The following is a 45,406-nucleotide window of genomic DNA, read 5'->3' as shown; positions in this document are numbered from 1 at the left end:
AAGAACTTCTCCGGAAATTACCGAACATATTCGCCCGGACCGAAACTGATGATATCAGCGGAATTGAACCACTACAGCGCCTCAAACGCTATATCATTTTTTGTAAAATTTTTCAGAAGAACTAATGTGTATTTTCTACACTATTTTTCGTTTTGGGATTGCAAAGGTAAAACCATTTTTTCAAATCACCAAAACTATTTTTCTGAATTTTTTTCGAAGAACTTGATACTGAGTGAGTATCGTTTACTTTGGGGGGTTGCAAAGGTAAAAACTTCCTACCAATCTACCAAATCTTTATTTGCAAAATCTCCAAAAAAATTCTAAAGATCAACTTTTTAAGAACTACCCGAGCAATTAATTTCGGACGGCAAAGATAAGGATTTTTTTTGAAACATTAACCAACTTTTTCTTATTTTTTTTCAAGAAGTAGCGTATACTACAAGATGGAAAATAAGCGGAATTCCTTAATTAAAGGATTCATTATTAATTTATTATCCTTCGCCCAACTGGAGCTTTTTAAGAACTATTCTACCGCCTGGTCTCAAACGGGACGCGAAGATAACGACTTTACCTAAAATAACAAATTTATAAGACTTTTTTTTAAAAAAACAGTATAAATAAAAAAAGGGAGCGCCTGTAAAGCGCAAACAGTTGGCTCCTGCACTGCAGCATAAGCGAGCATGGCAAGACCGATAAGGTATATTAGTGCGATCTGCTGACCTGCCGGGGAAACTTTATGATCCAAATACCTCGTTATGCTGCTCTGCTACCCGGATAAAAGTGGTACGCTTTGTTAACTCCTTCAGCCTGGCTGCTCCTACATAGGTACAGGTAGAACGTATGCCGCCCAGCAGGTCTTTCACCGTCTCTGCTACCGGGCCGCGGTATGGGACCTTTACCGTTTTACCCTCCGAAGCCCTGTAGTTGGCAACGCCCCCGGCATGCTTATTCATAGCAGTTTGTGAGCTCATACCATAAAACAGTTTAAATTTTTCATTTCCTTCAACGATCAATTCACCCCCGCTTTCATCATGACCCGCAAGCATTCCACCAAGCATGACGAAATCAGCACCGGCACCATATGCTTTGGCTACATCACCGGGCACTTTACAGCCACCATCGGAAATGATTTGCCCTTCAAGACCGTGGGCAGCATCGGCACATTCTATAATAGCAGATAATTGGGGATAGCCCACACCGGTTTTTACTCTTGTAGTACAAACAGAACCCGGCCCAATACCTACTTTAATTATATCAGCTCCGGCAAGCAGCAGCTCTTCTACCATTTCACCCGTTACTACATTACCTGCAATGATCGTTTTATCAGGGTACCGGTTACGCGTTTCCTTAACAAAATGCACGAAATGCTCTGAGTAGCCGTTTGCTACATCAATACAAATAAAATTCAACTCCGGGAACCTGCTTAATAATAATTCAAGTTTATCAGCATCCGCTTTGCCCGTACCGGTACTTGCGGCTATATACTGATATATTTCGACAGGCTGGCTTTGCAGAAATACAGTCCATTCATGAATAGAGTAGTGTTTATGTATAGCTGTTAGTATTTTCTCAGAGGATAGCGCTACAGCCATTCCGAAAGTACCCACAGTATCCATATTCGCAGCTATAACGGGAATTCCCTGCCATGGCTTTTTTGAATGCAAAAAACTAAACTCCCGCTCTAAATCAACAGCAGCCCGGGTCTTAAGGGTTGAGCGCTTAGGACGTATCATTACATCTTTAAATCCCAGTTTAACTTCGTATTCGATTCTCATTTTCTGTTCTTTTAAATAATACTACGAAAAGATATTTAAATTATTTTAGTCTGCCGGCAAAATTCAGTACAAAGGGCCGGAGCAAATTTACTTTTCATATTTTACTAAGCGTCCGGGAAGCAATAGCATAAAAGTTGAGGTACAGGGTTCGTAGAATCGAGCAAAAACAAAAACGGCTGCTTCAATGATTGAAACAGCCGCTTTAAGCTTAAGAGACTTATTACAAGTAATTATTTTTTAGCTGCTGCGGCTTCTTCCTGCTTTAACTGCCTTGTCATAACCACTGATGCAACAGGAATACGGGGAGAGTTCAGTATTTCCATTTCTGAAACCTTAATATCTTCAACCCTGATATTACCGTTAATATCTAGCTCATCAACGGGAACTTCAATAGTTTCTGCCAGGTACTTCGGCAAAGCCTTTACCTTTACAGATTTGATCTTGGAAACAAAGCGTCCGCCCGCTTTAACCCCTTTTGCAGTACCTGTAAACTTAAGAGGAACGGTAGCGATCACTTTTTTATCATCTACCAGCTCTAACAAATCTACGTGAATAAGCGCATCGGTTACTTTATCAAACTGAAGATCTTTTAAAATACATTTGTAAGTAGTTCCATCAATTTTAACTTCAGCTAACTGAAAGTTTGGCGTGTAAACCAATGGTTTGAATAATACTGCTGACGCGCTGAAGTTGATTTCTTTAGCACCCCCGTAAATTACAGCAGGCACTTTTCCCTGAGAGCGAATCTGGCGGGTGGCTCTTTTGCCAAAATCGGTCCTCAGTTGTCCTTCGATTGTAATTGTTTTCATTTTTATGTTGTTTTAATATTTACTTAACTTGTTCTTAAATTAGAGTGCACGAATAAGCTGGTGATACTCTTATTTTCGAATGCATGCCGGATCGCTACTGAAAAAAGCGCTGCTACCGAAATGACTTTAATTCTGGGGCTTTCTCTTTTTAACGGAATAGTATTACAAACCACCAGCTCTTCCAGCACACTGTTTTCTATATTCTCATACGCCTTACCACTTAAAAGCGGGTGGGTGATCATTGCCCTTACGCTATTCGCACCTTTTTCTTTGATAAGTGATGCGCATTTAGCCAAAGTGCCTCCGGTATCACATATATCATCAATAATTACCACATCTCTCCCCTCTACATCTCCAATCAGCGTCATACTTCCTATTTCATTTGCACGTTTGCGATGTTTGTCGCAAATAACCATTTCAGCATTAAAATAGCTGGCTATTTCCCTGATACGATTGGTTGCGCCCACATCGGGGGCCGCAAAGGTAAGGTTTTTTAACTGTAATTTTTCTACATAAGGGATAAATACAGCGTGGCTATCGAGGTGATCTACCGGAATGTCAAAATAACCCTGTATCTGCGGCGCGTGTAAATCCATCGTAATAATGCGATCTGCACCGGCCGCTGTAAGCATATTCGCCACCAGCTTACTGCCTATGGCTACCCGTGGCCTGTCCTTCCTGTCCTGCCTTGCGTAGCCATAGTATGGTAATACAGCTATCACTTTGTAGGCCGATGCTCTCTTCGCCGCATCAATTAACAGTAATAATTCCATTAGATTGTCGGCAGGAGAATAGGTGCTCTGGATCAGAAAGATATAGTCGCCTCTGACACTTTCAAGAAAATTAGGCGAAATTTCTCCGTCAGCAAAGCGCTGAATACTAAGTTTTCCTGGTTCGCAACCAAAATGGGTTGCTATTTCGGCCGCTAATTCCTGCGATGCAGCACCTGAAAATATCTTAGCCGCGTGTGGAATGGATTGAGCTTTATGCATGGTTTTCGTGAATGAGCGGCGAAGATATTTTTTTATTTTTTCTGAACCATGATTTTTTTATTTTTATTGATCCTGAAAAACAAACAGGCACGGATGCTTGCAGCAAACCCGATAAAAAACATTTAACTTATGATCATGAAATCTAAAAACACCATCAAACAGTGGGCAAAAGATGACCGGCCCAGGGAAAAACTCTTATCAATTGGTGCCGGCAACCTTAGTAATTCGGAACTGATTGCTATTCTGATTCATAATGGAATCCAACAAAAATCGGCAATAGATCTTGCCAAGGAGGTTTTAAAACTTGGCAACGATAACCTGAATGAGCTGGGAGCACTCAGCATTAAACAACTTACCCGGGTTAAGGGTATTGGTGAAGCTAAAGCCGTTACCATCGCTGCTGCACTTGAACTCGGCCGGAGGCGGCAAACAGGCAGTTTACCTAACAGAGATATCATCCTGACATCTAAGGATATTGCCACCTTCTTAAAAGAACGGCTTAAAGATTATCAGCACGAGGTATTTGCTGTTATTTACCTGAACCAGGCCCATAAGGTTTTGAGCTTTGATATCGTAAGCGAGGGTGGCATTACCGGCACCGTTGCTGATCCACGTGTTATTTTAAAGCGCGCACTGGAAAAAAATGCTGTAAAAATCATATTAAGCCACAATCATCCATCCGGCAGCCTGCATCCCAGCAAAGCCGATGAATACCTGACCGATAAAATAAAACGGGCTGCCTCATTTTTAGACATTAAGGTACTTGATCATGTAATTGTAAGTGATGAGGGCTATTATAGTTTTGCAGATGAAGGAGGTTTATAAACTATTTTAGAAAACCGGCGAGACCCGGAATGTCATCGGTATTAATATAATCTGCACCAATGCGTTGAAAAAATACCCATGCGTTCGGATGATCAGGTGCCCCCCAAAAACGGATAGGCCTGGCTGCTTTATGCGCTGCACCTACTGCCGCTTCTATGGCTTTTATTGATTCGAGGTTTTGTGCCCCCGCTCCAGTCCAGTGAGAGTAATTTCTAAAATCAGCACTGAAAAGCGCTATCCTGGACTTATTCTTTTTAGTGTAATTATAATTAAGATTGCCGTCGAACCAAATAAAAGACGGATAGGTAAACAGTGAATCTTTATCGGGTTGGTTACCGGTAATGACAACCTGAACGCTGTTGCATTTTATTATCTGAGGGTATTCCTTCAACTGTTCAATGATCTTTTTAAGCGTGGGAAGAGCTTCTGTTTTGCAATCAATTAAAAGTAAAAGCTTTTTGTGCGGGTTGGCATATACCCTGCCTTTGTTTTCGCGAATATGCCTGAGCAAAGGAACCAGGTAAAAATTTTTTAAATTTCTTAGCGATTGGGTATCCTTAATATTATGGGAAACCAAAAGATCGTCATTCGTTAAAAATACATCGGCTTCAACAGAACCAAAACCGTATTCATAAGCTAATTCAAACGGGCGGCTTTGTTCATAGTCGTTATGCGAATGGGCATTCTGGACGGAATATTTCTGGGGCTGCGCCCAGCCGGGATTGGTAATGAAGAAAAAAATAATCAGGCATACTTTTTTCATCCCGGGCATATTAGCTGAACGACATTTTATAATCTACTTTTACTTTTCCGGATGAAATATCACTCAGTTTTCTTTTAAGCAATTTTTTCTTTAACGCAGGCAGATGATCAATGAAGAGCTTTCCTTCAATATGATCATACTCGTGCAGGATTACACGGGCGGAAATGCCGGTATAAGTATCCGTATGAAGATTGAAATCTTCATCTTCATATTCAATCGTTACCGATTCAGGCCTCGTTACATCTTCCCTGATCCTGGGAATGCTGAGACAGCCTTCATTATAGGCCCAGGGAGTTCCGTTCAGTTCTTTAATATAAGCGTTAATGAACACTTTTTTTATACCATTATCGCCGGGATACTGGTTCTTCTCTTCCTCGTCTTCCATATTTTTAATGATCTGTTCAGAATCCACTACAAACAGCCTTACCGGCCTGTTGACCTGTGGTGCCGCCAATCCTACACCATTACTGGCATACATTGTTTCCCACATATTGGCAATAAACTCTTTTAAACCCGGATAGCCAGGCTCAATATCTTCTGCTACTTTTCTTAAAACAGGGTTCCCGTAAGCTACAATTGGAAGAATCATGAGCGCAAAGGTAATTATTTAGCGGGAAAGTCGAGAAGTCCGGAAGTGCATAGACGGTGGATCGTAGCTAAAGATAGCAAGCTTAATGTTGATTACCAGTTACCAGGCGCTCCGTATCTTTGAGCTGTCAACTACACTCACCTGTTCAGATACTCCTGCAGCATAATCGTAGCCGCTATTTCATCTACCAGTGCTTTATTGCGACGCTGCATTTTTTTTAGCCCCATTTCGAGCATGGCATCTTTGGCCATTTTAGAGGTATAGCGTTCATCAACCGTTTCTATGGGAATAGCGGGAAAGTTTTTCTTCAGTTCCCTGATGGCTTTGTGTACCAATGGCGTGGCATGGGTATCGGTTTCATCCCAGTTTTTTGGCATACCAATGATTATTTTTTCTACCGGCTCTTTAGAAAAATAATCTTTTAAAAAAGGCAATAACTGCTTTGACCCGATCGTTGTTAGCCCGGTTGCTATTATTTGTAAAGGATCGGTTACTGCGATACCGGTACGTTTAAGACCATAGTCTATTGAAAGGATGCGGGACAAGAGATAAATTTATTAAAAATGATGATTTACTAGTAGGTCTGCAATTACAAATATTGCAAATACAACGGACGCTATGCCATTTGCAGTCATAAAAGCCAGGTTAACACGCCGCAGATCATTAGGTTTTACAATGCTGTGCTGGTATACCAACATCCCGGTAAAAACAGCAATCCCGGCCCAATACAGCCAGCCAAAACCCCCGTTTATACCGGCAACAATTACACAGGCAGCGCTTAAAAAATGTAACAGCTCCGATACCCGCAATGCTTTCTTCTTGCCCAAAGCAGAAGGTATAGAATACAGGTCATTGCTGCGGTCAAACTCTTCATCCTGCAAAGCATAAATAATATCAAAACCGCTTACCCAAAATATTACAGCAAAAGAAAACAGCACAGGTAATACATCAAATCGCCCTGTAACGGCCAGATAAGCTCCTATGGGAGCTAAAGATAAGCCCAGGCCCAAAACAAGATGACATAAGGAAGTAAAACGCTTGGTATAACTATACCCTAACACTACAGCCAGAGCCACAGGAGATAAATACAGGCAAACAGGATTTATAAAATAAGTACAAACGATAAACAGGATGGAATTGAAAATAGTGAACCATAGCACCCGGTCTGCTTTTAAAATACCTGCCGGGATCTCTCTTACGGCCGTACGCGGATTTTTTGCATCAAAATGCCTGTCAAGGTACCGGTTAAATGCCATGGCAGCGCTGCGAGCAAAGATCATGCATAAAATGACAAGCAACAACGTCAGCCATTTTTCCCTGAATAATATTTTAAAAGTATCCCAATAAGGCATATCTATTAAAAGAGCATCATCCTTATATACATTTTGAAAGATTCTGAAACCGAGAAAAAAGCCAATCATTGCAAAAGGCATTGCAAAAATGGTATGTGAAAACTTTATAAGATTTAGATATTTTTTTACTGCAGACACTTTAATTTAAAATATTTTTCAACCGGGCTTTAGCTCAGCATTGGTAATGATTTCTTTTTCAGGCTTATTCATAACACGGGTGATAACTCTTGCTCCGCCATCATGCAAAGTTAAACACTCTCCTGCAATTTTCTGCGCACTAACTCCCAAAGCACAACGCCTGCAGCGGTAGCTATATTTAATGAATGCTTCATTCCTAATTGTGGGATCTCAATAGTTCCATCGCAAAGGCCAATGGTAGACTGCTCCACTCCCGTTACCTCATTTCCAAAAATTATGGCTATTTTTTCGTGTGCCTCCCAGCGCAGGTTTTGAAGGAGCGTACTATTCTCTACCTGTTCTACGGCGTACACTTTAAATCCATCCTTACGCAATACATCAATAGCGGCGCCGGCATTGGCAAAGTGCTTCCAGTTTACCGACTCTTCGGCTCCCAAAGCTGTCTTTTTGATCTCTTTATGAGGAGGCCGGGCAGCATAGCCCGTTATATAAATAGCTTCTATCAAAAAGGCATCGCTGGTGCGAAATACACTACCAACATTATATGCACTCCTGATATTTTCGAGTACTACCACAATGGGCATCTTCTCAGAGGCTTTTACTTCGTCAACAGATTTACGCCCCAGCTCATCCATACTTAACTTTCGCATCGGGCAAAAATAATGAAATCAATATTGATATACAGGAGCTCCGGAAAGAAGAAGCAACGTAAAGGTGGTAAGGCGACATAAAAAAATCCGACTGCGGTTAACAGCCGGATCATGGATAAGATAATGGTTCGGTGTTTGTAAAAATTATCTGCCGGCGCCCAGGCCAATATTATATGCCAAGCCAATGCCAACGATACCTGTATTATACTTTTGAGTTTCGTTGCCAACAGCAATTGATCCTTTATCGCCTGTAAAGGCTTTTGAGTAATGTGCAAAAATGTTCCAGTTACGGTTATGATATCCTATTTCAGGTTTTATATAAAAACCGCCATCGGGACGTACTACTGCTGACTTTGAAGCTACGTTCTTATCTCCCGTAATAACGCCATAACCAAGATCGGTGCCAATATAAATACCTTCAGCTTTCGGATAATACCTCACCAATGCTGCAACAGGCACTACACCAAAACTATTGTTATCAAGCTTAGTTCCATTGATATCATTTTCTTTACCAAAATGATGCTGATAGCCTGTTGCAATACCCAAGCCAAAATGAGGAGTTACCAGGTTCTGATAAGCCACATCAAGACCGGCTGACGCAGCGGCATTATTAGCAGGTACTGAAGCTCCGGCCAGTGCCCCGATTTTGATCATATTTTTCATGCTTTGCGCATGTACTGCTGCTGTTGCAAATAACATGGCCGCTCCTATTAAAATTGCTTTCCCTCTTTTCATATCTGTACATTTTAATTTATTATTTTTCTATAATGACGCCCGGACTCTTTTTTGAGTTACGGGAATGTGCATCATCATTAAAGATTTCGCATATTCAGACAAATGCCGTGCCAAGATGGTTGCATGGAAGCATAAAAAATTTATTAAGTGATTTACCTTAGCCTTTTATTACTGCATTACCGATAGCACAATGAAGGCATTTTTTATATTCACAATATTGTAACTTTAATTCAACAAGGGCCTGGGAATCGTAGGCTGTTTTATTTTGAATACCTAATGTTTTGAAGCTTTTTGTGATCGTATTCTGTTCTGCCCGGGTTTCTTCCAGCCACTGCAATGCCTTATTCTTCATTTCCTGTAAATGATGCCTGCACCCATATACGAAAAGCACCGGCACGATCGTGTTAATAACTATATTATTGATCATACCTGTACCTACAGGCTTTTCTTTGAAACAGGATTCATCATTTAAAGTATAATGGCAGCTCCAGAAATCGTTGGGAGTTGCAGCAAGCCATTTTTTAACTTTACCCAGATCCGGTTCTTCTGTTATCTTAGAAAACAGGTGTGCTGAATTAAACACCAAAGCGGCCAGCTGTGCCAGGCGAACGGTAGGGAAATTGCCGGGCCTCATCCTAAAAAAATGTACGGGAAATACGATGGGTACCAGATTATACTTTGCCTGCAAAAACCTGTATTCTCTTTGTAATAACAAAACATATTTATCGTCAGAAGCAGTACCCGCAAGCATTCCAGCCTGCCCGAGCAGTAAAGCCTCTAATTGTATCTGCTGATTTTTATGCTTTGCAAGAATATTCAGAGAAATACTTCTGGCTAGTGCCTCAAAGGCTTCGGCGTTTATGGTAGTACCAAAAGTCCTGGCCAGCAGCCACCAGAAACTTTCTTCCCAATGCTGTTTATTCTGCTCTAAGTATTTTTGAATTAATAAGGTCTTACGCTGTAATCGTTCTGCGATCAGCCTGTCTTTCCAGATGTTGATCGTGAGCTCAGGCACATTACAGATCAGCTTTTCGCAGGCAATAAACTGCTTGGAAAGCATTAATTCATTATAGCGATACAAAAGGCTTCTGGCAATTCTATCGCGTAGCTCTAAAACAGGAACAGGACTTTCTTCCACATCGTTCTCATAAACCACATGCAAAATAACATTGGTATAATTATCATCGCCCGTATGGCCATGTTTCAGCCAGTAGGAGGTTTTCAGGTGCATTTCCACCGATCCTACCCAAAGAGTATTACTGATCCTGATTTTTGCATTGATAAAGTCAGGTCCCTGGTTGGTATTTAAAGTTCCCGGCGCTATTACTTCAACAGGCTCGCCCAAAACGGAGGCTAACGCCGATTTATTAAAATACTGGAACTGCCATATAAATTGCAGCAGGTGTTCGTTCATAAGCTGATGGAACGGGTTTAGCACATTCCATCTTTAAAGTTATTAAATATTCTTCAAAGTTTGCACCACCCGGCTTACAGGTAGTCCCATTACATTATAAAAATCTCCTTTAATGGATTTGATACCCACAACGCCGATCCACTCCTGTATAGCATAAGCACCGGCCTTATCATAAGGTTTATATTTTTCTACATAAAATTGTATCTGCCCAGGAGCCAGACTGTGGAAAATAACTTCTGTAACATCAGCAAATAAAACCTGCTTATCTTCCTTTATAATGGCGACTCCTGTAATAACCTGGTGTGTAGCACCCTGCAGCCGGGTAAGAATGCGAACAGCATCTGCTTCATTTTCCGGCTTTCCGATTATTTCGTTGTTTAACACAACGATAGTATCTGCGGCAACTATAATACGATCAGCGCCAATATCATCTTTTACTGCCAATGCTTTTTTTAAAGCAATATGTATGGCAGCTTCTTCGCTGCTTAGCATTGGTGGAAAGGTTTCGTCAGTTGGCCTTACTATTATTTCAAAAGGCAGTTCTGCCCACTCCAGTAGTTGTTTCCTGCGGGGAGAAGACGAGGCCAGCACAATAGTATCATTCATAAAACTACAAATAAATATAAAAAAACAACATGGATAAAATTCCGGTCAGCATAACGCCTTTCGTATAATTACTTAGCTGATGATAATCCTGCGTGGATTGTGCCCTTACCAGCTTCCGGAATATATACAGTAAAGGCAATACTATAAACAGAAAGCAATATGCAACTGCCAGCCACCACCCGAACTGCAGTACATAGAACTGGATCACCAACAATACTACCGTTATAATGGTCAGCCATACCGTAACATATATTTTCGCTGCATTTATGCCCCAAGCGATGGGCATGGTTTTACAACCAAATTTTTCATCGCCGGGCATATCCTCAATATCTTTTACCGCTTCTCTTATTAATGAAATGATAAAAGCAAACCCTGCGTAAAGAATAGCAAACCTAAACAACCTTACCTGTCCGGGATCAGCATTGCCAAAAGCATTATGCAATGAATATTTGGATAGAAATACGATCAAAATAGTCCATGCTGTTAACAGCGATACTATAATATTACCTATTAACAGGTCTTTCTTAAACCTCGCAGAATAAAACCATAAAAGAAACACACAAATCATATTAGCCACTACCAGGTACCATCTTGAAAAAGGATTCACAGCAATGGCTGTACAAATGATACCGGCAATACTAAAACCCAGGTGCCATGCAAGCGCCCAACGCCTGCTAAGCTTTTTATCCAGCACCATTTTGCCCGGTTTATTTACGAGGTCGATATTTATATCAAAATAATCATTGATGATATATCCCCCCGCCGCAATGAAAACGGAGGCTGCCGCGATCATTATAAATTGAAAAGTATTGTGCGCGGGAACGTGGCCGGCATATACAGGATGGTAAATGCAGTATTCAAACAAAACCTGTGTAAGTATAATAAATACAAGGTTAGGCCAGCGGATTAATCTTAAAAATGGCTTTATTAGCGCCATGAGCTTAATTAATTTAGATTTTATGCTGATGCAATAAATGGAGAGCCGTCCCAGTCGCCCCTCATCTTTAAAACCTTTTCTATCACATCGCGCACACAACCTTCTCCCCCTTTTCTTGTAGAGACATATTTTGCAGCATGTCTTAGTTCAGTTGCAGCATCTGCCGGGCAACTGCTGAGCTTTACAATATCAAATACCGGTAAATCGGGCATGTCGTCGCCCATGTATAAGATACTGTTGGGGTTAAGCTGGTGCTCGCAGATTAAATTTTTAACAAAAACACCCTTATCTTCTACTCTGAAAAAAACATCTTTAACTCCTAAGTTATTTAACCGTATCCTTGCGGGATTGGGAGAAGAGCCGCTGGTTATAAAGATCTTATATCCTTTTTTTATTGCGAGCGCGATGGCGTAGCCATCCTTCACATTCATCAGTCGCGCCATTTCCCCGCTTTCAAGAACCAGCACACTGCCATTTGTAAGCACTCCATCTATATCAAAGATAAAAGTGTCTATTTGCTTAAAACTGCTTAAAACATTCATTCTATGGTTTTTGCTGGTGCAAAAGTAAAAGAATGAACAATCCGATCATCAAATGGGAGCAGATAATGAGTAGCCCAAAATACTTTCTGTTAAAAATTCATAAAGTTTCAATAACTGAGGGTGCTTCTCCAGCAAAATCCTGTGCTTATGAATTGTCTCTGCATCACCCCTTGCAGCAGGCCCCGTTTGCAGCGCAGCAGGTGAAGTTTCGTGCAACCGGTAAAACGTATTATCTATAAGGGGCAATAATTCAGCAAAATCAATACCTTCCTTTTTACAATAAGCTTCTGCCAGGGAAAAAATATGATTGGTAAAGTTATTTACCAGAACGGCTGCTACATGCAACTTTGCTCTTTTATCATAATCAGCAGTAAAGCACGCTTCTTTATAAACCGATCTTGCCAGCCTGTCTAAAACTTTTGCCGTCCTGTCATTTACTGCTTCTATATAAACAGGTATCTCCGGAATCTGGCCCTGCTCTTTTCTCAGGCTCTGCAATGGGTAAAATACGCCATAGTTATCAGTAACCTTTTTTAATATGTCCATCTTTACTGCAGCAGCGGTATGCACCACCACTTTACCGGGCAGCACCAGGTCCTTCACCGCATCTTCAATAGCATCATCGGCTACAGCAACTATATATACCTCTGCCTCCCTGTTAATAAGGCTTGAATAATTGGCAGACTCTGTATTCCATTCGTAGGCCAGCTCCGACGCTGCGCTTGCATTTCGGGCCAATACCTGTAATATATGGTGTCCGGCGCTAACAAATTTCCTGCCCAGCACCGCCGCCACATTTCCCGAACCAATAATAACTATATCCATACCGTAAAGTTACATACTTGGATAATAATTAGCGTGAATGAACCAACCTGCCTGCCTCAAACAGGTGCGCTTACATGCTCATAAATGAATCAACAGGTTACAGGCCCACTCTGGTTCTCTCCTGACCGCGCTTTTCCCACTCCTACCCCCGCGCTGTTTGGGCATATCTCTTAATTCCCATCAATAAAAAGATCAAAATATAATAAATCACTTTCTTTTGCATAAAACAGAGATTGGATTCTAATTTCGCCTTTTTGGCACTTTTCTCATTATGAAAATACAAAACCTCTTTTTATATTATTTCCGTGCCCGGCTAAAGCTGCTTGCTCTATTCTCAAAAAAACAGGCAGGCAGTAAGGCTTTTCAAATTTTTTGTACGCCTCATTTTAATACAGGTTATGATATTAAGCAACTGCAGAATGCAAGCCACCTTTCGTTTAATTTCCGCGGACTTACAATTACAGGACACCAATGGAACAAAGGGGCCGGCAAAAAGCTGCTTCTTGTACATGGCTTCAGGTCGGCATCGGCCAATTTTGAACATTTTGCTGAAAAGCTCTCTGCCAAGGGGTACGAAGTGCTGGCATTTGATGCCCCTGCCCACGGATTAAGCGAGGGTAAAACGATTAATGCGCTTGTTTATAAAAGCTTCATTGATGCAATAAATGAACATTACGGGCCTTTTAATGCCTACCTGGCCCATTCTTTCGGAGGACTTGCTGTAAGTTTACACCTTGAAGAGATCGCCAACAATACAACTGTCAAAACAGTTTTAATAGCCCCCGCTGCTAATACCCAACAATTATGTGAGGACTTTTTCAAAAAGATGCGACTTAATGACCCGGCTGTTCAGCAGCATTTTTATAACAGGATCCGCCACCTCAGCAATAAAGATATTGGGTGGTTCTCCATCAACCGTGCCGCCAATGGGATTAAAGGAGCAGTACTTTGGGTACACGACACAGGTGATAAGGTAACACCTGTCGGTGACGCTTTTCAGCTACAGCAAAAAAAACCGCCTAACTTTCATTTCCTGTTTACAAACCACCTGGGACACCGGCGTATTTACAGGGATGAAAAAGTGGTTTCTGCTATTATTGATTTCCTGTAAAAGGTGCTCAAAAACCTTTTTTTATTCATAAATAATTTGCATTTATAAAAAATGTGCTAATCTTGTTGCCGAAATTACCTGCTAAAATATGTTCAGGTGTAGAGGAGAGCGACGCAATTTTGTTGCCTCATGCACCGCAGCCGGGTAAATAAAATATAATATTGTACTTAATACATGGCGAAGAATTTATTGATCGTGGAGAGCCCTGCAAAGGCTAAAACAATTGAGAAATTCCTGGGAAAGGACTTCCAGGTTAAAAGCTGTTTTGGGCATATACGCGACCTTGAAAAAGCAGGTATGGGTATTGATATAGAAAAAAAATATCAACCAAGATATATTGTAAGCGATGGCAAGGAGAAGGTAGTAAGGGAGCTAAAAGCACTGGCAGGCAAAAGCAAAGAAGTGTGGCTGGCAACGGATGAGGACCGTGAAGGAGAAGCTATCAGCTGGCATTTATGCGAAGTGCTGGGCCTGGACCCTGATAAGACCAAGCGTATTGTGTTTCATGAAATTACCAAGCCGGCCATCAAAGCAGCCGTTGATTCGCCACGCAGGCTGGACATGAACCTGGTAAATGCGCAGCAGGCCCGCCGTGTGCTAGACAGGATTGTGGGCTTTGAATTAAGCCCGGTTTTATGGCGGAAGATCAGTGTAAAAAATAACCTGAGCGCAGGGCGTGTGCAAAGTGTTGCCGTAAGGCTGATCGCGGAAAGGGAAAGAGAGATCAATGCTTTTGAAATACAAAACAGCTTCAAGATTGAAGCAATTTTTACCGCTACTGATACAACAGGCAGGCAGATCAACTTTAAAGCAGAAGGCAAGAGATATAATGACAGCGAAGGCGCAGAACAATTTTTACAATCCTGCATCAATGCTGACTATACGGTGGGCAATATACAGGTAAGGCCTGGCAAACGAACGCCTGCAGCCCCATTTACCACGTCTACCCTTCAGCAGGAAGCCAGCCGCAAGCTGGGCTACAGCGTTAGTAAAACCATGCTGATTGCACAGCAGCTTTACGAAAACGGGCATATCACTTATATGCGTACCGACAGTGTAAACCTGAGCGATACGGCGCTGGGAGATATTACCCATACCGTAAAAAGCATGTATGGCGAGCATTACCACCAGTTCCGGCGGTATAAAAATAAAAACCAAAGCGCGCAGGAAGCGCATGAAGCCATACGGCCTACTTACATGAGCCATTCTACTGTTGAAAATGCAGAATGGAAAAGGTTGTATGAGCTGATCTGGAAAAGAACCATGGCCAGCCAGATGGCAGATGCGCAACTGGAAAAAACAACCGCCACTATTGACATTTCCACCAACAAAGAATCGCTTAGCGCATCGGGTGAGGTTATTAAATTTGAAGGGTTTTTAAAGGTGTACCGTGAGGACAGGGATGAAGAAGATATAACAGAAGATGACTCTGCCGAAGGCATGTTACCACCGTTGCAGGTAAAGCAGGAACTGCCATTGGTACAAATGACGGCAACAGAAAAATTCACCCGCCCCTCTCCAAGATATACCGAAGCATCGCTGGTTAAAAAGCTGGAAGAGCTGGGTATCGGACGCCCTTCTACTTATGCGCCTACTATTTCTACCATTATAAAAAGAGAATACGTGGAAAAGCGCGACAAGGAAGGCGTACCAAGAGATTTCCAAGTGCTTACATTGAAAAATGACCATATTTCCAGGGCTACGCAGAAAGAAATAACCGGTGCGGAAAAAGCAAAACTGTTCCCTACTGATCTGGGACTGGTGGTAACCGACTTTTTAAAGCAGTATTTTGATGATATCATGGATTACGGTTTTACTGCACGTATTGAAAACGAGTTTGATGATGTGGCCGAAGGGAAGTTACAGTGGAACAAAATGATCGACGACTTCTACAACCCTTTTAAAGTAGATGTTGAAAAAACTATTGAAACGGCAGAACGTATTAAAGGAGAGCGAGAGTTGGGGACTGACCCTCAAACCGGGAAACCGGTAATAGCACGCATGGGGAGATTTGGGCCCATGATACAGATTGGCGGTACCGAGGAAGCAGCAACTCCGAGATTTGCCTCGCTGCAAAAAGGCCAGAGTATAGAAACCATAACGCTTGAAGAAGCATTGGACCTCTTCAGGCTGCCTGCTGTATTAGGCGAATATGAAGGCAGGGAAGTATCGGTAAACATAGGCCGTTTCGGGCCCTATGTAAAACTGGGTGATGATTTCATTTCGATACCTAAAGGAGAAGATCCCTTCAGCGTTGATCTGGACCGTGCCATAACGTTGATCAGGGAAAAGCAGCAGGCAGATGCTCCTATTGCCAATTTTGAAGGCAAACCGGTTACGAAAGGCAAAGGACGCTTTGGCCCATTTATTAAATGGAATGATATGTTCATTAATGTGCCGCGCCGCTACAATTTCGACAACCTCTCTGCCGGTGATATCAAAGAGCTGATAGAAACCAAGGTTGAAAAAGAAGCGAACCGGTATATTCAGCAATGGGAAACCGAAAAAATTGCATTGGAAAATGGGCGATGGGGTCCTTTTATCCGTTTTGGTAAAAAAATGATCAAAATCGGCAGAAAAGAAAATGGTGAAAAATATACTCCTGAAGAATTAGCTGCGGTTTCTTTAGAGGAGGTAAAAAAAATGATCCTGGCTGAGGAGCCCACAGCTTTTGATAAACCTGTAAAACCTGCCCGCCCGGCAGGCGGGAAAGCTGCAGCAAAGAAAAGGGCTGCAGCGAAGAAGAAAAAATAAATCAAGCGCTTGCTTAAAATATTTTACAGGCAGCTCGCTTATCTCCCGTTAGCATTCAGTGTTTTCTCATTATTTTCGCGCCATGTCTGAACTTTACTTTCCCCAACAAACCAGCTTTTACCGTGGCAAAGTAAGAGATGTATATACCATTGATGACCGGCTGCTGGTAATGATTGCCTCCAACCGTATTTCTGCGTTTGACGTTATATTGCCCCGGCCGATACCATACAAAGGGCAGGTGTTAAACCAGATTGCCGCTTATATGCTGAACGCTACTAAAGATATCTGCAGGAACTGGCTGCTTGAAACCCCTACAGCAGAGAGCTCTGTAGGTTATAAATGCGACCCATTCAAAATTGAAATGGTAGTGCGGGGGCATTTGACCGGCCATGCGTGGAGAACCTATAATAATGGTAGCCGGGTATTATGCGGCGTAGCCTTACCCGAAGGCATGAATGAAAACGATGCTTTTGAAACACCCATTATTACGCCCAGCACCAAAGCCAGCGAAGGCCACGATGAGGATATCAGCAAAGAAGAGATCATAGCCCAGGGATTAGCCACTGCCGGAGAGTGGGAGCAGCTTGCAACACTGGCTTTATCATTATTTAAACGCGGACAGGAACTGGCTTTGAAACAGGGTTTGATATTAGTGGATACCAAATACGAGTTTGGCAAGCTGAACGGAGAGATTGTATTGATGGATGAGATACATACACCTGACAGCTCCCGGTACTTTTACGCTGACGGCTTTGAAGAGCGCCAGCAAAAAAACGAAAAACAAAAGCAGCTAAGCAAGGAGTTTGTTCGCGAATGGCTGATTGAAAATAATTTCATGGGTAAAGAGGGACAACAGGTACCGGAAATGACGGATGAATGGATCAACACTATTTCCAACCGGTATATTGAACTATATGAAAAAGTGATCGGTTCTACATTTCATCCCCAAAAAACAAGCACGCAGGAGCAGGCAGAAAAAATATCGCAGGCACTAAAACGATACTAAAATCGCCGGATACTAACAATATATCTTTCGTTTGATTGTAGTTAGTCTATTCGGATCAGCCAGTTATTTTCCGGTACAGGACTGTTCGGTCTTTTCCTCCCTTGCGGAATGACGAAACAACGCACCTGCTACAAGAAAGAGCGCAGCAAAAAATCCGCTTACAAACAGTATTTCATGTGCTGAACTACCGGTATAATGCTGTAGGTTCATAATAAAAGCGATGATAGCTGATAATATAAGCGCCAGTACGGCAGCATACATAACCCGCCCCATCCCTGCCGGCCTGAAACGGCAGTATACAGCACCAATAACCACTATCAACACTATTATCCCATACATCATATTAGCTAAACCGGCTCCATTGCCGATAAGACCTACAGCCATATTGGCCCATACCATAAAAAAGGTAGTTCCCAGTGCCAGCATAACACCAATACGATAGATCCAGTTAGGCGCTTTTCTCACGAGCATTTTATACGCTATGCCGGTACCCGACAGCAAGCTACCCATAATCATAAAGTCGCCAACGCTCCAACGTACCTGGCTGGTTAATTGCATGGCGATAAAAGGCACCATGAGCAATAACAGTGTTACAGCAGCTACCGTAATAAACGCCCGGGTTAATGTTTCCTGTTTTTTCATTTTTAGTAAATATTATTAATAAAAAGCACTTTGCAATTCAAAGTTAATAGATAATAAATAAATATTCCAAATTTTTTACCATAAAAATTCCCATTTACTGATATACCGGCTTTGGCAGGAGTTTTTTTGTTTTAGTGCAATAAAATAAGGGCCGCAAATCGCGACCCTTATATGTATAGAGAACGGATAAAACTATCTTTTTGTATTATTTTATTTTCATTATTTTGGATGGAGCCCTTAGTATCATACTCATTTTCGCATATCCCAATCTTGAAGTATAGTAGTCGAAATCATCATAGGCTTCGTCTCTAGTATTAGCATATTTCAATATTTCTACGCGCATATTTCTTCGTTGTGTTTCATTAAAAATTGTTCTACGCCCCAAATCAAAAATCCCTGATAGCTCATCATAATCGTTAGGATAATTATTATCAACACTTTCTATTAATGCATATGTACCATCAGAATCAAATCGTATAATAGTCAATGGGTTATTATTTTCAAAATAAAACACAGTTGCATATTCTACATTAACAGGCTCATCATTATAATAATCTCTTTTAGTGCAGCTTGCCAATAAAACAATACCGGCTATCATTAGAAGAGCAAAGGTGAATATCTTTTTCATTTTTATAAGTTTAGTAGTTTTTTAAATACTGTTGTTTGATATATAGATTGATGCAGGGCTGTAAAGGGTTTGTAGCGGATTGTTAAAAATTTTATAACATATTAGAGGAATGGACAGGCCATAGCGAATGCTAAAAGCTGAGGTTGAAGCTGAGAGCATACACTTACTATTTATTGTTAACCCCGAACCGGCAGCCGGTATCTGTCAACCATGAACAGCACAATGAACCATAATAATCTTTACTTTTATCGCCTATAATTATAAACATGAAGCGCAGCATTTTTTTAACCCTAGAGTTTTTGCTCATTTTCATAAGCACCTTATCTGCCCAACGCCTGGTTATTGGCACCTACACCAATAACAACCAAAGCAAAGGCATTTATGTATATGATTTTGACAGCAAAACAGGCAGGGCGAAGCAGGTAAGCATTGCCGAAGCCGGAAACCCCTCCTACCTGTGCATCAGTAATGACCATCAATTTGTGTACAGCGTAAACGAAAGCGATCAAGGAAAAATATCATCGTTTGCTTATGATAAAAGTTCCGGGGAGCTTATCCTGCTTAACCGGCAGCCTAACAACGGAAGCGCTCCGTGTTATATAAGTATCGACCAAACGGGTAAATGGTTATTTGCCGGCAATTATGGAGACGGCAGCCTTACAGTTCACCCTGTTCTTACAGATGGCTCCGTTGGAAATATGCACCAGTTCATAAAGCATAGCGGAAGCAGCATCAATAAGTCGAGGCAGGAAACGCCGCATGTGCATTGCACTTATGTAGGCGTTGACAATAAAAATGTTTTTGTACCGGATCTGGGTCTGGACAAAGTCGTTGTTTACCCATTCGATGCTGAAACAGGATGGCTCGACACTACCGGCAAATCATCTATTGATGTAAAACCCGGAGGAGGCCCCCGGCATATTATTTTTTCAAAAACCGGAGAGTTTGCCTACCTGGTTGAAGAAATGTCTGGTACTGTAGATGTCATATCAAAAGCAGGAAATGGATACAAAATCGTTCAGACAGCAAACCATTTGCCTGTAGGGCAGGAAGGCGCGGGGGCAGATATTCACTTATCGCCGGACGAACAATTCCTGTATGTTTCGCAAAGAAGCAACAGTACTATACAAATATTTAAAGTAAACCCCGGGAACGGAAGGATCCGTTTTATTGCAGAACAATCTACAATGGGTAATTTTCCGCGTAATTTTGTTATACACCCTTCCGGAAAATTTTTACTGGCAGCTAATCAAAAGTCAAACGACATCACTGTTTTTAAAATAAATACCCGCACCGGCCGGCTCACCGATATCCATGAGCGGATCAAAGTGGATGCTCCAGTATGCCTGAAATGGATAGGCAAGTAGGATTGCATATGGTTCAGGGATTAAGCCCATGAACTGTTAACTATGAACAAAAAGCTGTCAACTAAAAATGGTCATCGATAACCATACCTTATTTATCAAGCAAACCGGCAAAAGACTTGGCTTCGATTATTGTGGTATTGCTAAAGCGGCGCCTCTTACAGAAGATGCAAGAAAGCTGGAGGCCTGGCTGAATAAAGGTATGCACGGTCAGATGAAATATATGGAAAATCATTTTGACCTGCGCATTGATCCCACCAGGCTGGTACCCGGTGCAAAATCGGTTATTACCCTGTTGCTGAATTATTTTCCCCGACAGCATCAGCGCCCGGAAGCACCAAAAGTAGCTAAGTACGCTTATGGTGAAGACTACCATGAGGTAATCAGAGCAAAGCTTAATGAATTTTTGTTTATAGTGAGGGAAAAGCTGGGAGCTATACAGGGAAGAGGCTTTGTAGACTCGGCCCCTGTACTGGAACGCACCTGGGCCAGGAAGAGCGGGTTAGGCTGGGTAGGAAAGAATGGAAATCTGATTCATAAACAAAGCGGCTCTTTCTTTTTTATTGCTACACTGATCACCGACCTGGAGCTAATACCGGACGATCCTTTTGCTAAAGACTTTTGCGGATCCTGTACCAAATGTATTGACGCCTGTCCTACTGAAGCTATATTACCTGATAAAGTGATTGATGGCAGCCGTTGCATTTCTTATTTTACTATCGAGCTGAAAGAGATGTTATTACCCGGTGAGATGGAAGGGAAGTTCAGCAACTGGATGTTTGGTTGCGATACCTGCCAGGATGTATGCCCCTGGAACCGCTTCAGCAAGCCTCATACAGAAACGGCTTTCGATCCACTGTCTGAAATACTGGACCTTTCTTCCAGCGAGTGGGAAGCCATGACAGAAGACAGTTTCAGGAAAATATTCAAAAACTCGCCTTTAAAACGCAGCAAGTATAAAGGCATACAAAGAAACCTGAAGTTTATACAGGGTGATGGATAGCGCCGCACAGCGACACTGTCCCTGATCCTTTAAGTGAAAAACCGCTTCCTATTTCCCTATAAGAAAATTGATAAGCTCTTCGCAGCGCCGCCTGTACCATTCCTGCAGCTGCCTTTACCCATCTGTGTTGATAAACCCGCGCTCGCTTTGCCACAAAAGAATCGAGGAAGCCCCTGTGAATACCTAATGCTTTCAATATTTCGGGATTCATTTGTAAAATAAGTAACAGGTAATAGCCATATCTATCGTGTAAGCCCGGTTTTGTAAAATATAAAACAGCTTCAGTAGCTTTTTTCTATTTGCAATGCATCATTGCTTTTGGTACAGATGGATACTATTAAAGCAAAAGCCCCGGAGCCGGAGCCTTTGCTTTTAACTACCAAACCTTGTTTAACATTTTGAGCACATCATTTAATAATTCCCGTTTCTTTTTACTTCTTCCCATTTTCTAAAAATGGCATTCACGATCCTGTCTACTTCCCTCGAAGTAATTCTTTTATTATCCACCTGATCCGTTGCCCAGCCCTGCAAAATGGTTTTATCGGTATTGGCATCGACCATTGTTATAGTAATCGTTCCTTCTTTTACGGGTACACGGTAGGTATCGTACCCAACAAAACGTTGCGGATAATATACCCTGTAAAAACGCCTGCTGTAAGGATTATAAAAAGTTCTGAAACCACCCCAGGAGTACATAGGTTCAGATTCTACACGGCTGCCTTTTTCTACCAGTACATCATAACTTAACAGTACATCGGGGTTACGGCTCACCTCTTTCCAGCCCTGTGTTTTTTCAAGCTCGCGGCTCACCGCCTCTTTGATGCGTTGTTCTGCCAGGCTGCTTCGCGCACCTCTTTCATTCTTTTGCGCCCAGGCAAAGGTTTGATAATTTCCAAAATCTACATTTCTGGCTTTTTCTATATGTGCTGTCGGCCCACAACCAGATAATACCATCGCTAAAACGGCAATCACTCCCAACAGTCTAAATCTTTTCATTTTAAATGTCTTTTATATTTAATTAGACGCTAAAAAGAAAGAAAAAGATGAACCCGCAGTTTAAAAAAAATATAAAATTTTATTTTAAAAAAGGGGGTCATTTCAAAAAAGACCGGGTAACGAACCATACTGAGCATACACACATAATGCAGTTCTGCCATCCTTATCAAAAATAGTTTTCTATATAAACGTTTTATTGCCGCAAATACAACGGCATACTTTTTAAAATACTGATATTAAATTGATAATGCTTCGTTTCTGTAATCCTGAACCCATCCACATCCATTCACGAACGCAGAGAATGCGTACTTCTATTTATTATGAACGCGCCGATCCATTTCCCCTGATTGGCCAGGAGTGGTTATCCGACCTTTTCCAATTGCTTACCATCTTACTAAATACAATCGCAGCAAGCACCAGGCAGGATTGCGCCGGCACTGCTTTAAACTTATTCCTTTAAATTCCTTAAACCCTGCGCCAGGGTTTCTCCATAGTTTTTATCGAGCAGGAGGCTGGAGAACTTTTCCCAGGGATACCATTTTAAACGAAGATCTATATAGCCCTGTAAAGCGAGGGAATCTTTTCTATAATCCTTATTTACCTGCCACCCGCTGATCACGGAACGTGCTCCTTTCTGCATGCTTACTACTACAGCACTATCAGTAGATGCTTTTATAGAAAGTAAAATGTCGCCGGCTGCTGCTTCCACTACTCTCCCGTTCTGCATCTTTACATTTTTCAGTTCTATATTTTCAAAACCGGGGTACCAGCTCTTCCATTGTGCCAGGTCCCGTACTTTATTTAAAACACGGTCATTGCTGTTGGCTATGCTCACCATTCTGAGCACACGTATGTGAGCAGGGATAAAAAAAGATACAATGCACGCCAGCACAAAAAAAACAATACCGCTTAAAAGTATGAGCCTGATAAATTTCATCGAGTGGTGAGTGTGAATAGTGAGTAGTGAATTTAAAATGCTACATTTTATATTCTGAATTTCCGGCTACTCCCATTTCATTACTTTTATTACAACCATATAAATAATAATGATCCATATACCTAAAATACCTATCTCCTTCCAGCAATCGTACAAGTGAAGGCCTTCGAACGAGATCTTTCTCATAGCATTGTTAAACTGTGTTAGCGGAAGTGCCTGGCAAATATTCTGCAACCACTGGGGAAATACGCTGATGGAGAAAAAAGTACCCGACAGCAACATCTGGGGGAAACCAAACAGGTTAATGAGCAAAGGGATACTGGTATCAGTTTTAGCCACGCTGCTGAATATAAGCCCCACCCCCATGAGCAGGAAAAGCATATACACAGTAAGAATGATCATTTCAAAAAAAGTAAGCGCGCCATTCACCAGCGTAAATTTTAAAAAGAAATGTCCGAAAAGTATCAGAACGATCACGTTGATTAACTGGAACACGAGGCGGCTGGCCCCGATACCGATAAGGATATTTATTTTTTTGATAGGAGAAGCATAGAACCTTTTTAATACCAGTTGTTCGCGCAGGTTGAAAAATACAAAAGCGATACCGAACATGGTGGCAAATAAAATGGAGAACCCCAGCTGGCCGGGCAATACAAAATCTATCTGGCGGTATTTTTTACCGGGAACAATTTCCGGAACAAACGAGTATTCTCTTTGCAGCCGGTGCGCCTCATCCAGCTCGATCTGCAATGCCTGGTAATCGAGTGTGCGAATAAGGTTGTACACACTGCCCCCTCCCGCTTCGCTGGATGTAAGGTGCACCTTATAGTAGGTAGCAGCATCTTTTTTAACCGGTTGTATATCCATCACGGCGGCAAGGTTGCCTTTCCTGAGATCGGCATAGGTTTTAGCCGTATCGCCTCCGTAAGCCACTATTTTGACCCTTGGGCTGCTCCTGATGCTATCGTATAAAGCGCTGGTGGTATCGCTGGCGGGGCTTACAGCAATCCTGAACGGATCTGCCGGGCGCTCGCTGAAAGCGCCAAAGATTAATATAAAAACTATGGGAAAAAGAAAACTAAAGAATATAGAGGAGGGCTGGCTGAAGATGGCTTTAAAGCTGGCCTTGATTACCGCCCATAAAGCTCGTGACTGACTGTACGACATTTACGAATGTAAGATTTCTGATTGAAATTATTTTATAACAAAATCGAACGGCAGCCTGGCCTGCGCCCCGTTGGTCATGTCTTTTACCTTTAACAGCTGCCGGTAAACGTTATAATAATCAGCACCGAGCTGTTCCTTCATTTGTGTATGCGTCATAATAGCTTTATCGAGGCCCAGGATACGTTCTATCAAGCTGGCGGGCCTGGGATATTCTACTATTTTATAATCGCTCAGTTTAGCTTTTTTAGCCGCAGCAGCAATAGCTGCATTCAAACCGCCATAAGCATCTACAAGCCCGGCCTCTTTAGCCTTTAACCCTGTCCATACCCTCCCCTGGGCAATCGTTTCAACATAAGCCGTATCTTTCTTACGTCCTTCGGCAACCCGCTCCTTGAAACTGGTGTATACTTTTTCTATACTGGCCTGCACCAACTGCTTTTCCTGCTCCGTCATCGGATGGTCTACGTTGCCTGCATTGGCCAGCGGGCCGGTCTGCACGCCATCAAAAGTTACACCCAGCTTATTCTTAAAGAATGTACTCATATCAGGAACGATGCCAAAAACCCCGATAGAGCCTGTAATGGTATTTTCTGATGCAAAGATGCTATCTGCTGCAACGGATATATAATAACCGCCTGATGCTGCTACATCGCCAAAGCTTACCATTAATGGTTTTTCTTTTTTAGCAAGGCTCATTTCACGCCAGATGTTTTCGCTGGCCAGGGCGCTTCCACCACCCGAGTTTACACGAACCACAATGGCCTTAATGGAATTATCGAGGCGCGCTTTTCTCAAGAGATCGATATAGTTAAAGCTGCCGATATTATCATCGTCGCCTTTCCCGTCTACAATATTGCCGGTGGCATAAATCACCGCAATTTTATCCCCTTTTCCATCCAGCCCTGTATTGGCTGAAGCATACTTGCCGATGCTTACAAAGCTGATCTTCGTATCCTTATCGATCTTCAGGCGGCTTTTAATTTCATCTTTAATTTCATCGTCATATTTCACGCCATCGATCAGCTTATATTGTACAGCATCCTGGGGAGTTTGTACTGCACCGGTATTGGCAAGGCTGTGTAAGGTGGCCGTATCTGTTTTTCTTGCTGCGGCAGTTTTCAGCAGGAAGTGTTTATAAATATCATCCAGCCACACGGTGGTCTGCAGCCGGTTAGCCTCCGTCATTTTTTCCACCCGCAGCGGCTCCGTAGCGCTTTTAAACCTGCCTGCATAAAAGATCTGGGGTTTTATTTCCAGCTTATCCAGCGTGCCTTTCAAAAACATGTAATTTACACTCAATCCTACCCATTCAAAAAAACCTTTCGGGCTTACATAAATTTTATCGGCCACATTTGCTACACTGTAAGCTTTCTGCGACATCATATCCGCGTATGCGATGATGAACTTCTTTGACGATTTAAAATCGATCAGGGCGTTGCGTATCTCATCGCTGTTAGCAAACCCGTTGCCATTGCCATTAGCCGTTAATAGTATCCCGCTGATATTTTTATCCTCCTTTGCCTTTTCGATCAGCCGGATCACATCAAAAAAAGAAGGAGTTGCTTCCAGCGATTCTGTACGGATCACATCCTGCAGATCCTTCTGCGGCCTTTCTGCATAGGTTTTGCCCAGATCGATTTCGAGTACCGATTTTTCGCCGATCACCGTTGCGGTCTTAGACATGGCGCTGCCGGCTATACCCGCAAAAATGAAAAACAGTACAAAACAAAAAACCACTAACGCCAGGAAAACAGCCAGGAAAATTTTTAAGAAAGATTTCATTTGCCAGATTTAATTTTTATTGTATGACCGACGGTGCGGCTATCATCCATTTTGCCACGCTTGGTTTATCACCGCTGCAAACCTCAGCAATATTTGTAGCCAGCGGCATTTCACAAGGGTGTATACAACTTCGCTTTTCTACTCCCTTCTCCTTCGATGAGAGATCCGGAAGTGAGGTATTTCGGCGAAAAAGTGTTATGCAGCCCTTCACAATCGCCAAAATTAAAGATATTTGACCTGGTTTATGAAAAATAAAGTAAACGAAATATATCTTATTACCGGCACCAACCTGGGTAACAGGCTGAAAAATCTTAACACAGCCACGGGCTTTATCGAAAAAGATATAGGCCTGGTGGTAAAGCGCTCATCCGTTTACGAAACAGAACCCTGGGGGCTTGCCGGACAGCCGGCTTTCTACAACCAGGTGCTGTTGGTGCATACCCGCCTTACAGCTGATGAGGTATTGGCAGCTATCCATCGAACCGAAAAAGCTATGGGGCGTATAAGGCTGGAAAAGTACGGTACAAGGATCATCGACATTGATATTTTGTTTTTCAACCATGAAATTTACGATACAGAAACATTAATCATTCCGCACCCCCGGATTACCGAAAGGAATTTTGTATTAATGCCATTGGCGGAGATAGCCGGTCATTTTATCCACCCGGTGCTGCAACAACCTGTGAGCGCCCTGTTACCGCAAAGCAAAGACCCGTTGTATGTAAAAAAGGTTTGACTTTCAGGCCATCGTACAATCAGGACAGCAGCACTATTTATCAGGATACGAATTCCGGAATAATCTACCGTATCAGTCCTTTTCTGTCAGACGCGCTATCCAAATAAAGTAAAAAACTTTACATGCCACGCCGCACCGCTTTATATTTGCCCCGGATTCAGATTATTACGGTCATCCGTCAACTTTTAACAGTCATCTCACTTGCGATACGAGTTCATAACCATAGAAGGCAATATTGGCGCCGGTAAAACCACGCTGGCCACAGCGCTTAGTAAACACTACAATGCCCGGCTGGTGCTGGAAGCTTTTGCCGACAATCCTTTCCTGCCTAAATTTTATAAAAACCCGAAACAGTTTGCTTTTCCACTGGAGCTCTTTTTTATGGCCGAGCGTTATAAACAGCTACAGGAAATACTGGTTCAGAAAAATATGTTTCAGCAGGCAACCATTAGCGATTATCTTTTTACCAAATCATTGCTATTTGCCAAAGTAACGCTTGCTGAAGATGAGTTTAAGCTCTACCAGCGCCTTTTCGAGATTGTGCAACAAAACCTCATTCACCCGCAAATACTCATTTACCTGCATGCACCCGTAAGAAAGCTACAGGAAAACATAAAAAAACGCCAGCGGGAATATGAGCAAAATATACCGGATGATTATTTATTAAGCATACAGGACACCTACCTGCAATATATACGCTTACTCAATATGCCGGTGCTGCTGGTAGATGCATCCGCCGCTGATTTTTTAACCAACAATACCCATCTTACCATTATTTACGACGCATTGGAGCGGGAGTATGAACCAGGCATACACCCTGTTTTGCTGCCGTAAAGGAAGGTTTCAGGTTTGAAGTTTCAAGCGATACTGGATGCCTGATATTGGAGATTGGTAACAGTAACATAAAAGAGACAGATGACGGACGACAGGTTGAAAAGTTTAAGGTTAATAAGAAAGTAAAAAAATGATTATCAAACAGGTGATATAGAAATGCTATACTACCGGATCAAAGCCAAAAACACGAATAGTTCAAGGTTCATAGTTCATGGAACTTTAAACCTGAAAACAGCGGTCAGTATCCAGCATCAAGCATCCAACCTAAAAACCAAACACCGAAAGATCAACTTTCCATTCGATATTTTAAATTTGCCGTTCAATGGCAAGCACACTCCCTCCTGAAGTTCAAATCACCAACGATCCTTTTGCAGCAGTTCGCATACCGGAATACCGGAATCTTATGATAGGCCGTTTCACTTTTGTGGCGGCGATGCGTATGATCACTACCGTGGTTGGCTGGTGGATCTATCAATTAACCAGGGACCCTTTAGCTATTGGTATGATAGGGCTTTCGGAAGTAATACCCGCCCTTTCTCTGGCACTTTATTCAGGCCACCGCGTAGATATAAAAGACAAAAGAAGACTCATACTACAGGGCATTTCCGGGTATTTAATAGCCGCTCTTACCCTGTTTGCCCTTTCTACTACAACCACCCAGGCATTCCTGCATACCAGTCATATTGCCTGGTTCATATATGGCGTATTCTTTTTTACCGGTATCCTGAGATCTTTTGTAGGCCCCTGTTTCAGCGCTATGATCGCGACCATTGTACCTAAGAACCTGTTACAGAACGCTACTACCTGGAACCAGGGCACCTGGCTCTCCGCATCGGTTACCGGCCATGCTGCGGGTGGCTTTCTGATCGCTCTTGCGGGTACCAGCGCTACGTTACTGGTGATCAGCAGCCTTATTTTTCTCAGCCTTATTTTCCTGTTCCAGCTAAAGCCCAAACCTCCTTTCCTGGTGCCCGTTGAAGACAGTAAGGTTGGGTTTGCACAGGCTCCGGAAAAGAAAACCTGGGAAAGCATTAGGGAAGGGCTGGCTTTTGTATTCCAGACCAAGGCTTTACTGGCTGCCATGGCGCTTGATATGTTCGCTGTTCTTTTTGGAGGAGCAGTAGCCATGATCCCGGTATTTGCCAGCGACATCCTGAAAATCGGTCCAAAAGGATTTGGATGGCTCAATGCCGCCACAGATATCGGCGCCATTTTTATTGTTATCCTGCTTACCCTACGGCCTATGAAGAAGGCACAGGGCCTGAAAATGCTTCTTGCTGTTGCCGGCTTTGGCACGTGCATTATACTGTTCGGGATCTCAAAAATGTTCTGGGTGTCTTTTTTTGCCCTGGTAGTGGCTGGCATACTGGATGGAATAAGCGTAGTGGTTAGAGGCACGGTCATGCAGCTGCTCACCCCCGACCATATGCGGGGCCGTGTAAGCAGTGTAAGCGGCATGTTTGTGCTAAGCAGCAATGAGCTGGGCCAGTTTGAAAGCGGCGTTATGTCCCGCGCACTGGGTGTTATTCCTTCCGTGGTTTTTGGCGGGTGCATGACATTGGCCGTAGTGATCACTACCTGGTTCAAAGCCCCTACCCTGCGTAAGTTTGAATATTAGATTTTGCAGCAATTGCGCAACTTGTTCAATGCTGCCAGCTATTTAAATATCATACAGCTTGGATAGCTACAGCATCTATCTTAAAATAACAAACATTATTAGTATTGTTTAGGACGCATCATTCATTTAATTTTGATAAAACGCTTATTTATCGGGCTTTTTAAATACTTATCATTATGGATTTTGGAGATAATATGATGCTGAGCCGAAAAAAAAAGGACTTTCCCAGGCAGATGTGGGTAAAAAGATCGGTATCAATGGTGATGCCTATGGCCGCTACGAACGTAACGAAGTAAAACCGACCATTGAAATGGCGGTAAAAATTGCACAGGCCCTCGAAGTATCACTGGATTACCTCACAGGCAACTCCGATATTGAACTGGATAAAAATACCCTCGACCGCGTGCAGGAAGTAACCAAACTATCCGATAAAGACAAAGAGTACATCTTCGTTACACTTGATGCACTTATCAGGGACTTTAAAAATAAACAGGCTTACAGTAAATAATAAAGCCCAAGCCTAAGCCTGGGATTTATTATTTATTGTTCGTAAATACTAATTCGTTGTAATCCATATCTCTTATAGTTAATACTGTAGTCCCGTATCTCATCGGCTGTTTTTAGACCTTTTATAGTAACATTTGAGATTTTGTTTACAGGCTCACTAGTGGAGCTTTCGGGAGCATATACAAAAACACTACTATCTCCTTTTATTTTGTAAAAAATTTCCGATGTATAGAAAATATAATCATTTGCTTTATCAGGAAGACTATTTTCTGACCGAGATAATACTATTTCTTCATGATTTCCAGCAACACCCCAAACTTTTGCTCTCAAAAAAAGAGGCTCGTTGCCGTTTCTTAAATTTATAGATATTGAATTTTCTTTTGTTGACATAAATTCTCCTTGTCTCCAGCTACGATAAAACCAAATTCCTCCAATGATCAACAATATCAAAAAAAGCCACAAACTCTTTTTTATTTTACTCATTACATTCTACTTTTTCTTACCAAAATTCCAACCTGCCTTACTCATTCTATATTGATAATTGACCTCCCCGTAAGCAGGAGCAATAAATTTTTTATTCTTGTCTGGATCAGCACTTATATAATCGCCAGAAACAACAATATCAAACATTTGACCTTTAACCAGTTTGGCTCCATAACTTTCCTCAATATGTAATGCACCTGCTAATTTCTGGAATGTGGTAAATGAGATTCCAGCACCAAAATATGTTGCACCTTCTGCATTGTAGCCCGCTAAAAAATTACCTGCTGAACGAGAAGTAGCATATTTGCCATTTAATAATCCCCCAACATTCGCATAATCTTTTTTAATGTCAAATAAACCCCCGCCTCTTGAAGCCATTGCAATATCTTTCAAGTCCATATCTTCTGCTTTCTTATGCATTGCTGCAATTATTGGATCAAATGATTTTCCAACCTGAATTTTATAGTTAGTCATCGTCTTGCCTGTTTCAGGACTTACAAACTCGTCCCAATGTTCAGTTTCACCAATCTTTGTTCCTCCGCTTGACGTTCCTTTATCTTTAGCTCGCTTAGATAGCATAGATTCTGTAGGTACACTTCCGTCTGCATTATCCCCATGTTGATAAACACCTAAATCCCCATCATTAAAAACTGCCAAAACATTTCCGTCTTTATCTATGTGAGTTGATAAAGGCGCCATTCCATCTGGATCAATAAAGCGCATTGCGTTATTAAAAGCAAAATTGTATGGATTGTGCCGACGCATCTGCTCGCTTAAGGGGTCTATCACATGCCATCTACCTATCTGCGGATCGTAAAATCTCGCCCCAAAATCAAACTGTGCCAGCTCCCTTTGCAGCTCCTTACCCTGGTATAAATAATTATTAGGTACTCCCGTGTACGTTTCTATCGGTAACCCAAAGGGGTAATACATGGTTTCCTGTAACACTGTTCCCGCATCATTTACTACCACCCGCGTGTTACCTAAATGATCCCTTAAGAAGTAATCAAACTTCCATACGCCATTCTCCAACCTTGCACGGCCCTCTTCTGTGCTTACAAATTGCAGCGTATTGTTTTCAAAGAGCATGCCTCCTACATAATCCGTGATCTTCTGACTGCTTCCTTCTATTACCTTTTTCCGCAGCTTATTACCCGCTGCATCATAAAGATACGTTATTGTTCCCTTTCCTGCTACTGTAATGATTTCAGGAAGGTTTAAAATATTATACGCTATACTGCTAATGGATTTGTTCTTATCCAATATAAGGTTCCCGTTAACATCATACGCATAATCATCATCACTGTTTATACCATTGTTAAAATCACCCAGCCCCGTAGTGGCTGCGGCACCATCGGTTACTTTTGCCAGCTTGTTACTGACGCTGTTGTAGGTATAGGTCAGATCGTCTATTACCTGCGGACTACCGTTTAACAGCCCTTTTTGCCACATCTTTAATATATTCCCATTCTGGTCGTAAGCTGTTACAGCAGATACACCATCACCCATCTTCATACTAAAATCTACGGTTGATGCTGAAAATAAACTGCCGTTATACTGGCCAAAATCTGCTTTCAGCAGCCGGTTGGCAGCATCATAGCTGTAACTGTATCTTCTTATCTCTGCATTGCCTGTTTTGCCCCGCCAGCTCATGGCGGCAATATTGCCATTGTACAGCACCCCTCCGGCCCCTCCAAGCGACGGGAGCTTATCATACGACAGATCAAATCCAAAATAGCGGCTGTTATTACTGCCATTGGCATAATCGCGGTTCATCCCCAGCAGCCAGCTACGGATATTGTAATCGTAGGTTTGGGTTTCCAGTACAGTGCTGCTCCCTGTATGAAGTTGTTTTGTCTTTAGCTGCCCTAAAGCATCATACTGCTTCCGGGTTATTATTCTGTCACCGCTTTGTACGCTGGTAGTATTATTAATCACATTCTTCGTGGTTTGGGTAATACGGCCTAAAGCATCATAAGTATGCTTTGTTACGGTGGTAATAGTGGAAGTACCGGCATCGGCCTTTTGCTGACGGATTACGGTTACCAGGGGCTGACCGCTCCAGCTGTATTGTGTGGTGGAAATATCCGTCCCTGCAGTGTGGTTAATGATTTTCACCTGTACCGGCCGGGCTTTATCGTCGTATAGTGTAAGCGTATAAATATACCGGTTGCCGGGATCGTTCAGCACTTTTACCCGGCTGCCGGTTACCATGCCCTTGGTTCGGATGTCTTTGGCTGGCTGCTGTGCATAAGGAAACACGCTGTTGGAAGCAGTAAGCAGGTAGCTGTTATGCACTGCATCAAATTCTTTAAAAACATTGGGGTTCGTTATTACGCCGGCGTAAGAAGGGTTATTTACCCAATCATAAGTATCATAAAAAGTTTCAGTAAGCACGGTGGGGGTGGCAAGCATCATTGCCGTAGGATACTGGATAGCATCGTTGGTCCCCCCGGTTAAGCTCATAGCCGCTGTCCAATGCGTATTGGGGTTGGTGTCGCTTGTATTAAAAAGCCCCGTCTTTACGGGACGGTTGAGGTTGTCGTACTGCGTATAGTTCCAGTTGCTGCCGGCACGCAGGTTGCCATCCTGTGTCATCACCAGCCGGTCCCTTACATCATACACCATCACTACCTCTGCTGCGCCAGGCACTTTTTTGAGGATCATCCTTTGCCGCCCGTCATACTCGTACCTGAAGCATTGTTCGGCCAAAAGGGTGGCTGTTAGCTGCCAATTGTTCACTGTCAACTGTTTTACGCCTTCGGGTTGGATGACGCATCTTAAATTGCCCAGGTCATCATAAATATAATAGGTGCACATCCACCCATCGTGGCCATTGCCCTGTCCGGTGTCTTTGGCTGCCGTAAGCTGTACTTTCTTTAAGACTACCTGTCCCTCTTTATCCTTAAACTCGATCACCTGTTTGCCCTGCTCGTCTTCGGTTATATTTTTATACAGCGTACCAGGCTGATAGGCGGCTGTGCTGGTATAGGTACTGGTGATGATGTCCCCTCCGGCTCCTCCTGAAGTGGGAGAGATAAAAGCCGTAAAATTGTCGCCCGGCAGGCTCTGGAACCCATCTGTAAATGTAATGCTGCTGGTGGCCGTGTAAGGTGGGGGCGTGGCGGTTCTGGAAGAAATAGTAATATTGGCCTGAACCCCACTGCCGCCTGAACCCGGCTGACCATCCGTAACATTCCAGATCCTTACGGCATCCGTGGCGGTGTTGATCCAGTAACCTGTTTTAATGCCATGTTTAGATGTGGATACAGTGCCTGCCCAGTTCTCCCCGGGAGCATACTGCTCTAATACACGGTTTAACGGGGAGGCCTCAAACACCGTCTGACTGTAGCCATAGTTTTTGTCATTGCCCTGGCTGCCGTACTGGCTGTTCATAAACTGCTGCTGCTGGGCATAGGGGTTGATTTTGAACAAACCATCAGACAGGGATGTATTGCCACCGGCATTGTTGGCGGCAAAAGGCAAAAACTGGTACTGCTCCCTGCCAAACTCATCATACAGCACGGGTGTTACAAGGTCTTTGGCATTTACGGTGTCGGTAGCTACGTTGTTTACATCAGTAGTGGTCATGGAACCCTTTTTAACCACTGTTTGCAATGGCCTGCCCAGGCCGTCAAAATACTGCGTGGCCTCTTTGACTTCTAATACCCCTTTGGTCAGTAAAGCATTGGCATCCGTTGTAGGAGCTGTAGGAGTCCACGTACGGATATAGTTTATAGGAGTACCCGCGCCATATGTTGGCAAATTTGTTGATTGCTGAGCAACAGCCAGATAAGTATATAAATACAATATGATTGTAAATATTAATTTCAAGGCTCTTATATCCATTTGTTTTTTATCATTAGAATTATTTAATAATAGACTCTTGCATGTTCATTATAAATTATATTGCAAATAGGAAACGTTTACAACAGTATTTGGAGGCAGAGATGTTGAATTATTATCAACAAACCAATACACCGTGCCATCAGTATTTATAGTAATATGCCAAAGTCTTCCTTCATAATTGTAATCAAGGGTTCTGGTTTGCGATGGGCGGCAATTACCATAAATTGTTGCAACATGAACCGGGCTAGTACTAATCGTATTGTAACTTGAAAATTGTAGACTAAAAGAAGCATATGTTCCCACATTATATAAGGTGCTGCTGTTTATTGTAATGCCGTACGCGGGTGAAAAATAATTTGAACTGGGAAGTGGACAGGCACTGTGATTATATCCTGTGGCAAACCATCGGTATTGATTATATGTAGAGCTTAACGGATTTATGTCTTTTTGCTGAATCTCCTGAGAGCCGATATTATCACCATTCGAATCCTTTGCACAACGTTCTGTTCCCGTTATGTCTTGCCATTTAGGATCGTCTGCATTAAAGCATATATCAGTTCTATAGCCCCCCAGAAACCAGCTAAGCTGATTAAAGGAACTGCTGTTAGGATTCAAGTCTCTCATTTCAAGCTCTTCGTAGTGTGTGTATCGGCCATCTACTCCTTTCTGGCAGCGCGTATTACCTGTTGTACGCCAGACAGGCTCTGTATTAATCGGGCAGGTCTGCGGATTTGCACCGGTAATCGACCATCTGATTTGATTGTAAGTAACACTGGAACTATTCAAATCTTTTTCTTCCCGCTCCTGAACGCCCGTGTTTAAGGCGTAAGCATCAACAATGCACCTGTAGGCTCCTGTAGGAGACCATAAAGGCTCCGATCCGCTAACTATATTATTATATTTATAACGATAACTTGCGGTAATATGAGATTGATCATCCTTCATTGAATGCAACCTTCCGTAGTTGTCATAAACAAAAGAACTTAGCCTGTTTGAAGGATCAGATACTGAAGTTACCCCGATTTCAGGTTTATATGTAAACAAAGAAACCAGAGACCCATCCAAAGTGTTCAATTTATTTAATTCTGTTTTTACGCTCGCTTCGGAAGAAGATAGGGAATTCAAGATAACCTGATTAACACCAGTTTGTGACATAACTTCATCATAGCTTTTATAAGTTTCTATTTTAGCTACTGGGTATTGGCCTCCATATCCCCAAACATATACCTCATTAGCCCCGGTGGCTTGTTGTCGCTCCAGCACACCTCCTTTCTGATTATATTTTTTAAAGCTATATAAGGTATAAAGAGCCCCGTTACTTCCATTACTAACTACTACATCTAGCGGCACAAAAACATTTGTATAAGGAGAAAAGTAATTAGTTTTTATATATCTTTTCTGATGGGTACCAACACTATCAACCCGCTCAATAATGTTGCTAACCATATTTTTATATTGTACCATATTAAAATATACATTCGAACCAGCAATAAAGTCATTGGTGTATCTGAATCGCGACACCTGTAATTTTCCATCACTCCCTAAAGTAGTAACTCTCGTCGGAAGCACATTTACCAAGTTCCCGTATTCATAATTTTTTGTCGTAGCAATTTCATTATTATTGTCTGTATAAGTTTTGATATGCTCATTCGTAAGAACGCTTATTGCCGATTCTATAGGATGGTTGATAATCGTATAAATACTGGCAATGCCGTTCTGTCTTACAAAGCGTTCCTCGTTTAATGTTCCGTTTTGTCTACCGCTGTAAGGAATAGAAGTAGTTGGATGGGGGTATAGCCAAAGCTCAGTATTTCTTATAAAGCTTACGCCAGGCACTTTTATGTAATTCAGATCTGTATACTGAAAAGAACTGTGCTCCAGAAGCTGATATCCTGACGTTGTGCTTTTATATATTTTTTTCTCCCGTAGCTTACTTTGGGTCCATTCTTTTAGGGCGGTATATTTTAAATCAGTGATTTCGCTAGGCTCTGTTGTCAAAGATGGCGTATAATAATAATATTCTGTTTTCCCCAGGCTATTGTTTGCAGCATCTAATCGGTATTCTGTTACATAGTCATAGAAAATCGGCATAGTGTACAGTTTTGAAAGATAAGGAGCGGGAAACGGAGTATATGTCTTTTTTAGGTAAACGCTCATATCCGAATTCCACCAATCGCTATCAGTTTCATATACCAAATAACCTTTATATATTAAATGAGATCTGAAATCGTTTGGATTAGGTAAATAAGGTAAAATTCCTAATCCATTTTCATTCTGACCGTATTTTATTTTTTTAATCAGTACTTTTCCATCATCTGTGGTGGATTTAACTTCAATGATACGAAGCCCCGGGCCATATATTTGTCCTACACCGTTAACTGAAACACACTTGTTATTCTCAAAAACAAATTCAGTTATACCGCCTGTAGGGTAAATGATTTTTTTTAACATCCCGTTTAATTTCAGTATTTCATTTGCATCTTTGCTCCCGTTCCGTCCATAGATAAAGTCATTATCATCAGGGATAACGGGAGGATATTCTCCATAATCATTACAATACCCCCACCAATCGTTATTGCAGGAAAATTTCTGGTCGTTATTGATCTCGGAAAGAGGAAGCGGAACATTATAATATTCAAAATTGTAACATTCAGCAACTACATTATTATCGCCCTTGATATTAATATTAGCTAATGAAATACTGTTATTATTAGATATGTAATGAGTACCTGGAGTATTTATATAATTAAAGTTCACCGTTTTAATTACTTTATTCGCGACATCAGATACAACTATTGAATCAAGCTTTTTATTACCGTTATCATAAAATAATTCCAACTTTCCGGTTGGATATACAATACTTCTCAATAACGAAACCATATATGGTCTTGTTTTATATACATCTTGGGTCTCATATACTCCATCTGCAAGCGGGTTAGGTGCAATAAAACCTCCGCCGGTACGCTTAGAGTATGTGTATATGCGATAATTACTTTTTTTGGATTGAATGGCAGGCTCAACACCGGTATATAGAGACTCGTAATTGTACTTAATCGTATCTCCGGCAGCAGTGATTATGCGGGAAAGATACCAAGTAGTAGGCAGATTCACCGATTGATTTCCAACAGTAGTAAACGGATAATATTCAATAGAGGAGGCCGTTTCTCCAAAAAAATACTCGTTGCCCTTATCATCCATTACTACTTCCCCGTGACTGAATCTCAGGGTTGTATATGCAAGAGGCACTCTATTGCCGTCATTGTTTATAATATACTTACCAGAGTTTCCATTGATACTGTAGGAATATATATCAGGTGAGGCATCCCATATAGGGTAATCGTTATAGGTTGTAATTTCCGGATCTGCAGATATTATTTTCTCATACATTTCATGTACTTTATTATTATACTCAGGTCCTGTGCCTACATCCAGAAGAGACTCCTTGGTTTCTTCAATTCTTAAATTTGAATATTCATCCGGCTTCCCGTTTATCTCTCTTGTTATATAATCCAAAGAGGTTAATGCCCACCCTACTCCTAAGGGAGAGTAGTTAAGGGTTCCCATCCTTCCTCTGGCATTAAAACTCATTTTTATGGGGATTGAAAAATCTTTTGTTACAATATTATGAACCGGTATAGCTATATTTATTGTTCCTGTTGAGTAATCCATAGGGAACTCTCCAAATCGTTTAAGAGTTCCTATTGTTGGCGAAGGCGGAATAACTTTTTCGTATTGCTGGCCAGTTGTAATATTCGGTTGCAATAGAAAAATAATCAAATACGAAAAAGCAGCAATAAAATTTATTTTTTTAGTATTCATAGTGTTAAACTTATAAACGCATAATTTAATTTTAGCTTAAAGAACATTTTCTTGATCACTTAGACTTTCTTTTTAATTTCATGTCAGACAATTCCTTTTTCAATGTATGAATCTCTGTGTCCTGCAGGACTATGGCGTTGTCTTTTTCCTGAAGCCTCTCCTCCATCTCAATGATATATAGCGTCAATTCCTCAATCTTCCTCAGCAATACTACCTGGTTGGCTCCCAAGTTAATACCATCCCGTTCCGCCTCTTTAGCAGATGGCACTCCGGGAAGATGGCCGTTTTGTTTGATAAAATGCGCCACCTCATGTAACGGCATTAGTTGATACGAAGGTTTGAATACGTAATCTGGCCAATTTGAAGTTTCTACTTTTATTTCCTTTGCCCGGATTTTCCCATTAACAGATAGCTTTTCAGAAGGAGTTGCGGTGCCAATACCAACATTGCCTGAGGCACCGATCCGAAAACGTTCAAGCCCTTGCGTTCCCATTACAATATTGTTATAACGTTCGGTATTGGTACTGCTAGCGTATCCCGATAAATCAATAAATGATTTTGTGCTCCAGTTCGTTCCTCCGCCTGCGCTCAGCCTTAAAAATCCATCATCCCAAAGTGGCCCAAAAGCGCTGATTCCACGGATCTCACCTTCTATTGTACCTGCATTTATAGCCGGGCGGGGCATAGCGTTTGTAAGTGCAGAATACACTGTTATACCGCCGCTTTTTACAGACAGTGCTGTTGGTGGGCTTGTTGTACCTATGCCAACATTACCGGACGAAGGAAAAGTATTCTGACACCATAAGGCACCGCTTATCACCTGTGCGACCATAATGATTAAATATTTCCCCATAGCATACTTTTTGAATTATTAATGCTGTTTAAGTATTTGTTTTAATGTTTTTATTTCCTTTCCTTGTTGTTCGATTATTTTGTTTTGCTCAATAACGTACAACGTCAGTTCCTCAATCTTTTTCAGCAGTACTGCCTGGTTGGCTCCCAGGTCAATACCATTCTGTTCCACCTCTTTAGCAGACGACACTCCTGGAAGATGGCCATTTTGTGTGATAAAATGCGACACCTCTTGTAACGGCATTAGTTGATACGAAGGTTTGAATACGTAGTCCGGCCAGTTTGAAGTTTCTACTTTTATTTCCTTTGCCCGGATTTTCCCATTAACAGATAGCTTTTCAGCAGGAGTAGCGGTGCCAATGCCAACATTGCCTGAGGCATCGATCCTCATTCGCTCTGTTCCGTCATGAGTGGCAAAGGTTATATAACCACCTAGCACGCTACTTCCTCTATAGAAATTGATAGCGCTATTTAATTGGCCATAAAACGCATGTTCGATGGAAAACGATTTGCCATTATAAATAGCTCCATAACCCGGCAATTTTGATTCCCAGGCCCGCACACCCAGAAAAGTGCCATCCCCTGTATATCTCCTTCGTGAAGGCGAGCCAATACCGTCCCTATTGTTCCATTACTAATTTGCCTGCCAACATCTAATAAAGATCTGGGATTATTAACACCAATACCCACAAAGCCATTATCAGCATTTTTCGCACCGGCTAATATAAGGTCCCCATTAGATTTAAACAGTACAGGAGCTATATAGCCACCCCCTTTTTTAAGGGCGTACATTTCAAAAGTATTGCCGGTATTATCGCCGCTAAAAATACCATCTTTGCGCGAAGACAAAACCCACATTGTAGGCTTACCCGCAGGAACTGCGGTAGTGGTTTTCATTTCAAACATTACATCAGAATAGGCATTTATATCCCCGTCTGACTTAATGTTAATGCCATTACGGGTATTCCCCACATCCAGTGTCAACTTATATGTAGGAGCAGCTGTACCAATACCTACATTACCGTTTGCCTCAAAAATATTGGATTGACAATAAACAGCTTGCAGTGCAAACAAAAAGCTACCAAGCAATATACATTTTTTCATAATTATTAATAAATTAACAGACATCTGATATTTTATGATAATTCTGTCATTAGTTATAACCGTTAAGGCCTTTATATTTTTGCTTTAGTCGCCCATCTTTTTACTAGTGATGAGTTTTTTTTATTTCTGCTGATATTGTGTACCCCCGGTATTTTGGCTTATGTACGGCAACCATGGCAACCATGCTCAAGACCCTTTTGGTTAGGTGATGGTTAATTAAAATACAAAGCGAATGTAAGGATTTCCAATGGAATACTTTTCGGTCTTATAAAGCCCCCCTCCTTAAGGCATCCATGGTTACAGCATTATTTTTGTGTATTTATCAGGCAAGGTAGTCTTTTAGCAATTCTTTACAAACGGGGAAAAGACCCTTTTTTACAACGGGAATTTTCCCGCTGCGGTGTAAGGTAGTTATTTTTGAACAATACAGCTCAGGTCATTTACCGGCACATCATTTTAGGCAAATATTTTTTAATGCCGGGTAGAGCTTTTATAAAATTTTATAAAAAGTTGCCATCAAAAATATTTTTACAGTATAATAAAGCAGGTAATTTTGTTAATTGTTTTAGTAATAGTACTAATAACGGTTTATTATATACAATATGATATAAAAAAGCCGGCGCAATGCACCGGCTCTCAACAACTTTAAATATAATAATAACTATCAGAGAACCCTTACTTTTAAAACCCCTTCAATAGCTTTTATTTTCGAAAGGCTTTCTTCGGTAGTTGGAGCTTCAAGGTCAATGATCGTGTAAGCATAATCGCCACGGCTTTTATTGATCATATCACCGATATTAAGACCCGATTCGGCTAAAGCCGTGGATATCTGGCCTAACATATTAGGGATATTTTTATGAGCTACCGTAATACGCTGGGCACCGGATAACGGCATTTCGCAGTTCGGAAAGTTTACAGAATTTTTAATATTACCGGTTTCCAGGTACACTTTCGTTTGCCTTGCGGCCATATCCGCACAATTATCTTCTGATTCCGGTGTTGAAGCGCCCAGATGCGGAATAGTGATAACGCCCGGCTGGGTGATCATTTTTTCATTCGGGAAATCGGTAACATACGCGCTTACAGTTCCATTTCCGATAGCAGCCAGGATGTCATCATCGTTTACCAGCTCCCCACGTGAAAGGTTAATGATACGAACGCCTTTTTTCATCTGGGCAAAAGTATCTGCATTTAAAGTACCTTTTGTCTGCGAATTGTAAGGCATGTGCAGCGTTATATAATCGGCCTTTTCAAAAATCGTTTTAAGGTCATTCGCTTTTTTTACAGCCCTGGACAATCCCCATGCAGCGTCTACAGAAATATAAGGATCGTAGCCCAGCACTTCCATACCCAGGTTAGTAGCTGCATTAGCTATTAAAACCCCGATAGCACCCAGGCCAATCACACCTAATACCTTACCTTCTATCTCTGGCCCAACAAACTGCGCCTTTCCTTTTTCTACTTCTTTAACTACGTCCTGCGTTAAAGCATTAGCCCAGTTAATACCTTCAACAATTTTCCTGGAAGATATCAGCATTGAAGCAATAGCCAGCTCTTTTACCGCATTGGCATTGGCACCCGGTGTATTAAAAACCACAATTCCCCTTTCAGCAAACCTGTCAACAGGTATATTATTAACCCCTGCACCGGCGCGGGCAATACTTAAAACCGATTCCGGCAGCTCCATTTCGTGCATAGATGCACTTCTTAACAATATACCATCGGGAGCTGCTGCATTATCGTCAATGATATAATTTTCTCCAAATTTTTCTAAACCTGTTTTGGCAATTTTATTTAAAGTTTTTATTGTATAACCCATCAAATTGATAATTAAGAATTAGTGATTAAGAATTGTTATTGGTTCGCCAGTTCAAACTGCTTCATAAAGTCTACCAGCTTTTGCACGCCTTCAAGAGTGATGGCATTGTAAATACTGGCTCTCATTCCACCTACCGAGCGGTGCCCTTTCAGCTGAACGAAACCTGCTGCTGTAGCTTCTTTTATGAATTTTGCGTCTATTTCATCATTTCCTGTAACAAAAGGAATATTCATAACCGAACGATCTTTACCGGCTACGGTACTCCTGAACAAAGAAGATCCATCCAGGAAATTGTACAGCGTGTTCGCTTTTTCTATATTGATCTTTTCCATAACATCCACACCGCCTTTTTCCCTGAGCCAGTTTAGTACCAGGCCCATCAGGTAAATACCATACGTAGGCGGCGTATTGTACATGCTTCCATTTTCAATATGCTCTTTATAGTTGAACATGGTTGGCGTAAAGTCCATGGCATTACCTGCCAGGTCTTCCCTGATGATAACCACCGTTACACCGGCAGGGCCCAGGTTCTTTTGCGCACCGGCGTATATCAGGCCAAACTTAGATACATCATAATGCCTGGAAAGAATATCGGAAGACATATCCCCAACCAGCGGTACATTACCCGTATCGGGCAGTTCAGCATATCTTGTACCATAGATGGTATTATTGGTAGTGATATGAAAATAGTCAGCATCCTTATCAAACCTTGACGCATCCAGCTCGGGGATGTAGCTGAATGTTTGATCTTCGGAAGAAGCCACCACATTTACCGTGCCGTAACGCTTTGCCTCTTTGATAGCTTTTTTAGACCACGCGCCTGTATTTACATAATCGGCTTTTTTATTTTTATTCATGAGGTTCAAAGGAATCATTGCAAACTGCGATGAAGCTCCTCCCTGAAGAAATAGTATTTTGTAGTTATCCGGAATCTGCATCAGTTCGCGCAAAGTATTTTCTGTCGAGTCGAGAATGGCCATGAAGTCTTTGGAACGATGGCTCATTTCCATTACGCTCATACCACTTGTGCCATAGCACAGCATTTCGCTTTGCGCCCTTTTCAAAACCTCTTCGGGAAGTGCAGAAGGACCAGCTGAGAAATTGTAAACTCTTTGCATTGCCTGTTTAATTATTGTTTAAATATTGAGGCGCAAATTTAAACTTATCCAACGGAATTACCATCCTGCAAGGTTAGTTTTTAACAGTTATGCACATTTAGTGAATAAACTTACAATATGCTGATACAACTTTAGCTAAAACAAAGTGCCTTTATTACCCGCTAGTTCAGCTTAAAACAGGAATATATTTTAGGTAAAAAGACCAACAGGCCTGTTATTAATGATATGATTGCCATAACCAGCACCGCGCCTGCACTAAGATCTTTAATTACTTTTATCTGTGCATGATGCTCTGGGGATACAAAATCGCAAAGCTTTTCTATTGCTGTGTTGAACATCTCGAAGGCTATAACAACGCCTATGCAAATTAAGATAGCTATCCATTCTGCTGTCGGAATGCTTAAAATAAATCCTCCTGTAGTGACAATAATAGCAGCCACTATATGCACTTTCATGTTTTGTTCGGAGCGAATGGCCTGGACCAGCCCATTAAAAGCATAACCCAAACTCCGTGTTAATCTTTTAAAAGAGAAAATGCTGCCCATAGCGGCAAAGCTACATAACCGCCCGCGTAAATAAGAAAATTTTGTATGCTGATGTCGCCAGGAACGGTTGCTGCTGCTTTATTGGAGCGCATACCGGTTTTGATATTATCTTTAGCGCGGCTAATTGCAATGGTTCGCTATTTTATCATACTCATACTTTTATTGGGACCGCTGATTTCCGGAGGCCAGAATGCTGCTGTTACAGTAAGCGGTAAAGTTATGGATGTAGCATCCGGCCAGCCGCTTAATGGCATTTCCGTTTATATTAACAATACTACTTACAGCACTCAAACCGAAAAAGATGGTACTTTTTTATTGAGCCATATATTTTTACAAACTTTTGAGCTCACTTTTTCAGCAATTAACTATGAAACACAGGTTGTAAACCTCGATGCCCATACAGCGGCACAACCACTGGCTATACAGCTAAAACAAAACGCGGTAACGTTTAATGAAGTGATTGTGGCAGGCATCTCGGCCAATGGATGGGCACAATACGGCACAACTTTCAGCCGGGATTTTTTAAGCTATTCACCATTCTCAAAAAACTGTGAGATCGTCAATCCGCAGGTGATCAGATTCCGCAATAACAAAAAAGATAATATCCTGAAAGCATATGCCACAGAACCCCTGAAAATTAAAAATAAAGCTCTGGGCTATGAGCTGACTTACTGGCTCGAGGAATACGAGCATCACTTCCTGCAGCAGATAGTACAGTTTAAGGGATATACCCAATTTGCAGAAATGCAGGGTACCAAAAAGAAGCAAAACGAGTGGAATAAAAACAGGAATATTGCTTATTATGGTTCTTTAATGCATTTTCTTCGTTCTGTTTATAAAGGTACCGCTACCGAAGAAGGCTTTATAGTGAACCTGATAAAAACCATCAGCTATAAAGACCTGGAGCTCTATTTACCTGTATCGGCAGATACTATCAGGCAACCCGTTCTGGGTACATACATAACTCACCTTATCTGGAACAAACCCGATGCAGATATCGAAGCTTACCATCTTAAAGCCACTCAATGGCTTAAAAACGATCATAGCACTGCGCCCCTGTATATCCCTTTAGTTTTGGATAATGCAACGTATGCTGTTTACTTCTTTGTAAAAGACATCCTGCCATCAGACCAGGTATTTGTGTACAGATTTGATGTAAAGAATCAAGATAACATACCCCGCATACAATGGCAGACAGCCGGAAGCTTTATACCGGATAATAAAACGATCCTTAAAATAGACAGCTACGGGCACATTGCCCCTGAGCAGAAGGATAACCTTAAAATCAAACTCTTTTACAAACACCCGCTGAAGGTGAATGATTTTGTTACGAAAAGAGGAAATAAGGTTTATCTGAGGTTCAACGACAGCTGGCAGATATCTTATACGGGGGAATATATGGAAGAAGAATATACCATCAGGAACGCTTTAAACAAAAGCGATAAAATTTACCAGACCTCCGTGCTTTCCATGTCTGGCCGGGAACCTGTTGTGCTCTATCCAGACGGGTACTATACAGGTTCCTACAGCCTGATTACAGGCGCTTACTGGTCATATGAAAAAACAGATAAAATGCTGCCTTTAGACTTCCGGCCTCATTAATTAACTTTTTGTACCCGTACACTTTTTTCGAGCTGCGCTATAAACAAAAATGCGAAACCTCAACAGTTCCGCATTTTATAAGATCAGCTATACCTGCATTAAGCTTCATTAACCGCAGCTATACCTGGCAATACTTTTCCTTCAAAAAATTCGAGCATAGCACCACCACCGGTAGATA

General features: G+C 41.8%; 42 protein-coding genes and 1 pseudogene (1 of these 43 only partly in view). 12 read left to right on the top strand and 31 right to left on the bottom strand.

The features are described from left to right. Positions 1-734: 734 nt before the first annotated feature. The 3 genes from ACYVBM_RS11980 to ACYVBM_RS11970 form a co-directional block, all read right to left on the bottom strand. A complete protein-coding gene (locus ACYVBM_RS11980) occupies positions 735-1,775 on the bottom strand; it encodes a GMP reductase (protein ID WP_460685898.1) in 1,041 nt (346 codons plus the stop codon). Positions 1,776-2,005: 230 nt separating this feature from the next. Further along, positions 2,006-2,584, bottom strand: coding sequence for a 50S ribosomal protein L25 (locus ACYVBM_RS11975; RefSeq protein ID WP_460685897.1), 579 nt, complete (start codon positions 2,582-2,584; stop codon positions 2,006-2,008). Positions 2,585-2,607: 23 nt separating this feature from the next. Then, complete coding sequence (locus ACYVBM_RS11970) at positions 2,608-3,576, bottom strand: ribose-phosphate diphosphokinase (protein WP_460685896.1); 969 nt, start codon at positions 3,574-3,576, stop codon at positions 2,608-2,610. 135 nt (positions 3,577-3,711) lie between these two features. On the opposite strand from ACYVBM_RS11970, the gene radC reads away from it, so the two are divergent. Next, entirely contained in the window at positions 3,712-4,401 is a 690-nt protein-coding gene (gene radC, locus ACYVBM_RS11965; protein ID WP_460685895.1) for a RadC family protein, read from the top strand. Position 4,402: 1 nt separating this feature from the next. Here the strand turns inward: radC and ACYVBM_RS11960 are convergent, their stop codons facing one another. The 11 genes from ACYVBM_RS11960 to ACYVBM_RS11910 all read right to left on the bottom strand — a co-directional run bounded on the left by ACYVBM_RS11960 (position 4,403) and on the right by ACYVBM_RS11910 (position 12,952). Beyond that, positions 4,403-5,164, bottom strand: coding sequence for a PI-PLC domain-containing protein (locus tag ACYVBM_RS11960; RefSeq protein ID WP_460685894.1), 762 nt, complete (start codon positions 5,162-5,164; stop codon positions 4,403-4,405). 10 nt (positions 5,165-5,174) lie between these two features. Continuing rightward, positions 5,175-5,753, bottom strand: coding sequence for a peptide deformylase (gene def, locus ACYVBM_RS11955; RefSeq protein ID WP_460685893.1), 579 nt, complete (start codon positions 5,751-5,753; stop codon positions 5,175-5,177). 137 nt (positions 5,754-5,890) lie between these two features. Beyond that, a complete protein-coding gene (gene ruvX, locus ACYVBM_RS11950) occupies positions 5,891-6,298 on the bottom strand; it encodes a Holliday junction resolvase RuvX (protein WP_460685892.1) in 408 nt (135 codons plus the stop codon). 12 nt (positions 6,299-6,310) lie between these two features. Continuing rightward, entirely contained in the window at positions 6,311-7,243 is a 933-nt protein-coding gene (locus ACYVBM_RS11945; RefSeq protein ID WP_460685891.1) for a UbiA-like polyprenyltransferase, read from the bottom strand. 110 nt (positions 7,244-7,353) lie between these two features. After that, entirely contained in the window at positions 7,354-7,893 is a 540-nt protein-coding gene (locus tag ACYVBM_RS11940; protein WP_460685890.1) for an RNA methyltransferase, read from the bottom strand. Positions 7,894-8,037: 144 nt separating this feature from the next. Then, entirely contained in the window at positions 8,038-8,628 is a 591-nt protein-coding gene (locus ACYVBM_RS11935) for a hypothetical protein (RefSeq protein WP_460685889.1), read from the bottom strand. A gap of 157 nt (positions 8,629-8,785) precedes the next feature. Next, on the bottom strand, positions 8,786-10,042 hold the full coding sequence (locus tag ACYVBM_RS11930) for a DUF2851 family protein (protein ID WP_460685888.1): 1,257 nt from the start codon (positions 10,040-10,042) through the stop codon (positions 8,786-8,788). 42 nt (positions 10,043-10,084) lie between these two features. Then, a complete protein-coding gene (locus ACYVBM_RS11925) occupies positions 10,085-10,648 on the bottom strand; it encodes a Maf family nucleotide pyrophosphatase (protein WP_460685887.1) in 564 nt (187 codons plus the stop codon). A 4-nt stretch (positions 10,649-10,652) separates the two neighbouring features. Further along, positions 10,653-11,585 carry a geranylgeranylglycerol-phosphate geranylgeranyltransferase gene (locus tag ACYVBM_RS11920; protein WP_460685886.1) on the bottom strand — a complete coding sequence of 311 codons (933 nt, stop codon included), beginning with the start codon at positions 11,583-11,585 and terminating at the stop codon, positions 10,653-10,655. Positions 11,586-11,605: 20 nt separating this feature from the next. Further along, positions 11,606-12,127, bottom strand: coding sequence for a KdsC family phosphatase (locus tag ACYVBM_RS11915; RefSeq protein WP_460685885.1), 522 nt, complete (start codon positions 12,125-12,127; stop codon positions 11,606-11,608). 48 nt (positions 12,128-12,175) lie between these two features. After that, positions 12,176-12,952 (bottom strand): Rossmann-like and DUF2520 domain-containing protein, encoded by a 777-nt coding sequence (locus ACYVBM_RS11910; protein WP_460685884.1) that lies wholly within the window; start codon positions 12,950-12,952, stop codon positions 12,176-12,178. Between the two features lie 271 nt (positions 12,953-13,223). Between ACYVBM_RS11910 and ACYVBM_RS11905 the strand changes: the two genes are divergently transcribed. The 3 genes from ACYVBM_RS11905 (at position 13,224) to ACYVBM_RS11895 (ending at position 17,823) form a co-directional block, all read left to right on the top strand. Further along, complete coding sequence (locus ACYVBM_RS11905; RefSeq protein WP_460685883.1) at positions 13,224-14,063, top strand: alpha/beta hydrolase; 840 nt, start codon at positions 13,224-13,226, stop codon at positions 14,061-14,063. Positions 14,064-14,237: 174 nt separating this feature from the next. Then, complete coding sequence (topA, locus tag ACYVBM_RS11900) at positions 14,238-16,817, top strand: type I DNA topoisomerase (RefSeq protein WP_460685882.1); 2,580 nt, start codon at positions 14,238-14,240, stop codon at positions 16,815-16,817. An 82-nt stretch (positions 16,818-16,899) separates the two neighbouring features. Further along, positions 16,900-17,823: a phosphoribosylaminoimidazolesuccinocarboxamide synthase gene (locus ACYVBM_RS11895; RefSeq protein ID WP_460685881.1), complete on the top strand. Its 924-nt coding sequence runs from the start codon at positions 16,900-16,902 to the stop codon at positions 17,821-17,823. 63 nt (positions 17,824-17,886) lie between these two features. On the opposite strand, the gene ACYVBM_RS11890 is transcribed toward ACYVBM_RS11895, so the two are convergent. Beyond that, complete coding sequence (locus tag ACYVBM_RS11890) at positions 17,887-18,465, bottom strand: hypothetical protein (protein ID WP_460685880.1); 579 nt, start codon at positions 18,463-18,465, stop codon at positions 17,887-17,889. Between the two features lie 205 nt (positions 18,466-18,670). Next, complete coding sequence (locus ACYVBM_RS11885; RefSeq protein WP_460685879.1) at positions 18,671-19,093, bottom strand: hypothetical protein; 423 nt, start codon at positions 19,091-19,093, stop codon at positions 18,671-18,673. Positions 19,094-19,359: 266 nt separating this feature from the next. Between ACYVBM_RS11885 and ACYVBM_RS11880 the strand changes: the two genes are divergently transcribed. Next, entirely contained in the window at positions 19,360-20,460 is a 1,101-nt protein-coding gene (locus ACYVBM_RS11880; RefSeq protein ID WP_460685878.1) for a lactonase family protein, read from the top strand. A gap of 67 nt (positions 20,461-20,527) precedes the next feature. Then, positions 20,528-21,460, top strand: coding sequence for a tRNA epoxyqueuosine(34) reductase QueG (gene queG, locus ACYVBM_RS11875; protein WP_460685877.1), 933 nt, complete (start codon positions 20,528-20,530; stop codon positions 21,458-21,460). Here queG and ACYVBM_RS11870 read toward each other — a convergent pair. From ACYVBM_RS11870 to sppA, 5 genes are all read right to left on the bottom strand, one after another. Continuing rightward, positions 21,441-21,671 (bottom strand): hypothetical protein, encoded by a 231-nt coding sequence (locus tag ACYVBM_RS11870; RefSeq protein ID WP_460685876.1) that lies wholly within the window; start codon positions 21,669-21,671, stop codon positions 21,441-21,443. The genes queG and ACYVBM_RS11870 overlap by 20 nt on opposite strands. A 200-nt stretch (positions 21,672-21,871) precedes the next feature. Beyond that, a complete protein-coding gene (locus tag ACYVBM_RS11865) occupies positions 21,872-22,456 on the bottom strand; it encodes a DUF4136 domain-containing protein (protein ID WP_460685875.1) in 585 nt (194 codons plus the stop codon). Positions 22,457-22,904: 448 nt separating this feature from the next. Further along, positions 22,905-23,393, bottom strand: coding sequence for an SRPBCC family protein (locus ACYVBM_RS11860; RefSeq protein WP_460685874.1), 489 nt, complete (start codon positions 23,391-23,393; stop codon positions 22,905-22,907). A 66-nt stretch (positions 23,394-23,459) separates the two neighbouring features. Beyond that, positions 23,460-24,560 (bottom strand): ABC transporter permease, encoded by a 1,101-nt coding sequence (locus ACYVBM_RS11855; protein ID WP_460685873.1) that lies wholly within the window; start codon positions 24,558-24,560, stop codon positions 23,460-23,462. Positions 24,561-24,587: 27 nt separating this feature from the next. After that, positions 24,588-26,342, bottom strand: coding sequence for a signal peptide peptidase SppA (gene sppA / locus ACYVBM_RS11850; protein WP_460685872.1), 1,755 nt, complete (start codon positions 26,340-26,342; stop codon positions 24,588-24,590). A gap of 23 nt (positions 26,343-26,365) precedes the next feature. Here sppA and ACYVBM_RS11845 point away from each other — a divergent pair, with 23 nt between their 5' ends. The 5 genes and pseudogenes from ACYVBM_RS11845 to ACYVBM_RS11825 form a co-directional block, all read left to right on the top strand. Beyond that, a complete protein-coding gene (locus ACYVBM_RS11845) occupies positions 26,366-26,578 on the top strand; it encodes a hypothetical protein (RefSeq protein ID WP_460685871.1) in 213 nt (70 codons plus the stop codon). 8 nt (positions 26,579-26,586) lie between these two features. Beyond that, positions 26,587-27,078: a 2-amino-4-hydroxy-6-hydroxymethyldihydropteridine diphosphokinase gene (gene folK, locus ACYVBM_RS11840; protein ID WP_460685870.1), complete on the top strand. Its 492-nt coding sequence runs from the start codon at positions 26,587-26,589 to the stop codon at positions 27,076-27,078. A 201-nt stretch (positions 27,079-27,279) separates the two neighbouring features. Beyond that, the gene (locus tag ACYVBM_RS11835; protein WP_460685869.1) at positions 27,280-27,912 is read left to right on the top strand and encodes a deoxynucleoside kinase; all 633 of its coding nucleotides are present in this window, start codon (positions 27,280-27,282) and stop codon (positions 27,910-27,912) included. A 322-nt stretch (positions 27,913-28,234) separates the two neighbouring features. Then, on the top strand, positions 28,235-29,530 hold the full coding sequence (locus ACYVBM_RS11830) for an MFS transporter (protein ID WP_460685868.1): 1,296 nt from the start codon (positions 28,235-28,237) through the stop codon (positions 29,528-29,530). Positions 29,531-29,750: 220 nt separating this feature from the next. Beyond that, positions 29,751-30,038 (top strand): annotated as a pseudogene (locus tag ACYVBM_RS11825) (helix-turn-helix domain-containing protein); the annotation flags it as partial. 32 nt (positions 30,039-30,070) lie between these two features. Here the strand turns inward: ACYVBM_RS11825 and ACYVBM_RS11820 are convergent. From ACYVBM_RS11820 to ACYVBM_RS11780, 9 genes are all read right to left on the bottom strand, one after another. Continuing rightward, positions 30,071-30,520, bottom strand: coding sequence for a hypothetical protein (locus tag ACYVBM_RS11820; protein WP_460685867.1), 450 nt, complete (start codon positions 30,518-30,520; stop codon positions 30,071-30,073). Between the two features lie 6 nt (positions 30,521-30,526). Further along, positions 30,527-34,369, bottom strand: a complete 3,843-nt coding sequence (locus tag ACYVBM_RS11815) for a DUF6443 domain-containing protein (RefSeq protein WP_460685866.1) — start codon at positions 34,367-34,369, stop codon at positions 30,527-30,529. Positions 34,370-34,417: 48 nt separating this feature from the next. Beyond that, a complete protein-coding gene (locus ACYVBM_RS11810) occupies positions 34,418-38,188 on the bottom strand; it encodes a hypothetical protein (protein WP_460685865.1) in 3,771 nt (1,256 codons plus the stop codon). 55 nt (positions 38,189-38,243) lie between these two features. After that, positions 38,244-39,041: a hypothetical protein gene (locus ACYVBM_RS11805; RefSeq protein ID WP_460685864.1), complete on the bottom strand. Its 798-nt coding sequence runs from the start codon at positions 39,039-39,041 to the stop codon at positions 38,244-38,246. 18 nt (positions 39,042-39,059) lie between these two features. Then, positions 39,060-39,479: a hypothetical protein gene (locus ACYVBM_RS11800; protein ID WP_460685863.1), complete on the bottom strand. Its 420-nt coding sequence runs from the start codon at positions 39,477-39,479 to the stop codon at positions 39,060-39,062. Positions 39,480-39,511: 32 nt separating this feature from the next. Further along, positions 39,512-40,144, bottom strand: a complete 633-nt coding sequence (locus ACYVBM_RS11795) for a hypothetical protein (protein WP_460685862.1) — start codon at positions 40,142-40,144, stop codon at positions 39,512-39,514. Positions 40,145-40,808: 664 nt separating this feature from the next. Further along, a complete protein-coding gene (locus ACYVBM_RS11790) occupies positions 40,809-41,963 on the bottom strand; it encodes a phosphoglycerate dehydrogenase (protein ID WP_460685861.1) in 1,155 nt (384 codons plus the stop codon). Between the two features lie 35 nt (positions 41,964-41,998). Next, entirely contained in the window at positions 41,999-43,081 is a 1,083-nt protein-coding gene (serC, locus tag ACYVBM_RS11785; protein ID WP_460685860.1) for a 3-phosphoserine/phosphohydroxythreonine transaminase, read from the bottom strand. 161 nt (positions 43,082-43,242) lie between these two features. Next, positions 43,243-43,626, bottom strand: coding sequence for a diacylglycerol kinase family protein (locus ACYVBM_RS11780; protein WP_460685859.1), 384 nt, complete (start codon positions 43,624-43,626; stop codon positions 43,243-43,245). Positions 43,627-43,677: 51 nt separating this feature from the next. Between ACYVBM_RS11780 and ACYVBM_RS11775 the strand changes: the two genes are divergently transcribed. Then, entirely contained in the window at positions 43,678-45,228 is a 1,551-nt protein-coding gene (locus ACYVBM_RS11775; RefSeq protein ID WP_460685858.1) for a carboxypeptidase-like regulatory domain-containing protein, read from the top strand. Positions 45,229-45,326: 98 nt separating this feature from the next. Here ACYVBM_RS11775 and ACYVBM_RS11770 read toward each other — a convergent pair whose 3' ends face one another. Further along, on the bottom strand, positions 45,327-45,406 hold the end of the coding sequence (locus ACYVBM_RS11770) for a phosphoglycerate kinase (protein ID WP_460685857.1). It continues 1,120 nt past the right edge of the window; 80 of the gene's 1,200 nt are visible here — the last part of the coding sequence; the start codon falls outside the window, past its right edge — the gene reads right to left on this strand; the stop codon is at positions 45,327-45,329.

Source organism: Niabella aquatica (assembly GCF_054779315.1).
The sequence above is the reverse complement of the archived record's forward strand: the minus strand, read 5'-3'. Positions and strand labels throughout refer to the sequence as shown.

Coding starts and splice junctions, on each gene's coding strand:
- ACYVBM_RS11980 (WP_460685898.1), bottom strand. CDS start 1,775: ATGAGAATCGAATACGAAGTTAAACTGGGATTTAAAGATGTAATGATA.
- ACYVBM_RS11975 (WP_460685897.1), bottom strand. CDS start 2,584: ATGAAAACAATTACAATCGAAGGACAACTGAGGACCGATTTTGGCAAA.
- ACYVBM_RS11970 (WP_460685896.1), bottom strand. CDS start 3,576: ATGCATAAAGCTCAATCCATTCCACACGCGGCTAAGATATTTTCAGGT.
- radC (WP_460685895.1), top strand. CDS start 3,712: ATGAAATCTAAAAACACCATCAAACAGTGGGCAAAAGATGACCGGCCC.
- ACYVBM_RS11960 (WP_460685894.1), bottom strand. CDS start 5,164: ATGAAAAAAGTATGCCTGATTATTTTTTTCTTCATTACCAATCCCGGC.
- def (WP_460685893.1), bottom strand. CDS start 5,753: ATGATTCTTCCAATTGTAGCTTACGGGAACCCTGTTTTAAGAAAAGTA.
- ACYVBM_RS11940 (WP_460685890.1), bottom strand. CDS start 7,893: ATGCGAAAGTTAAGTATGGATGAGCTGGGGCGTAAATCTGTTGACGAA.
- ACYVBM_RS11935 (WP_460685889.1), bottom strand. CDS start 8,628: ATGAAAAGAGGGAAAGCAATTTTAATAGGAGCGGCCATGTTATTTGCA.
- ACYVBM_RS11930 (WP_460685888.1), bottom strand. CDS start 10,042: ATGAACGAACACCTGCTGCAATTTATATGGCAGTTCCAGTATTTTAAT.
- ACYVBM_RS11925 (WP_460685887.1), bottom strand. CDS start 10,648: ATGAATGATACTATTGTGCTGGCCTCGTCTTCTCCCCGCAGGAAACAA.
- ACYVBM_RS11920 (WP_460685886.1), bottom strand. CDS start 11,585: ATGGCGCTAATAAAGCCATTTTTAAGATTAATCCGCTGGCCTAACCTT.
- ACYVBM_RS11915 (WP_460685885.1), bottom strand. CDS start 12,127: ATGAATGTTTTAAGCAGTTTTAAGCAAATAGACACTTTTATCTTTGAT.
- ACYVBM_RS11910 (WP_460685884.1), bottom strand. CDS start 12,952: ATGGATATAGTTATTATTGGTTCGGGAAATGTGGCGGCGGTGCTGGGC.
- ACYVBM_RS11905 (WP_460685883.1), top strand. CDS start 13,224: ATGAAAATACAAAACCTCTTTTTATATTATTTCCGTGCCCGGCTAAAG.
- topA (WP_460685882.1), top strand. CDS start 14,238: ATGGCGAAGAATTTATTGATCGTGGAGAGCCCTGCAAAGGCTAAAACA.
- ACYVBM_RS11895 (WP_460685881.1), top strand. CDS start 16,900: ATGTCTGAACTTTACTTTCCCCAACAAACCAGCTTTTACCGTGGCAAA.
- ACYVBM_RS11890 (WP_460685880.1), bottom strand. CDS start 18,465: ATGAAAAAACAGGAAACATTAACCCGGGCGTTTATTACGGTAGCTGCT.
- ACYVBM_RS11885 (WP_460685879.1), bottom strand. CDS start 19,093: ATGAAAAAGATATTCACCTTTGCTCTTCTAATGATAGCCGGTATTGTT.
- ACYVBM_RS11880 (WP_460685878.1), top strand. CDS start 19,360: ATGAAGCGCAGCATTTTTTTAACCCTAGAGTTTTTGCTCATTTTCATA.
- queG (WP_460685877.1), top strand. CDS start 20,528: ATGGTCATCGATAACCATACCTTATTTATCAAGCAAACCGGCAAAAGA.
- ACYVBM_RS11870 (WP_460685876.1), bottom strand. CDS start 21,671: ATGAATCCCGAAATATTGAAAGCATTAGGTATTCACAGGGGCTTCCTC.
- ACYVBM_RS11865 (WP_460685875.1), bottom strand. CDS start 22,456: ATGAAAAGATTTAGACTGTTGGGAGTGATTGCCGTTTTAGCGATGGTA.
- ACYVBM_RS11860 (WP_460685874.1), bottom strand. CDS start 23,393: ATGAAATTTATCAGGCTCATACTTTTAAGCGGTATTGTTTTTTTTGTG.
- ACYVBM_RS11855 (WP_460685873.1), bottom strand. CDS start 24,560: ATGTCGTACAGTCAGTCACGAGCTTTATGGGCGGTAATCAAGGCCAGC.
- sppA (WP_460685872.1), bottom strand. CDS start 26,342: ATGAAATCTTTCTTAAAAATTTTCCTGGCTGTTTTCCTGGCGTTAGTG.
- ACYVBM_RS11845 (WP_460685871.1), top strand. CDS start 26,366: ATGACCGACGGTGCGGCTATCATCCATTTTGCCACGCTTGGTTTATCA.
- folK (WP_460685870.1), top strand. CDS start 26,587: ATGAAAAATAAAGTAAACGAAATATATCTTATTACCGGCACCAACCTG.
- ACYVBM_RS11830 (WP_460685868.1), top strand. CDS start 28,235: ATGGCAAGCACACTCCCTCCTGAAGTTCAAATCACCAACGATCCTTTT.
- ACYVBM_RS11820 (WP_460685867.1), bottom strand. CDS start 30,520: ATGAGTAAAATAAAAAAGAGTTTGTGGCTTTTTTTGATATTGTTGATC.
- ACYVBM_RS11815 (WP_460685866.1), bottom strand. CDS start 34,369: ATGGATATAAGAGCCTTGAAATTAATATTTACAATCATATTGTATTTA.
- ACYVBM_RS11810 (WP_460685865.1), bottom strand. CDS start 38,188: ATGAATACTAAAAAAATAAATTTTATTGCTGCTTTTTCGTATTTGATT.
- ACYVBM_RS11805 (WP_460685864.1), bottom strand. CDS start 39,041: ATGGGGAAATATTTAATCATTATGGTCGCACAGGTGATAAGCGGTGCC.
- ACYVBM_RS11795 (WP_460685862.1), bottom strand. CDS start 40,144: ATGAAAAAATGTATATTGCTTGGTAGCTTTTTGTTTGCACTGCAAGCT.
- ACYVBM_RS11790 (WP_460685861.1), bottom strand. CDS start 41,963: ATGGGTTATACAATAAAAACTTTAAATAAAATTGCCAAAACAGGTTTA.
- serC (WP_460685860.1), bottom strand. CDS start 43,081: ATGCAAAGAGTTTACAATTTCTCAGCTGGTCCTTCTGCACTTCCCGAA.
- ACYVBM_RS11780 (WP_460685859.1), bottom strand. CDS start 43,626: ATGGGCAGCATTTTCTCTTTTAAAAGATTAACACGGAGTTTGGGTTAT.
- ACYVBM_RS11775 (WP_460685858.1), top strand. CDS start 43,678: ATGTCGCCAGGAACGGTTGCTGCTGCTTTATTGGAGCGCATACCGGTT.